The sequence below is a fragment of the Nostoc sp. T09 genome (assembly GCF_002154695.1).
Lineage (GTDB): Bacteria > Cyanobacteriota > Cyanobacteriia > Cyanobacteriales > Nostocaceae > Aulosira.
The window spans coordinates 1-49,916 of the sequence record NZ_MTAV01000108.1; the positions used below are offsets into that span (position 1 = coordinate 1).

At 42.7% G+C, this 49,916-nt stretch carries 47 protein-coding genes; 19 read left to right on the forward strand and 28 right to left on the reverse strand.

Going from position 1 to position 49,916, the window contains the following annotated elements:
• Positions 1-230: 230 nt before the first annotated feature.
• From BV372_RS20955 to BV372_RS20995, 9 genes are all read right to left on the reverse strand, one after another.
• On the reverse strand, positions 231-1,913 hold the full coding sequence (locus BV372_RS20955) for a DUF1565 domain-containing protein (RefSeq protein WP_086688426.1): 1,683 nt from the start codon (positions 1,911-1,913) through the stop codon (positions 231-233).
• 396 nt (positions 1,914-2,309) lie between these two features.
• Positions 2,310-2,507 (reverse strand): hypothetical protein, encoded by a 198-nt coding sequence (locus BV372_RS20960; RefSeq protein ID WP_086688427.1) that lies wholly within the window; start codon positions 2,505-2,507, stop codon positions 2,310-2,312.
• Between the two features lie 91 nt (positions 2,508-2,598).
• Complete coding sequence (locus BV372_RS20965) at positions 2,599-3,252, reverse strand: low-complexity tail membrane protein (RefSeq protein WP_086688428.1); 654 nt, start codon at positions 3,250-3,252, stop codon at positions 2,599-2,601.
• 137 nt (positions 3,253-3,389) lie between these two features.
• Positions 3,390-6,518 carry a translation initiation factor IF-2 gene (gene infB / locus BV372_RS20970; protein WP_086688429.1) on the reverse strand — a complete coding sequence of 1,043 codons (3,129 nt, stop codon included), beginning with the start codon at positions 6,516-6,518 and terminating at the stop codon, positions 3,390-3,392.
• 135 nt (positions 6,519-6,653) lie between these two features.
• Positions 6,654-6,830: a hypothetical protein gene (locus tag BV372_RS36535; RefSeq protein WP_179198177.1), complete on the reverse strand. Its 177-nt coding sequence runs from the start codon at positions 6,828-6,830 to the stop codon at positions 6,654-6,656.
• Positions 6,831-6,942: 112 nt separating this feature from the next.
• The gene (locus BV372_RS20980; RefSeq protein WP_086688430.1) at positions 6,943-7,218 is read right to left on the reverse strand and encodes a YlxR family protein; all 276 of its coding nucleotides are present in this window, start codon (positions 7,216-7,218) and stop codon (positions 6,943-6,945) included.
• A 147-nt stretch (positions 7,219-7,365) separates the two neighbouring features.
• Positions 7,366-8,658 (reverse strand): transcription termination factor NusA, encoded by a 1,293-nt coding sequence (nusA, locus tag BV372_RS20985; protein WP_086688431.1) that lies wholly within the window; start codon positions 8,656-8,658, stop codon positions 7,366-7,368.
• 267 nt (positions 8,659-8,925) lie between these two features.
• A complete protein-coding gene (gene rimP, locus BV372_RS20990) occupies positions 8,926-9,387 on the reverse strand; it encodes a ribosome maturation factor RimP (protein WP_086688432.1) in 462 nt (153 codons plus the stop codon).
• Between the two features lie 231 nt (positions 9,388-9,618).
• Positions 9,619-11,061 carry a hypothetical protein gene (locus tag BV372_RS20995; protein ID WP_086688433.1) on the reverse strand — a complete coding sequence of 481 codons (1,443 nt, stop codon included), beginning with the start codon at positions 11,059-11,061 and terminating at the stop codon, positions 9,619-9,621.
• Positions 11,062-11,322: 261 nt separating this feature from the next.
• On the opposite strand from BV372_RS20995, the gene BV372_RS21000 reads away from it, so the two are divergent.
• Positions 11,323-12,057, forward strand: coding sequence for a peptidoglycan-binding protein (locus BV372_RS21000; RefSeq protein ID WP_086688434.1), 735 nt, complete (start codon positions 11,323-11,325; stop codon positions 12,055-12,057).
• 31 nt (positions 12,058-12,088) lie between these two features.
• Here the strand turns inward: BV372_RS21000 and BV372_RS21005 are convergent, their stop codons facing one another.
• Positions 12,089-12,982 carry a hypothetical protein gene (locus BV372_RS21005; RefSeq protein WP_086688435.1) on the reverse strand — a complete coding sequence of 298 codons (894 nt, stop codon included), beginning with the start codon at positions 12,980-12,982 and terminating at the stop codon, positions 12,089-12,091.
• 284 nt (positions 12,983-13,266) lie between these two features.
• On the reverse strand, positions 13,267-14,808 hold the full coding sequence (gene radA, locus BV372_RS21010; protein ID WP_086688436.1) for a DNA repair protein RadA: 1,542 nt from the start codon (positions 14,806-14,808) through the stop codon (positions 13,267-13,269).
• 170 nt (positions 14,809-14,978) lie between these two features.
• Here radA and rpaB point away from each other — a divergent pair, with 170 nt between their 5' ends.
• The 4 genes from rpaB to BV372_RS21030 all read left to right on the forward strand — a co-directional run bounded on the left by rpaB (position 14,979) and on the right by BV372_RS21030 (position 18,566).
• The gene (gene rpaB, locus BV372_RS21015; RefSeq protein WP_045868271.1) at positions 14,979-15,707 is read left to right on the forward strand and encodes a response regulator transcription factor RpaB; all 729 of its coding nucleotides are present in this window, start codon (positions 14,979-14,981) and stop codon (positions 15,705-15,707) included.
• Between the two features lie 53 nt (positions 15,708-15,760).
• A complete protein-coding gene (locus tag BV372_RS21020; protein ID WP_086688437.1) occupies positions 15,761-16,423 on the forward strand; it encodes a cofactor assembly of complex C subunit B in 663 nt (220 codons plus the stop codon).
• A gap of 6 nt (positions 16,424-16,429) precedes the next feature.
• Entirely contained in the window at positions 16,430-16,948 is a 519-nt protein-coding gene (locus BV372_RS21025; RefSeq protein WP_086688438.1) for a DUF456 domain-containing protein, read from the forward strand.
• A gap of 934 nt (positions 16,949-17,882) precedes the next feature.
• Positions 17,883-18,566, forward strand: coding sequence for a PEP-CTERM sorting domain-containing protein (locus BV372_RS21030; protein WP_086688439.1), 684 nt, complete (start codon positions 17,883-17,885; stop codon positions 18,564-18,566).
• Between the two features lie 261 nt (positions 18,567-18,827).
• On the opposite strand, the gene nblB is transcribed toward BV372_RS21030, so the two are convergent.
• From nblB to BV372_RS21065, 7 genes are all read right to left on the reverse strand, one after another.
• Positions 18,828-19,490: a phycobilisome degradation protein NblB gene (gene nblB / locus BV372_RS21035; protein ID WP_086688440.1), complete on the reverse strand. Its 663-nt coding sequence runs from the start codon at positions 19,488-19,490 to the stop codon at positions 18,828-18,830.
• 183 nt (positions 19,491-19,673) lie between these two features.
• On the reverse strand, positions 19,674-20,138 hold the full coding sequence (locus tag BV372_RS21040; protein WP_179198179.1) for a CBS domain-containing protein: 465 nt from the start codon (positions 20,136-20,138) through the stop codon (positions 19,674-19,676).
• A 93-nt stretch (positions 20,139-20,231) separates the two neighbouring features.
• Positions 20,232-20,672 carry an 8-oxo-dGTP diphosphatase MutT gene (mutT, locus tag BV372_RS21045; RefSeq protein ID WP_086688442.1) on the reverse strand — a complete coding sequence of 147 codons (441 nt, stop codon included), beginning with the start codon at positions 20,670-20,672 and terminating at the stop codon, positions 20,232-20,234.
• 313 nt (positions 20,673-20,985) lie between these two features.
• Positions 20,986-21,330, reverse strand: coding sequence for a DUF760 domain-containing protein (locus BV372_RS21050; RefSeq protein ID WP_086688443.1), 345 nt, complete (start codon positions 21,328-21,330; stop codon positions 20,986-20,988).
• Positions 21,331-21,624: 294 nt separating this feature from the next.
• The gene (locus BV372_RS21055) at positions 21,625-22,581 is read right to left on the reverse strand and encodes an RNA polymerase sigma factor, RpoD/SigA family (protein ID WP_086688525.1); all 957 of its coding nucleotides are present in this window, start codon (positions 22,579-22,581) and stop codon (positions 21,625-21,627) included.
• A 671-nt stretch (positions 22,582-23,252) separates the two neighbouring features.
• Complete coding sequence (gene carB / locus BV372_RS21060) at positions 23,253-26,513, reverse strand: carbamoyl-phosphate synthase large subunit (protein ID WP_086688444.1); 3,261 nt, start codon at positions 26,511-26,513, stop codon at positions 23,253-23,255.
• 601 nt (positions 26,514-27,114) lie between these two features.
• Positions 27,115-27,669 (reverse strand): Dps family protein, encoded by a 555-nt coding sequence (locus tag BV372_RS21065; RefSeq protein ID WP_086688445.1) that lies wholly within the window; start codon positions 27,667-27,669, stop codon positions 27,115-27,117.
• 557 nt (positions 27,670-28,226) lie between these two features.
• Here BV372_RS21065 and BV372_RS21070 point away from each other — a divergent pair.
• Both BV372_RS21070 and BV372_RS21075 read left to right on the forward strand, forming a co-directional pair.
• Entirely contained in the window at positions 28,227-28,478 is a 252-nt protein-coding gene (locus BV372_RS21070; protein ID WP_086688446.1) for an Asr1405/Asl0597 family protein, read from the forward strand.
• A 49-nt stretch (positions 28,479-28,527) separates the two neighbouring features.
• Positions 28,528-29,208, forward strand: coding sequence for a (2Fe-2S) ferredoxin domain-containing protein (locus BV372_RS21075; protein ID WP_086688447.1), 681 nt, complete (start codon positions 28,528-28,530; stop codon positions 29,206-29,208).
• 776 nt (positions 29,209-29,984) lie between these two features.
• Here BV372_RS21075 and phnE read toward each other — a convergent pair.
• The 3 genes from phnE to BV372_RS21095 form a co-directional block, all read right to left on the reverse strand.
• The gene (phnE, locus tag BV372_RS21085) at positions 29,985-30,779 is read right to left on the reverse strand and encodes a phosphonate ABC transporter, permease protein PhnE (protein WP_086688449.1); all 795 of its coding nucleotides are present in this window, start codon (positions 30,777-30,779) and stop codon (positions 29,985-29,987) included.
• Positions 30,780-30,802: 23 nt separating this feature from the next.
• A complete protein-coding gene (locus BV372_RS21090; protein ID WP_086688450.1) occupies positions 30,803-31,531 on the reverse strand; it encodes a phosphonate ABC transporter ATP-binding protein in 729 nt (242 codons plus the stop codon).
• Positions 31,532-31,605: 74 nt separating this feature from the next.
• Positions 31,606-32,580 (reverse strand): phosphate/phosphite/phosphonate ABC transporter substrate-binding protein, encoded by a 975-nt coding sequence (locus tag BV372_RS21095; RefSeq protein WP_086688451.1) that lies wholly within the window; start codon positions 32,578-32,580, stop codon positions 31,606-31,608.
• A gap of 219 nt (positions 32,581-32,799) precedes the next feature.
• On the opposite strand from BV372_RS21095, the gene BV372_RS21100 reads away from it, so the two are divergent.
• Positions 32,800-33,237 (forward strand): endonuclease domain-containing protein, encoded by a 438-nt coding sequence (locus BV372_RS21100; RefSeq protein WP_086688452.1) that lies wholly within the window; start codon positions 32,800-32,802, stop codon positions 33,235-33,237.
• A 95-nt stretch (positions 33,238-33,332) separates the two neighbouring features.
• The gene (locus BV372_RS21105) at positions 33,333-33,758 is read left to right on the forward strand and encodes a hypothetical protein (protein WP_086688453.1); all 426 of its coding nucleotides are present in this window, start codon (positions 33,333-33,335) and stop codon (positions 33,756-33,758) included.
• Between the two features lie 89 nt (positions 33,759-33,847).
• Here BV372_RS21105 and BV372_RS21110 read toward each other — a convergent pair whose 3' ends face one another.
• The 5 genes from BV372_RS21110 to BV372_RS21130 form a co-directional block, all read right to left on the reverse strand.
• Positions 33,848-34,330 (reverse strand): cupin domain-containing protein, encoded by a 483-nt coding sequence (locus BV372_RS21110; protein ID WP_086688454.1) that lies wholly within the window; start codon positions 34,328-34,330, stop codon positions 33,848-33,850.
• 178 nt (positions 34,331-34,508) lie between these two features.
• Positions 34,509-34,817 carry a hypothetical protein gene (locus tag BV372_RS21115; RefSeq protein ID WP_086688455.1) on the reverse strand — a complete coding sequence of 103 codons (309 nt, stop codon included), beginning with the start codon at positions 34,815-34,817 and terminating at the stop codon, positions 34,509-34,511.
• A gap of 216 nt (positions 34,818-35,033) precedes the next feature.
• The gene (locus tag BV372_RS36545; protein WP_179198180.1) at positions 35,034-35,303 is read right to left on the reverse strand and encodes a hypothetical protein; all 270 of its coding nucleotides are present in this window, start codon (positions 35,301-35,303) and stop codon (positions 35,034-35,036) included.
• 369 nt (positions 35,304-35,672) lie between these two features.
• Entirely contained in the window at positions 35,673-35,897 is a 225-nt protein-coding gene (locus BV372_RS21125) for a type II toxin-antitoxin system HicA family toxin (RefSeq protein WP_086688456.1), read from the reverse strand.
• Positions 35,894-36,109, reverse strand: a complete 216-nt coding sequence (locus tag BV372_RS21130; RefSeq protein WP_086688457.1) for a type II toxin-antitoxin system HicB family antitoxin — start codon at positions 36,107-36,109, stop codon at positions 35,894-35,896. Before BV372_RS21130 ends, BV372_RS21125 begins: the two co-directional genes overlap by 4 nt.
• Before the next feature lie 136 nt (positions 36,110-36,245).
• Here BV372_RS21130 and BV372_RS21135 point away from each other — a divergent pair, with 136 nt between their 5' ends.
• The 3 genes from BV372_RS21135 to BV372_RS21145 all read left to right on the forward strand — a co-directional run bounded on the left by BV372_RS21135 (position 36,246) and on the right by BV372_RS21145 (position 39,812).
• Positions 36,246-36,542: a glutaredoxin family protein gene (locus tag BV372_RS21135; RefSeq protein WP_086688458.1), complete on the forward strand. Its 297-nt coding sequence runs from the start codon at positions 36,246-36,248 to the stop codon at positions 36,540-36,542.
• Between the two features lie 42 nt (positions 36,543-36,584).
• On the forward strand, positions 36,585-38,087 hold the full coding sequence (locus BV372_RS21140; protein ID WP_086688459.1) for a UDP-N-acetylmuramoyl-L-alanyl-D-glutamate--2,6-diaminopimelate ligase: 1,503 nt from the start codon (positions 36,585-36,587) through the stop codon (positions 38,085-38,087).
• A gap of 318 nt (positions 38,088-38,405) precedes the next feature.
• Positions 38,406-39,812, forward strand: a complete 1,407-nt coding sequence (locus BV372_RS21145) for a DICT sensory domain-containing protein (protein ID WP_086688460.1) — start codon at positions 38,406-38,408, stop codon at positions 39,810-39,812.
• Between the two features lie 427 nt (positions 39,813-40,239).
• On the opposite strand, the gene BV372_RS21150 is transcribed toward BV372_RS21145, so the two are convergent.
• Positions 40,240-41,664 (reverse strand): sensor histidine kinase KdpD, encoded by a 1,425-nt coding sequence (locus BV372_RS21150; protein ID WP_086688461.1) that lies wholly within the window; start codon positions 41,662-41,664, stop codon positions 40,240-40,242.
• A 640-nt stretch (positions 41,665-42,304) separates the two neighbouring features.
• On the opposite strand from BV372_RS21150, the gene BV372_RS21155 reads away from it, so the two are divergent.
• Positions 42,305-42,781, forward strand: a complete 477-nt coding sequence (locus BV372_RS21155; RefSeq protein ID WP_086688462.1) for a BON domain-containing protein — start codon at positions 42,305-42,307, stop codon at positions 42,779-42,781.
• Positions 42,782-43,117: 336 nt separating this feature from the next.
• Positions 43,118-43,855, forward strand: a complete 738-nt coding sequence (locus BV372_RS21160; RefSeq protein WP_086688463.1) for a hypothetical protein — start codon at positions 43,118-43,120, stop codon at positions 43,853-43,855.
• An 81-nt stretch (positions 43,856-43,936) separates the two neighbouring features.
• Here the strand turns inward: BV372_RS21160 and murG are convergent, their stop codons facing one another.
• The gene (gene murG, locus BV372_RS21165; protein ID WP_086688464.1) at positions 43,937-45,013 is read right to left on the reverse strand and encodes an undecaprenyldiphospho-muramoylpentapeptide beta-N-acetylglucosaminyltransferase; all 1,077 of its coding nucleotides are present in this window, start codon (positions 45,011-45,013) and stop codon (positions 43,937-43,939) included.
• Between the two features lie 83 nt (positions 45,014-45,096).
• Here murG and BV372_RS21170 point away from each other — a divergent pair, with 83 nt between their 5' ends.
• The 5 genes from BV372_RS21170 to BV372_RS21190 all read left to right on the forward strand — a co-directional run bounded on the left by BV372_RS21170 (position 45,097) and on the right by BV372_RS21190 (position 49,835).
• The gene (locus BV372_RS21170) at positions 45,097-45,969 is read left to right on the forward strand and encodes a hypothetical protein (RefSeq protein ID WP_086688465.1); all 873 of its coding nucleotides are present in this window, start codon (positions 45,097-45,099) and stop codon (positions 45,967-45,969) included.
• Positions 45,970-46,168: 199 nt separating this feature from the next.
• Positions 46,169-46,942 (forward strand): SDR family oxidoreductase, encoded by a 774-nt coding sequence (locus BV372_RS21175; protein ID WP_086688466.1) that lies wholly within the window; start codon positions 46,169-46,171, stop codon positions 46,940-46,942.
• A 38-nt stretch (positions 46,943-46,980) separates the two neighbouring features.
• On the forward strand, positions 46,981-48,396 hold the full coding sequence (locus BV372_RS21180) for a cytochrome P450 (RefSeq protein WP_086688467.1): 1,416 nt from the start codon (positions 46,981-46,983) through the stop codon (positions 48,394-48,396).
• Between the two features lie 129 nt (positions 48,397-48,525).
• Entirely contained in the window at positions 48,526-49,299 is a 774-nt protein-coding gene (locus BV372_RS21185; protein WP_086688468.1) for a ZIP family metal transporter, read from the forward strand.
• Between the two features lie 140 nt (positions 49,300-49,439).
• Positions 49,440-49,835 (forward strand): VOC family protein, encoded by a 396-nt coding sequence (locus BV372_RS21190; protein ID WP_086688469.1) that lies wholly within the window; start codon positions 49,440-49,442, stop codon positions 49,833-49,835.
• Positions 49,836-49,916: the final 81 nt, after the last annotated feature.

The following is a 49,916-nucleotide window of genomic DNA, read 5'->3' on the forward strand; positions in this document are numbered from 1 at the left end:
GAAACAATGAAAATAACGATCTTGCGTTGTTTCAGCCTCTATTTTTAAGGCAGGTCTATTGTCTTAATCAAGTTTCTCCTGTGTTCAGTTCTTAATATTAGGTTTGTTTTTATACTGTCAAACCCATAACCCATTGCGATCGCAATTCCTCAATATGAAACTTCAGTGGGCGGAAAGTAATTGAGATTAGGGGCGTTTAGTCCGTTTATTTCCGCCACACTGTACTGCGGTTACGGAACTGTGACTACATAGGTTGATGGAATTGCTGGGGCACGTCCCGCATTTACCAGTGCTTGGTAAACAAAAGCAGCAACTTCTGCCCTAGTGGCATCACGATTAGGATTGAGTTGCTTAACCGTGGGATAGTTGATCACTAATTGCCGTGCAGTAGCAGCAGCAACTTGATTAAGTGCATATTTAGGAATTTGAGCAGCATCAGTGTAAAAACTCAGGATATTTTGATTATCCGCAGTTAAACCTAAACCACTAGCTAAAGAAACTAGAGCTTGCACTCTCGGAATTTGCTGCTGTGGTTTAAAAGTCCCATCAGGATAGCCAGAAACAAATTGACTCTGGTAAGCAGATTTAATTGCTGCGTAAGCCCAAAAATTACTTTTGACATCCTTAAATTCAATCGCTGCGCGTTTAGCTGGCGGTGTCAAAGCCTTGGTAATAATAGTGGCGAATTGAGCGCGTGTCACAGGATCGTTCGGTTTAAAGCTGCCATCCGGAAAGCCAGCAATAATTTGTTGAGAGGCTAAGGCTTCGATATAGCCCTTTGCCCAGTAACCTGTTGGGACATCGTTAAAGGCAGTAGCACCGCCAACGTTTGCCGCAACAAAATCTACTGAACCAAAGATGCGCTTTTGATCGATATCATTGCCAATAGCGACAATCTTATTAGTTTTAGTAGCATTGTTCAGATCATAACGAGTGTTATTGCGGATGAGATTACCACCAGGATTTTCAGTAGTACCCAAGTCTGGTAGGGCATCAATAGTTACTACAACGCCATCTCGTTTATTATTCTGAATTACATTCTGACGTAGGATTGGCTTAGCAGTTTCCGAGATAAAAAGACCGTCTTGGTTTTGGATGATTTGGTTTTCCGCGACTAAAGGTGTAGAAGAACCACCGATTGCAATACCAAAACCAGTATCCTGAAACAAGTTATTCCGAATTTCTCCTTGGGCAGATTTAGCCACTGAAACCCCATTGCCTTTGTTTTGCACAAAGATATTGTTTTCGATTTTGGGATTTCCTGTACCTGTGACAAAAACCCCCTCTCTGACACTGTTAGCAAAAGTGTTATTTGTAATCAGTGGATTAGTAGATTCTACCCATACACCTGTACCTCTTTGATTCGGGTTAGTGACACTAATACCTGCGATTGTCGTCCCGTTATCAGCAAGAATTGTAATATCTTGTCTAGCAAAGGTGCGACTAGTATAAAAGCCTCCACCTGTAATTACTACTGCTTGGCCTTTGCTTGCTTCATCACCTCGCAGTGTGACTCCTGGTTTCAGCAAGAGTGGAAAGGTTTCTCCACTTTGCTGGTTATAAGTTCCCGGAGCCAGCTGAATAACTGTTCCTGCTTGGGCTTTACTCAAGGCAAAAGTAATAGTTTTGTTAGGCGCAGCTTCCGTTGCACCAGCACTAGCAGTATCTGCGCCAGTAGCTGGGTTAACGTAAATCACAGTTGCAGTTGCAGGAACTTGGGCTGTCAGAGTTGGCGCGATACCCTCTGGGTGCATGGGATCAGCATTTACTACACCAGGTAATAGTATTAAACCGCTGGAAAAAACCAACACAGTAGTGAGTCCAGCTCGTAATGGTAGATGAGATCTCAGACTACTGCCAAAAACAAAGCGAAGATGTTTCGCTAGAGAAATGTGAAAACCCCGATATATCATTTCTTCCGTCTGTGAATTGCTGAATTACGTTACCTTAAACAAGGTTTTAGGTAGCAGCTATCTAGCTATCAAACCCATGCCAAACTATACCGGATCATCAGCGTTTGATCAGCTAAATTTTGAAATACCTAAATAAAAAACAGTTTTTATTTTATTAAGCCTTACAGCCTCAAAATTAACGCATTAAATTAGCTGTGCAAACCAACTAGGGTGCGCCACACTTCGTTAACGCACCCTATATATTGAATATTTTTTTAATTGGAAGTTCCTATTGAAAACAGATTAAGCCAATGTAACTAATTTTAAATATTTATAATATTTAAAGTGGAAGTTGAAGCAAAGTGGCTACTGTCAACTTCATCATTTGCTAGCAAACTGAAAATAGGTACTTAATTTTTAGTAAGCTAGTGTTTCTAAAGTTTCTCGCAAATACCGTTGTACTTGCTGTTCTAAACGCAGTCCCTGTGATTGTATCTCATGTTCTAGTTGCCAGCGTTGGAAACCGGAACTAGCGGCGATCGCGTATTTGAGGCTGTGCCAAATTTCACTATCATGAGTGAATTGGCGATCGCTGGAAGCTGGAATTTGAGTCATAGTGTTTCATTCCTCAGTTTTAAATTCACAACTTGTAGCAGTTCTTAGTTTAAGCAAATACAATCTTGCCCACATAAGATAGTATATCTACTTAAAGTTCATCGGAGTTTTGCTCTAGGGGCGGTTGTGAACTTGTGTTCCTCCCGATGAGGGATTGAAATAACTGGGGTAATATGTTGTTTACCCGTACCCCTACGATAGTAAAATCCTGCTGAATCTTCTCTAAAGGTAATGGTTTTATGGCAGCAAATTCTGTGTCATTGGTCACCAAAACTCTGGCTACGCTCACGGGAATTTGCAAAAATAGATTGCTTGCTAGAAAAGCTAAAGCCGCGAGCAGCAAGCTTAAGCTACGCCATTGGGGTAGAAAACCGACAATATTTGCTACTCGTGGAGCAACTTGGTATATCTGCCACAACACCCCTACTAACAATATTGCTGCTAAAAGAGCCAACGCGCGATTTAAATTTGTATTAATTAAACAAAGAATTTTTCGTTGCTGCTCAGTCAAATTTTCTGGCTTGAGCGCGACTCCCAAAATAGCAAATATGTAAAAAGGGCGACGGAATTGCATCCACAGGAGAGGGAATACTCCTATGGCTGCAACCAAAAATATCTCCATCCATACCGGTAAGAGTGGCTCACCTATGGACAGAAACAATAAACACAAAAACAAAAAAATCGGCAGCGTCGCCAAACCAGCGACGTGAATCCACAATATAGGTTCAGAGCGAAATGATGACATAGCTACATTTATCTATTCTGAGCTATGAGTGCTGAGTTGTAAGTTTCAAGTTGCGAGTTTTGAGGATGAAAAATAAAAACTTCTTCAACTCAAGACTCAGATCTTTTACTCTGAACTCAGCACTAGTAGACTCAGCACTACTTCGTCATTGTCAGGGTGCGACGCTTAGTTACCATTTGATAGGCTTCGATGATGTCACCTTCAGCCCAATCATGGAATTTATCAACGCCAATGCCGCATTCATAACCAGCGTTGACTTCACGGGCATCCTCTTTCATCCGTTTTAGGGAGTCAAGAACACCTTCGTAGATCACCTTACCGCCACGACGTACCCGCACTTTGCAGTTGCGGACTAGCTTGCCAGATAGAACATAGCAACCGGCAACCGCACCACGACCGACTGGGAAGACGGCACGAACTTCGGTTTGTCCCAAGGGTTCTTCTACCAATTCTGGTTCTAGTAGTCCTTCCAAGGCTCCTTGAATATCTTCTAGGAGTTTGTAGATGATGTTGTATTCGCGCACATCTACACCAGCCTCATCGGCGGCTTGTCTGGCTCCACTAGCATAAGTGGTATTGAAACCAATGATCACTGCGTTACTAGCAGCGGCTAAGTCGATATCTGTCTCGGTGATTTCCCCAGCGGTAGCTAACAGCATCCGGATTTGGACTTCGTTTTGCGGGATTTGTCTGAGAGATCCCACAATTGCTTCCACTGAACCTTGCACATCTGCTTTCAGAATCAAGTTGAGTTCTTTCAACTCGCCTTCTTGTGCCTGAGCCGATAGGGTTGTGAGAGTAACACGTCCTTGTAAGAGGCGGGATTGACGTTGTTTGTCCGCGCGATCGCTGGCCAATGCACGTGCTTCTTTTTCGTTCGCGAAGACCTCGAAGTCATCGCCTGCTGCTGGTACATCGCTTAACCCCAACACTTCGACAGCAAAGGAGGGACTAGCAACTTCTACTCTTCTGCCTCTGTCATCGACCATAGCCCGGACTTTACCGAATGCCGAGCCAGCTACCAACATATCTCCGACATGCAAGGTGCCATTTTGAATTAACAAGGTAGCAACTGCTCCCTTAGCTTTATCCAAATGTGCTTCAATGACAGTTCCTTTGGCAACACGGTCTGGGTTGGCAGATAGTTCGCCCACTTCTGCGACCAAGAGAATCATTTCTAGGAGTGTATCCAGGTTTTCACCCTTAATCGCACTCACCGGAACCATAATCGTCTCACCACCCCAGTCTTCTGCGGTCAAACCATAATTGGTAAGTTCTTGTTTGACGCGCTCTGGTTGTGCCCCTTCTTTGTCAATTTTGTTGATGGCGACGACAATTGGCACTTCAGCGGCCTGAGCATGGCTAATGGCTTCGATCGTTTGAGGACGAACGCCATCATCAGCAGCTACTACCAAAACAGCAATGTCTGTCACCCGCGCTCCCCGTGCCCGCATCGCTGTAAAAGCTTCGTGACCGGGGGTATCAAGGAATACTATTTGATGTGGTTGACCCTCATGTTCTATATCAACATGGTATGCACCAATGTGCTGAGTAATACCACCAGCTTCGCCAGCAGCCACTTTGGTTTTGCGAATCGAATCCAGTAGCGTAGTTTTGCCGTGGTCTACGTGTCCCATAATTGTCACCACTGGCGGACGGCGATGGAGATTTTCCATGTCTGCCACATCCAGCATTTCTGTGACTTTACGGGCTTCTGCTTCTGGTTCGGCAGTTTCCACTTCTACTTCTAGCTCTTTTGCTACCAAAGTAATTGTTGGAATATCCAGATTTTGGGTGATACTCACCGCCATGCCTTTCATGAACAGGATTTTCACAATCTCTGTATCAGCAACAGCCAAGACATCAGCCAGCTCTTGTACTGTCAGCGGGCCTGTGACCACTACTTTTTCTGGACGCTCACGCTTAACCTCTACTTCTTGGCGACGGTTCTGGTCGCGGCTGGAACTAGATTTTTTATTACCTCTAGCAGTTGGCGTGGCAATAGCTAGTGCTGGTTGCTGTGCAGGTCGAGCCGCCTTTGGTTTAGGAGGACGGGCAATGGAAAGGCTGACCTGGACTGTAGCTGGAATTTCTAGACCTTCTTCATCTAGTAAATCTTCTTCCTCAAAATCATCATCTAAGACTGGCTTAACCCGCTTGCCTTTGACGCCAGCTTTGCCAGACTTTTCTTTGATTTCATCAATAATTTCTTCTTCTTGCCACTTCTTACCACCTTTAGTCGGACGTGGTGGTGTGGGGCGTTTTAAGTCGAGAATGTCGCTAGGAATAGCCTCATCGACTGTTGCCGCTTTCGCCTGTCCGCCTTGCATCGGCCTTGGTGGTGTAGCAATAGGCATTGCTGCTACGGCTTCACTCGGACGTACTGGTCTGCTTGGCCGTTGCGTGTCCCCAAATGTTGCTGGTGCAGAAGGAGGTCGATTTGTTCTGTGTTCCGGTTTGACTGGTCCTGGAGTAGGACGAGCCTGTTTTTGTGGTACAGACTGTGAAGTTTGGTCTGTGGTCGGCTTGGCAGCCCTAGGCTTAACTTGCTCTCGTTCGTCTTCTACCGGACGTGGGCGTTCGCGCTTAAGGATCGGCTTATCCGCCTGACTAAGCTGCTCTGACGCTGGCGGGGCTTCTGCTGCTGGTCTTGCAGGTGGGGCAACTAGTTGGGGTTTTGGCGCTTTTTCTGGTTTAGCTCTGGATGGAACTACTTTTTCCTGTTTTTCCGCAACTATTTTTTCTTTTGGCTGTGTATTAAGCGTTTGATCCGCGTCTGTCACAGCTGGTTGCTGTGTGGTCTCAGACAGATTCCGGGGTACGGGTCGAGTTGGTGCCGTCGGCTGCATGGGTGAGACTGGTGTAGCGAAAGGCCGTGGAGGTGAAAGAGGATTAACTTCAGACGAAGCAGTTTGGGTATTGCTAGCAACTGACGCCTCTGAGGCGTTTGGAGTAGTATTTCTCAATATTTTGGGTTTACGAATTTCCAAAATTTGTTGTTTGTGAGGTAGGACAGGTCGGTTTCTTGAGCCAGCTTGTGGCGCGTTTGTTTGATGAGTGGTTATACCTGTTTCTTTTCTATGTGTTCCATTCGTAGCTGCGAGTTTTTCCGCAGCCGAACGGATGTGTTCTGCCTCCGAATCTGAAATTGTACTGCTATGGCTTTTGACCGCGATGTTGAGCTGGTCGCATATTGCTAGTAGCTCTTTATTATCCAAATTCAATTCCTTTGATAATTCATAGATTCTAACTTTGCCGTTGTTCATCCACTCTTCCCCTTTAATTTACAGTTTTAGCGGATGGTTGCCTGGTTTGTGACATCTCCATCCTTTGACTACTGTTTTTTGGTTGCCGTTTAGATTTTGTCGGTGCCTCCAATCAGGAAAGAGAGATGTCTCGGGTTAATGCTGGCATCCCCACCAGTAATGATGATGGACGTCAAACCGCGCCTGAGCGCTACCAGGTTGCCATTCTGTAGTTTTTTGTTTTGCTGATTCTGAGTCTTCCACAACACAATCTAGTAAAACTTGTGGGGGTATTGCTCCGCCTCTTTTGATTTTATGAGAGCCGTTTGTCAACTACACCCCTTTACTATTTTGGCACTAACCCCAGCAATCAAGAAAGGATATGTTGCTAGCACCTGTTCGGCTCTTGGCACAATTCCTCATAGGGATTACCGCCACAAATTTTTTAAACTAAAATTTGATTTTGGGTATTGCTTTTGGCTAGACGCTGCCACAATGTCTGATACAGTGTTTCTGGCACTGTTGCATGTAGCGATCGCCCTAGTCGATTTTTTTTTTGAGCCGCTTGTAGGCAGTTCGTTTGTGGGCAAATATAGGCAGAACGCCCCATGCCCTCATCTAATTGTACCGTTCCCGACGGAAAGACGCGGACAATCCGCCAAAACTCTTCTCTTAGTGCTACTTGGCGGCAACTAATACATCGCCGATAATTCGGTTTCATTGCTTTTTTGCTACCTCACCTCAGCAGTTTGGCTAATAAAATAGTGGATAACCATCTATCTTTACTTGTACCAAATCGCTAAATCAAAGGTAATTATTAATAAGTTTCCTGTAAAAAATAGTACCAAAACTGCATGAGGTCAATAAACTACTCGTCATCATTATTGTCAAAAGAGTCATCCTCTAATTCTAATTCTTCCTGATTTTCATCATCTTCTAGCTCCAATAGATCTAACTCATCTTCATCTTCATCTTGCTCTGCTTGATATTTTGCACGAGAAGCTACAAATCTAGCATCTTCTGCTGCATAGTCGTATTTAGCTTTATCTTTGATGTCAATCTTCCAACCAGTTAGACGGGCTGCCAAACGAACATTTTGTCCTTCTTTACCAATTGCCAAACTTAGTTGATCTTCAGCCACCAGTACGTGTGTTTGTCGAGTTTCTGGGTCCATGAGGCGGACTTCGTCCACTCGGGCTGGACTCAGGGCATTAGCAATGTAGGTTGCTGGGTCTGGAGACCAGCGGATGACATCGATTTTTTCACCGCGCAATTCGTTTACTACCACCTGAATCCGCGATCCCCGCGCGCCGATACAGGCACCTACTGGGTCTACATCGCGATCAAGAGTATCAACAGCAATTTTAGTCCTAGGGCCTACGTAACGGGAAGGAGGATTGGCTTCCCTTGCCACGGCTACAATCCGCACCACTTCATCCTCAATTTCTGGTACTTCGTTGGCAAATAAATAAACTACCAAGCCAGCATCAGCGCGAGACACTAATAACTGTGGTCCCCTTTGCTGTCCTTGAGAAACTTTTTTGAGATATACCTTAAAAGTGGCATTTGCTCGATAATTATCATTGGGCAGTTGTTCGCGTTTTGGTAATTCGGCTTCTACTTCTGGCTGACCAAAACCACTGCTCACAGCCAAAATTACCGATTGGCGCTCAAACCGCAAAACTCGTGCCTGCAATACAGTGCTTTCCAGATCTTGGAACTCTTCTTGCACCATCTGACGTTGCTGATCCCGCAGTTTTTGTGCCAATACCTGCTTGGTTTGCATTGCCGCCATCCGACCAAATTCACCTTGGTCTGGGGTCACATCTAGGACCACAGAGTCTCCTAACTGAGCTTCGGGAGCTACTTGTTGCACTTCGTCTAAAGATATTTGATGGTCAGAGTTGCTGACTTCTTCAACAATGCTTTTAGTGGAAAGAACGCGGAAACCTTCTCCTTCGATATCGAGCTCTACCTCAAAATTATCAAAGTAATCTTCATCAAACTGTTTGCGCTCTAAATTTTGGGCGCGACGATAGCGTTCATAACCTTTGAGCAAGGCTTCTCTAATCGCTGATTGAACTGCAAGACGAGGTAAATTGCGCTCACGACTTATACTTTCAATTAATTCTTTTAATCCAGGTAAACTAACCATTGACATAAGCAATCTCCTTAAATTTTACGTAAGCACGCGGCACAACTTTGGATTTTATATTTTGGAATTTAGATTAAATACTTAGGATTGGCGATAGTAATTAGCTGGTAATAGTACTTCAGCCCTACTACCAACTTCTTCCCCAATTACCGACCCAAAATCTGTCTTTAAAAGTTTGTTAGGTCGGGCTAACCTTCCTGACAACGCCAGTTGCTTCAAGCCGGGAAACCCGTCCAACGCACTGGCTCAACTTTTTGCAAAATCTAAAATCGATTAACGGTGCTCATCCAATTGCACCCTAGTAATTTGGCTGCGAGGAATTTCGACTACACGACCTTTTTGGTTTAAGTAAACTGTTTCCTCATCCCGGCGAATCAACTGACCAGTCCACTCTTGCTGTCCGTCGTAGGGTGGGGAAGTGGAAATGATTACAGGAAATCCTTTGAAGGAAATAAACTCCCTGTCTGTCACCAGTTGCCGCGAAATACCAGGACTTGACACCTCCAAGACATAGGTATCTGGAATGATCTCCACCGCATCTAAGGAGGCTTCTAAAGCACGGCTCATGCGTTCACAATCATCTAATCCAGTGTCTTGCTGGGGATTGCGAATATCTACCCGCAAAACTGGCGGATTTTGGTTAGTATGAAAAACCACACTAACAACTTCCAACCCCAGTTCTTCTGCCACTGGTGTTGCCAATTCAATAATTTGTGGGACTAAGGGATGAGCCATGCAAAAATCCAATAAAAAAAGTGGGCATCGACCCACTTCCTGCGATAGGGATATCTTCCAAGAAGTCTTGTGACGAACCTAATAAGGTCCGACTCTAATCTGAGTTTAGCGCATTTCTTTTGGAGGGACTAGAAAGAAATTATTATATAGTCATTTGTCAATAGTCAATAGTCCTTTGTCATTGGTTATGGACCATTGATTATTAATTATTCTCCCTGTCCCCCTGCTCTCTTACTTTTCCCTCGTTGTGAGCGCACCACCGCTCACTACTGGCTGAAATGGTACTTTTGTGCGTAATTGCCTAGTTTGTTCCACAATTTGATCTATATCTTCTTGAGATAAACGCTGAACGTAGTTAAGCTTGACTTCCTCTAAAAAGTCGAAAAGCAAACTCTGAATTTCGGAAAGTACGTGTTTTTTCTGCACTTCTGCACCTAAGGCTTGGGTGAAGCGTTCCACCAGTTTGCTAGTGAGTTTTGCCGCTACGGGATCTTGGACTGCACTGACCAGAGCATTGTAAAGGTTATTGATAATTTGGGTTGCCAGTTGCTCGCTAATCTGGGTTTGGGTCTGTCCTACGCCTGGGAGCATTTGCAAGTTACGATACATGGGCACTTGCTGAAAAACAGTGTCGATATTGTGGCGCAAAATGGCAGTGAGTTCTGGTTGGATTTGCGGCAGTACTTGGTAGACGATGGTTTGCACTAAAAGACCTGCGATCGCTTCTATTTCATTGACATTATTAATATCTATATATTGGCGTACATTCTCTTGTTGCATGAGCCAGCGCGTGAACTCACCTTGCTTAATTGATCCCTGAATCTGGTTAATTACCCTGACTACGACGATTTCGGTGATTTCTTCCGCAAAGTTGGCGACAATTCCCTGATTAATTTGCCGCCATACCGGACGTAAATTGAATAACCGCGCTTGATCGAGGCGGATGACGACGGGGATAACTCGCAACCATCGCCAAAACGGCAACAATAATAATAGATCGTACCAACGCCACAACACAGCATCTAGCCAGCTAAAACCTGGATGGCTGCGTCTGATATAAAAGCTGCGTACTAGCAACTCTAGAGCGAATAAACCGATAAAAGGTAAGTCAATTAGCCAAAAATTATCCAGAAGTTCGCCATCTTCTCCAATACGGCGGTAATAATTTGTGGAAATTAAGGGTCGGATTTTTTGGTTAAAAAAGTTAATTTCTTGATTCCAGCCTTTTTGAGATAAATATGCTTGACTCCAAAAAGTTCTAAAAGCTTGCTTTGCAGATTCTTGACGGACGCGATCGCGCATCCTGTTTTTGATTTTTTCTAAAGTTCCACTCTTACCCACGGCTGCAAAGGGATTGCTGTCAATTATCTCAGTGCTGAGTTGGCTAATGTCCTCTAGCTTTGTTTGGACTTGAGGCGACTGTAACCCTGTCTGGCTTACCTGTTCTTCTAGTGCGTCTACTGTTTTGAGATAATTATTGGTTTCTCTATGGGCTTCAATCCCTTTAATTGGGTCATAAATTTGAGTAATTTGCGGAAATCGCCGCCAGTAAAAATCCCGCCAAGGTACGTAACTTAAATCAAACAAAACTAAGCACAAATTCACTGTGGCAGTAATTGCCATCAACCTTTCAAAGTAAAGTTGTGGCCGCTTTAAAGATTTAAGATTAGCCATTTTTTTAGTGTTGAATTATACATTTATTGTATATAAGTCTTTAAATTATATAGTTTTAGAGCCTTCCAGATTCCACCACCACTAATTAAAAATCATTCTTAAGATGGATGAAAAAATAACAATTAACTATTAATTAAATTAACCAATTAAACTATTTTTAATCAAAAAACATTAATAATTGCGAAAACAGATGTTAAAGAAACTTAAAATGCTCCTGTAAGCTTTTATATTCTGCTGATTTAACCCAAAGGAGTTTAATTTATGTGGTGTGGCTTTGGAAAATCCAGCGTTACCATTGCGACTGCTTGCCTGATAACAGCAAGTCTCGTAGCTTCCAATACTTCTTTCGCTGCTCGCCAGCGTAACTACACGCCACAGCAGTTCCGTGCTGTGTTACATGGCTTAGGCTATAAAGTGACGGTAAACAATTCACCCTTGACGGATAACGAAACAAAACAAGCAATCACTGCATTTCAAAAGGGATACAAGTTACCTGTAGATGGGATAGCAGGGCCAAAAACTCAAGATTGGGCTGCTCAGATAGTTCAAATTTTGCAGGCAAACTTGAATGTGGTGCTTAAGCCCACAACCCCCCTGCCCCGCGATCAATTTTATGGTCCTCAGACACAGGCAGCGGTAAAGGAGGCTCAGAAAAAATTTCAGTTACAAGAAACCGGCATTGCTGATTTAGCATTCCGCCAAAGGCTGAATCAAGAGGCTAAGTCAGCCATAGGCCAGCCGACAACCCAGCCAACACCTACGCCGACGGCTACGCCAACATCTACGCCAACATCTACACCGACGGCTACACCAACACCTACGCCGACGGCTACACCAACAACCAGACCAACAACTAGACCAACAACCAGACCAACAACCAGACCAACAACCAGACCAACAACTAGACCAACGGCTACGCCGACAGCTACACCAACACCTACGCCGACGGCTACACCAACATCTACACCATCTCCGACACCAACATCTACACCCTAGCCGTTACCACTAAAGTAATGACCTCGAAGTGTCAACGTGTCTGATTTGGTTCTTCTAAAGGTCTACCTTTAGGTGTAGGTAAAATAGGACGACGGTCGTCGTAAGGCATCGGAATATACTGAACCGTGGGTCTTCCTCCTTGTGGTTGGGGATATAGATCCATGAGATCGTAAATCGAACGGGGCAGTCCGACTGTTATGGGCAGCCCCATTTCTGTTGCTTCCTCCACAGTGATGGGATAGTCGTGGGTGACGCGTCCAGTTGTCAAGGCTTCAATAATTGGTTCAATATTTTCTGGGTTAACTTTTTGTTTGGGGATACTGTCTTTCAGCAAAGTTCGCACAAAGCGCTGTACTTGTTGAATTGCTTTGCCTGCAAGGTCTGCCATGATTAAGGTTTGGTCATCAACTTCGCTGATGGGTTTATCTTTAACCACTTTGAGGATACTAGCTGCTGGGAAGTTACCTAATTGGGGATCAACTGGCCCTAAAACAGCGTTAGCATCCATCACAATTTCATCAGCAGCAAGCGCCAGCATCGTACCGCCACTCATTGCGTAGTGAGGTACAAAAACGGTAACTTTTGCTGGATGGCGAATTAATGCTCTAGCGATTTGTTCGGTAGCTAATACCAAACCACCAGGAGTATGCAAAATTAAGTCAATTGGAATTTCCGGTGGAGTGAGGCGAATTGCCCGTAGTATTTGTTCTGAGTCTTCGATCGTAATGTAGCGCGATAAAGGTATCCCTAGTAAACTAATAGACTCTTGGCGGTGAATTAATAAAATCACCCGGCTGTTACGTCCCCGCTCAAATTCTTGTAAAGCACCTACACGTCGATATTCTATTTGACGCTTTTGCCAGATTGGTTGCAGAGAAGAGAGAAGAAGAAAAATCCAGAATAAATCGCCAATACCAAATGCCATAGAATTGATTGTCCAAAAATAACGGTTCTCGTCATTAATTGTGACAATTTTCAGGCGATCGCAGTTCTATCTGGAGGTCTATCTGAGGGTTGACTAAGCTATGTGATTTGGTAATTTTGGGTGAGAGCTATGATGGTGGGTTTTGCTGTGGTGTGGCGTAATCAAAATCTTTTAGGAAGAAATGAAACCACCGATAAACACAGATGCACACCGATATTTATCTGTCTTTATCGGTGTGCACTGTGATTAAAAATTGTGAAGCATGGGTTTTAACTCATGTCAAACTACTCATCTTCATCGGGTAATAAATCGTCTTCTGTCAGTTCTTGATGGGGGATGGCGGCAATAATCGCATCTATTACTTTGGAAACTGGTAAAATCTCGATATCAAGATCGGGGAATTTTTGTCCTTTAGGGACGATCGCTCTTTTAAATCCGAGTTTAGCCGCTTCTTTTAACCGTAGTTCCATCTGGGAAACCGATCGCACTTGTCCCCCTAACCCGACTTCGCCTATCAAAACTGTACCTGGATCGACGATGCGATCGCGGAAACTGGCAACAATGGCGATCGCTATTCCCAAGTCTACGGCTGGTTCTTCGACATTCAACCCCCCTGCCGAGGCTACGTAGGAATCTAGCTTCGACATCGGAATTCCTACCCGTTTTTCTAAGACTGCCAGAATTTGCACGAGGCGGTTATAGTCTATGCCTGTGGCTGCACGCCGGGGTGAGGGGTAGCTGGTGGGACTTACTAAAGCTTGCAATTCCACAACAATCGGGCGAGTACCTTCACACGCGACCACAATTGCTGTACCAGGAGCCGGATCGTCACGATTACCTAAAAATAGCTCTGAAGGGTTGGGAACTTCACGCAATCCGTGAGATACCATTTCAAAGATACCGATTTCGTGAGTTGCCCCAAAACGATTTTTTACTGTCCGTAATAACCGATGGGAAGCAAAGCGATCGCCTTCAAAATACAATACTGTATCAACTAAGTGTTCTAAAACTTTCGGTCCGGCGATCGCACCTTCTTTAGTCACGTGTCCCACAATTAACATCGTCACGTCTTCGTGCTTTGCCACTTTCATCAGTGCGGCTGTACATTCCCTAACTTGAGCTACTGAACCTGGTGCAGATGTTAGTGCTGGAAAGAACACTGTTTGGATACTATCAATTACTGCGACATTGGGTTTCAAGGAGTCTATTTCCCGCAGAATTTCTTCTAAATCGGTTTCTGGCAATACATATAAATCTGCACCTATACTGTCAGGATCTATACTTTTAGGATCTATGGAAATAGGTATCGCTGCTGCTATGACTGGATTCTCATCGCCAACTACATTGACACTTTTTGATACTCCTAAGCGCGAAGCTCTTAATTTTACCTGTTGTCCTGATTCTTCCCCTGTCACATAAAGGATGCGGTATCTCTGCGCTAATTGATTCGATACTTGAAGCAGTAAAGTTGATTTGCCAATTCCTGGATCGCCGCCAATCAAGACCATTGAACCGGGAACAACCCCACCACCCAGCACTCGATCTAATTCTCCATAACCGGATTCCCATCGGGCGATTTGGCGATCGCTAATTTGGTCAAATGTGAGAGAAGATCTCGGTTTAGCTGGTTTAGCATGAGACTTGCCGTTGCTTTGACCTGATTGCCAACCACTCACTCCCCCCCGGCTGGGTATATCCACTGATGATTGGATGGAAAACTGCTCCTCTAAAGAGTTGTAAGTGCCACAAGCTGGACACTTGCCAAACCACTGGGAAGATTCTGCTCCACAATCGCTACAAACGTAAAAGGTTTTGGACTTCGCCATTCTTAAATCTTATTAAATAATCTTAATTTTTCCTTAATTCTTGGAGAAAAGAAAAGTTCAATAATAGTAGTAGTTACGGCTTTTTTTCATTCAATTCATGGAATGATATCTTAATATTATGGTATTAAAAATTAATCATGAAAAATTTTAGTTAAGGAGCATTGAGAAACTTGGAAAGTCATAAAGAAAAAATCTTGGTGGTAGACGACGAAGCCAGCATTCGCCGGATTTTGGAAACGCGCCTTTCCATGATTGGCTACGATGTAGTAACGGCTGGCGATGGAGAAGAAGCTTTGGAAACTTTTCGCAAAGCTGACCCTGACCTAGTGGTTTTGGATGTAATGATGCCAAAACTGGATGGCTATGGTGTGTGCCAAGAATTACGTAAGGAGTCAGACGTCCCCATTATTATGCTAACAGCTTTGGGGGATGTAGCCGATCGCATCACTGGTTTAGAATTAGGTGCTGATGACTATGTAGTTAAACCTTTTTCCCCAAAAGAGCTAGAAGCCCGCATTCGCTCTGTCCTACGACGGGTTGATAAAACCAGTGCCTCTGGTATTCCCAGTTCTGGGGTAATCCACGTTGCCAATATCAAGATTGATACCAATAAGCGGCAAGTTTACAAAGGCGATGAGCGCATTCGCTTAACGGGGATGGAGTTTAGCTTGCTAGAGTTATTAGTCAGCCGTTCTGGAGAAGCTTTTTCCCGTTCGGAAATTTTGCAAGAGGTATGGGGTTACACACCAGAACGCCATGTAGATACCCGCGTGGTAGATGTGCATATCTCCCGTCTGCGAGCCAAATTGGAAGACGATCCTAGCAATCCCGAATTAATTCTTACAGCACGAGGTACTGGTTATTTATTCCAACGAATCATTGAACCTGGGGAGGAATGAGGAGCAGGGGAGCAGAGAAGCAGAGGAGACAAATGACTATTGACAAATGACAAATGAATAAACCCGATCCCAATCTAGTTTTACGGCGTCTACCGATAGTAGTTGGTTGTTTAGGCGCTGTACTTTTGCTGATTAATCGTTTATTAACACCAGAACTTACCGAATCCCAAGCACGCGGGGATGTATTGGGTGTAATTTTGAGTGCGGTGTTAATTTTGACTGGTTTAATTTGGCAGCAAGTACAACCGCGATCGCCTGATACTGTACAACTGATTGGGGAGGAAGGTTTTGTGTTGGCGGCAGATTTACCAGAAGCCGTAAAAACAGAACTAGCTTGGGCATCGCATTTATTATTAACTAACACAGTCACGCGATCGCTAGTAGTTTTTTATCAAGGTAAGGTTTTGTTACGTCGCGGTATTTTAGCTCCTAAAGCTGAGGTTGTACCAGGGCCAATTTTAAAAAGGGTTTTGGAAACACAAAAAGCAGTTTATTTAGTAGCTTTAAAAGTCTATCCAGGACGGATTGAATTTGATTATTTGCCAGAAAATACTCAAGGTGTAATTTGTCAACCTCTTGGTAATCAAGGTGTATTGATTTTAGGAGCAAATGCACCTCGCAGTTACACCAAGCAAGATGAAAATTGGATTAGCGGAATTGCTGATAAATTAGCTGTTACTCTCAGTTCTTATTTGCAAGTTGGATCAGACAATTAAAACTTTATGCAAATTATCTATTGGTTACTGGTTGCGGTAATGGTTGTGGGTATCATCGGCGCTGTAGTTCCTGCCATTCCTGGAACCAGTTTAATATTAATTGCAATTATTATCTGGGGAGTAATTAGCAGTTCCTTTGCAGCAATTAAGATACCACTGATTGTCACAGTTATTGTGTTGCTTCTGAGTATTGGGGTAGATTTCTTAGCTGGCTATATAGGAGCAAAACAAGCAGGTGCTAGTAAATGGGGACAAATTGGCGCATTTGTCGGCTTGCTTCTGGGTTTTTTCGGATTATTACCAGCTTTACCTTTTGGCGGGCCGCTGTTAGGCATTTTAATCGGGCCATTGTTGGGAGCAATTATCGGTGAATACCTGTACCAACGGCAATTAGGATTGGCAATTAAAGCTGGGATCGGAATTGTTGTCGGAACAGTGGTTGGAAATTTAATTCAAGGGGTATTAGCGATCGCCGCAGTTGTAGTTTTCGTGGTGACAACTTGGCCCCAGGTTTTTGGTAGCTAGAGTTTGATGTAGAGTTATCATAACCCTAACAAGATCGTTGGACTCAGCACTTGTGCGGACTCCAAGAATTTGAACCCCGCGTAAGCATAGAGAAGCCGAAGCGGAGGTTTCCTAACTTGTAGCAACTGGCACGCAAATTTCATTTGCCAAGGCTGGACTATTTTTAAACGTATCGAATATAGGTAATTGTAGGGAGGCAATATATTGTCTCCCTACTGTTGCTTTTGTTATGAAAATTAGGCAGTTAAATTATTAATAAACAACAATTCCTTAATTTATAAAAGACAGTAATACTAAATTGCTATCTGTGTTTCTTCCCTCCCCGGAAGGTGTTGTGGGTGGCAATCTAGGTCGCAATGGCAGATACTACTTTTGCTTACGGCTTAGTCTAATAAACTAAAATACAATTTCTTAAATTTTAATTTATAGTCTCTTCGCGTTGAGTTTATACAAAAATCAAATACAGTTTATATAAAAATCAACATCTTTATTTTCTAGAAATCAGCGCGTATCAGCTACTCAATTGTGTAGTAATCTTTAAAAATAAAACTTTTAAGCCCGCCAATTATACTGAAGCGAAACTACTGTAGTTTGAGGAAAATACCGTCAATTAAAATACTGTCAGATTAGGGCCATAAGAAAGAACACTATGCAAGTAATGAAGATTCTATCAAGTTACATAGGTAGACCTTGCGTATTAATAAAAGGGTATGTAATTCTGTAGAAGTAACAAACACATCATCAACTGATTACCAACAGGGCAATTATTCTACCTAAGTTTTAATACAGCAATCTGATATAGATTATGAATACGAAATGCATTTATACTCTATTTTCTAACTATCTCTTGCATTCATAACTAGTTTTAAGATTGCTGCCTAATAATTAATGCATTCGGTCTCGTTGATTCTTTTATAGGAGCCTTAAATTTACAATGTTTGGTTTTAAATCTAAACTTATAAACGCAACTTTAGCAGCTAGTTTTGCAATCCCCTTGGCTACTGCTGGGATGTTTACCTCTGCTGGTTCTGCTCAAGCAGCTGCCCTAACAGGTAGTTTTCACTACAATCCTTACGATAACCCATCTACTGATAATCTGACCACAGTCAACTTTTCTAAATCTGCCCTAACGTTTCTTCCCGATCCAGGAGCAGTTGCACTTTCATTACAACAGGGAGATTTTACAGCCTTTAAAAAAGCATATATCTATGGTTTTAATACTAACCCTTTCTCTGGTCCGGTAAAATTCCTTGATCTTGGTACTACCTTAAACTTGCCTGAACCAAATGGAAAGGATGTTTTGAAACTAACTTCTTTTGGTAATGCCTCATTTTCAGATCAGGCTAACGGTAAAGCAACAGATGTTAATATTACTTTTCAAGGCTTCTTTGAAGCAGCAGATGGGAGCTTAAGCTCAGCAGATGGATATATTACTTTAGCCATTCTGGGGGGTAAAAACATCGTTGAAAAAAATTACAATGATGGTTTATTGCAAGCTGCGAGTTTTACTGGTCTTGCAGCAACATCTGTTCCCGAACCAACAACAATACTAGGCTTGGGTGCTGTAGGTGCAGTGATGGCTATGTCTCGCCGCCGCAAAACTCAAGTTACTTCTTGAGTATTATCTCAAAAATAAATGGTGAGAAATCTAGGAGGTAAAACTATTATCAAGAAAACAAATTTGTAAAAAATTATTCAAATATATTCGGTTTGCATTAAGTGTTATAGCTGTAAGTTCGTAGTAATTATTTAAGCAATTACTGCGAATTTTCTTTTGTAGCGCTTTTCAGTTGGATGCACCTATATAAAAAGGGCACAAATTTTTGTACCCTAAAAGATTTCTATTTCAAATTTTCCACAAGTTTATTGAAATAAGAAGTTATACCGACTGCAAAGATTTTTTAGCTTCATTGGCGATCGCTTCTACTTCATCATCTACCAGAGTTTCTAATACAGCTTTCGCATCTGCTCCACCCAAACGGCTCAAAGCTTGCAAAACTCTATAGCGAACTTGCCAATCTGGATTGTTCGCATAGGGAGCTAACAGTGGAACTGCATCTATATTTCCCAACTCGCCAAAAGAACTAATAGCAGCAGTTTTAATTAAGTCATTTTCAGAAGCGAGTGCTTCTTTAAGTAGTTCAAAGCCTCGCGGATCGCCTAACTCTCCCAATGTGGCGATGATGCTAAATTTTACCAGCCATTCCGGAGTTGCATTGTAAAGTTGCTGCAAGTCTTCAAAAGCTGCTTCTAGTTTCAGCGCACCCAAACAGTCTGCGGCTGCTGCTTGGACATCTGGTTCGGGGTCACTCAGCAGTTCGCGCAGTAAATTTAAAGATAACTCTAAATCTTGTCCCCCTAATGTATCCATCTGACTCACTGCTGAGTAACGGACACGAGCACTGCTATCACCAACTGCACTTTGAATAAGTTCAAAGCCAATCGCTGGTTCTAGTTCACGAATTTGATTCACAGCTCGCAAGCGATCGCCCAAATCTTCAGAACTGAGCAATTGCTGAACCGACTCAGGAGTAATACTCATTTACTTATCCTAAATTTTCCAAAAGTTTAAAAAACAGTAATCAAGAATCAATATCTGTTTGACTCTTGGCTTGGCCACAAAGGACGCGGAGAAAGGGACACGCGGGGACGTAAAGAGAAACCAGTATCTTCGCTTCACAAGCTGAGAAACCCGACAACGCAGCGCTGTCTCACCGCGTCTTCTTCAATCTTGACTTGCTGCCATTGCGCGAACAATGTCACCACGAGTGAGGATACCAATTACTTGACCCGCGCTGTCAAGTACCGGCAGACGGTGAACGCTGCGATCGTGCATGATTCTGGCTGCTTCCTTTAAAGTTTTGTCAGGGGAGATAGTAACCGGGTTCTTGCTCATCACTTCCCCAACAGTTTGTCCTAGTGCTTTGTGCAAATCGCGGTCATAATCAACAGGATTTTGTAAATAGATGACACTATCGAGAAACATGATGTAAGCCGGAGGAGTTACACCTGTTTCTTGCCACATTAAGTCGGTTTCTGAGATAATGCCTGCCAATTTACCAACATCATCCACTACAGGTAGACCGCTAATACGTCGTTCTGCCAAAATTTGAATGGCTTCTTTCAGGGGTGTTTCAGATCGAACCACAACTGGGTCACGGCTCATCACGTCGGCAACGGTTTTAGGCATTTGTTTGCTGACACCTTTTATCAACGTCTTTGGGATTATTTTAAAAAATTGCTGGTCGCAACCTGATGGAGTTAATACATCGTTACTTCCAGACTACGCCAGAAAATTACTCGCCTTTGCATTTTGACTTTGCCTTAACGCTGCGATAATTTGCACATTTGCCTTGGGAAAAGCAAACTGTTCTAAATCTGCTAAATTCACCCAACGAATTTCATCGCATTCCAGCGCCTGCGGTACACCTGTCAGATGACAACAGTGATGTACGGTCAAGGTAACGCGTAACTCTGTATAAGTATGATCGATGGTAATTAGATGTTCTCCTACGGCAATTTCTATTCCCAGTTCTTCATAAATTTCCCGTTGGATACATTCTTCAACAGTTTCACCAGGCTCGATTTTGCCGCCAGGAAATTCCCACAAACCACCCATTGCTCCCCCCGCACGACGGCGATCGATTAAAATTTGCTGCTGCTCGTTCCAAATTACGGCAACACCAATAATTTTGTGGGGTAACAGAGAACTGGTTTCACTCATGATTTATGGGAAAAAGAAGTTAGTATCGGCTATCTAATAATAGAACTCGGCAGATAAGTTAACTTGCCGAGTTTATATTTTATTGCCCTCTAAAAATGAATTTATTTAGCCGAACTATTATTTTTTTATGAATGGTTCATTGTCGGTATTTTACCGTAAATTGCGAGTTTTTGCTTAGATACTGCTCGCAATCCTAGTTTTTACTTAATGGGTTATATTTGGCATAAGCGATCGCGGGCTGTCAGAACTTCACACAAGAATACGATCGCTTCTCTCAGCGTGGCTGCTTCAAGACATAAAGCCAACAACATCGCTACTCATTTTCGCTATCGTTGGTTTCAGTGCCTTGTAAGGCGAGTTCAAAGTTCATTCTCTGTTCAGCGTTACGCAGGAAGTAACCACTGATCATTGCAGAGGCCAGAAGCCGACCTAGACTTTCTCGGCTTGTAGTGATGCTAACGTCAAAGTGTTCTGAAGGTAAGTTCCCCAAAAGTCCCACAATATTGCGTTCCATCACCTGGAGAACTTCTGAAGAAGTAGGTTTAGATAGCTGGGTGACTGTTTCTGGACTCAAGGATTTAACATATTGCCAGAGTAAATCGCTAGTTTCAGACTCGCTGTTAAAAAATTCTGAGACTCGATTGGATGGGTTACTCACGTTTTATCTCCTTGACTAAGTACTACTAGCTAAGGTATTTACGACTTTTAAGAATCAATGCCTTTGCTTGTATTGACCTTAGCTAGTCCTTGGCTGTTCCTGTCAACTAATGTAACAAGTTAGATATGACTAAGCAGTCGGTGTAACCGTACCAAAAGCAGGGTGTTTTCTCACCTCCTTGGTTAATAGTTCTGCGTCATTCCTCCTTTGCCAATAAATAATCACAAAGTGCAAAGTTCTGAGCGGAAGAAACCTCCGCTCAGAACTTTGTAACAGACGACAAAAAACAAATAACTAACTTGCCAAATATTCATCCATCTTGGCTTTAGACTTACGCAGTTTAGTTAATGCTTCCCGTTCAATTTGTCGTACTCGTTCACGGCTGATGTTCAGAATCTCCCCGATTCTTGCCAATGTAAGAGCCTGTCCATCCATTAACCCAAAGCGGAGTGTGATCACTTCCTTCTGTTGGGGAGTGAGATCCCCTATTAAGCGCGCCAAGTCATTAGATAAGGAAGATTGCATGACAAACTCTTCTGGAGAAGCACCCGGATCTTCCAACATTTCGCCGAGTTCGGTATCGTAGTTGTCTCCCAACCGCAAATCCAGAGATAGGGGTAGACGTGCTTTTTCGAGATACTCTCGCACCTGTTTGGGCGTCAATTCCAATTCTTGCGCTAGTTCGGATGCTGAAGGAGCACGTCCCAGTTTTTGCGATAATTGTCGTTGGGCTTTTTTAATCTTATTTAGTTTTTCAGTGATGTGGATCGGTAAGCGAATAGTACGAGCTTTTTCTGCGATCGCTCTAGTGATTGCTTGCCGAATCCACCAATAGGCATAAGTTGAAAATCTATAGCCTTTCGTGGGGTCAAACTTTTCGACACCCCGCTGCATACCGATACTGCCTTCTTGAATTAAGTCTAGTAAATCGACATTGCGTTTAATATACTTTTTGGCAACAGACACTACCAGTCGCAAATTGGCCTCTACCATCTTGCGCTTGGCATATTCACCTTCAGCGATCACTTCGTTCAACTGAGCCAAGTCTAGCTGGGTTGCTTTGGCCCACTCCTCTAAGCTTGGTTGATGGCCTAACTGGGTGGCAAGCTCCTCCCTCAATTCATGCAAAGCAGTTGAACGCTGCACCTGTTTGCCATAAAATATCTCTTCCTCGTGGGTTAAGAGTGGCACACGGCCAATCTCACGCAGGTAAGTCCGCACGAGGTCCGTGGCTGTCTGAGCGGTCTTCATGGCGCTACTCATTGGTAAAGTTGGACTTGACAGTAGGGTCATTAAGTGATAGATGCTTTGCCAGGGTGTTACCCAGTCTAAAGGGGAACCCATGCTATGGTTGGCGATTTATGTGCCCGAGAAACTCGGCTGCTCATATTAATCTAGTTAGGTTCTTAACTGCTCTAGACGTTACAGTTATTTACCCGGTTTCACAAGTATCTAGAGTTAGATAAAAGGTAATAAGTTGAACATTTTCTGGATTATTTTGTCATTAATAATTGTAACATTTATGAGAATAATCTGAACATTTAGCAGGTGGAAATTTCAAAGCTGTTCGAGTTTGTGTAACGCAATCACATTGCTAAATAACCTTTAGCAACTAAATCATAAATCTCTCTGTAGCCAGCAATAACTTACTCATATTTCTTAAAATAACTCAATGATAAGTATAAGTAATCGTCTATAACAATTGCTTAATTTTTGCTGTACCCAAAAATGAGATTTTATGTCCTGAGGCATAGAGGCTAGGGGTGGGAAGGGGGACAAGGAAGAATACATCCTTGTCTGTTCCCTAAGTTTTACCCTTTCCGTTGCTCTGATAAAAGTACCTTTTGCAAGAGATCTCAGGCTAAGGTCACAACAAAGGATCAGAAATTATTCCTTCTGCCATCTGCACTCAGCCCTCAGCCCTAATTCAACATGCAGTAGTCTTGGATAATTTTTACGTCCAAAGTCGTAGTTTGCAGAGAACGAATCGCAGCAACAGTGGCTTTTGCTCCCGCGATCGTGGTGATAATGGGAATTTTATAAGCCAATGCTGTGCGCCGAATTAACCTAGCATCAGTCTGGGCTTCCTCTCCCGAAGGGGTGTTGATAATGAGTTGGATTTTCTGGTTTTTGATGGCATCTAAGACATGGGGACGACCTTCGTGGAGTTTTAGCACCAACTCAATATCTAAGCCGTGTTCTTGAAGAACTTTACGCGTGCCAAGTGTAGCCATCACCGTAAAGCCTAGATCCATAAATTCCTTAACGACGTTAACCGCAGGTGCTTTGTCGCGATCGCTCATGGACACAAAAACGGTTCCCGACAGAGGTAAGCGTTCGCCAGCACCGATTTCTGCTTTGGCATAGGCGCGGCCAAAATCGCTGTCAATTCCCATGACTTCACCAGTAGAGCGCATTTCTGGACCCAATATCGTATCAGTACCGGGGAATTTATTAAATGGCAATACAGCTTCTTTGACCGCAATGTGGGTAGGGATGACTTCCTGTGTGAAGTCTAGCTCCTCTAAGGTTTTGCCTGACATAATCAAGGATGCGAGTTTTGCCAACTGCACACCAGTTGCTTTAGACACAAAGGGCACAGTCCGAGAGGCGCGGGGGTTGGCTTCCAAAATGTAAATTTGCGGAGAATAGCTACTAGCACCCACAACAGCAAACTGAATATTCATCAGCCCGACAACTGAAAGCGCCTGTGCTAGCTGCACTGTCCATGTGCGAATTTGATTGAGTACGGCTGGCGGGAGAGAAATAGAGGGTAAAGTACAAGCTGAGTCCCCAGAGTGAATCCCGGCTTGTTCAATGTGTTCCATAATACCGCCAATTACTACCCGCCTGGTGTGGTCAGCGATCGCATCTACATCGACTTCGATGGCATTTTCCAAAAACTTATCAATCAAAATTGGATGATCCGGTTCTACTTGTACCGCAAAGGTCATGTAGCGTTCCAATTCCGCATCGGAATAGACGATTTCCATCGCCCTTCCTCCCAATACATAGCTAGGACGTACTACCACTGGATAACCGATGCGTTTGGCAACAATCAGCGCGTCTTCGTAACTGCGGGCAATCCCATTAGGTGGTTGAGCAATATTCAACTGGTTGAGGATCTTTTCAAACCGCTCCCGGTTTTCTGCCATATCTATAGAATCTGGGGATGTACCCCAAATTTTAGTGCTGAGTTCTGAGTCCTGAGTGCTGAGTACCTGTTGCAAAGGTACTGCTAACTTCAATGGTGTTTGTCCACCGAATTGCACAATGATGCCTACTGGGTTCTCAGCTTCGATGATATTGAGTACATCTTCTTTAGTTAATGGCTCAAAGTAGAGGCGATCGCTGGTGTCATAATCTGTGGAAACTGTCTCTGGGTTAGAGTTGACCATAATCGTCTCATAGCCTGCACTTTTCAGCGCATAGGCGGCGTGACAACAGCAATAATCAAACTCAATTCCCTGTCCGATGCGGTTGGGACCACCACCCAAAATCATCACTTTTGGTTTAGTTGTGGGTAAAACCTCTGTTTCATCTTCGTAGGTGGAATAGTAGTAAGGAGTAAACGCCTCAAACTCAGCAGCGCAGGTATCCACAGTTTTGTAAACCGGGATGACTCCTAGTTGTTTACGATATGCCCGAACTTCATCTTCGTTGGTTTTGGTGGCATAGGCAATTTGGCGATCGCTAAATCCCTCACGCTTTACATCATACATTTGCTCTTTTGTCAATTGCTGCAAAGGAGTCCGTTTAAGGAATTTCTCGACTTCTAGCAGTTGTTGCAATTTATCGAGAAACCAGGGATCAATACCTGTCAGTTCGTAGATTTCTTCATTAGTCAGCCCCAATTGCATAGCATGACGCACCGCGAAAATGCGATCGGGATTGGGCGTCCGCAAGTGAGCGCGGATTTGTTCGCCACTGGGTAATTTCTCGGCTTTGTCGCAACCCCAGCCTGCACGCCCAGTTTCAAGAGAACGCAGTGCTTTCTGGAAGGATTCGTTAAATGTCCTACCAATTGACATTGCTTCCCCGACGGATTTCATCTGCGTTGTCAACACAGGTTCAGAACCAGGAAACTTTTCAAAGGCAAAGCGGGGAACTTTGGTAACTACGTAGTCAATGGTTGGTTCAAAGGATGCCGGAGTTTTCTTGGTAATGTCGTTTTTAATTTCATCCAAGGTATAGCCAACAGCTAGCTTGGCCGCCATCTTGGCGATGGGGAAACCAGTGGCTTTGGAAGCCAAGGCAGAACTACGAGATACACGGGGGTTCATTTCAATGACAACCACATCCCCAGTAACCGGATTAACGGCAAACTGAATATTGGAACCGCCAGTTTCCACACCAATCTCGCGGATGATTTTAATTGCCATATCCCGCAGCCGTTGATATTCTTTATCGGTGAGGGTTTGGGCAGGAGCAACGGTAATTGAGTCTCCGGTATGGATGCCCATTGGGTCGAAGTTTTCGATGGAGCAAATAATGACCACGTTATCTGCGAGGTCGCGCATTACTTCTAATTCGTACTCTTTCCAGCCGAGTAGGGACTGGTCGATGAGAATTTGGGAAACGGGGCTAGCATCGATACCCACCTGTGCCATTTCTTCAAATTCTTCTTGGTTGTACGCAATACCGCCGCCCGTGCCACCCATAGTGAAAGCAGGACGAATAATTAGAGGATAAGTACCAATTTGGCGGGCGATCGCTCTAGATTCTTCTAAAGATGAGGCTGTACCACTAGGGCACACACTCACCCCAATCTTGGCCATTGCGTCGTTGAAGAGTTTTCTGTCTTCAGCTTTTTCAATAGCTGGGAGTTTAGCGCCAATCAATTCAACACCATACTGCTCTAAAACACCATTTTTCGCTAGAGCGACAGCAAGGTTGAGGGCGGTTTGTCCCCCCATTGTTGGCAGTAGGGCATCGGGACGCTCTTTGGCGATGACTTTTGCGACCAATTCCGGTGTCAGCGGCTCAATATAAGTGCGATCGGCTGTCTCTGGGTCAGTCATGATCGTCGCTGGGTTAGAGTTGACCAGCACCACTTCATAGCCTTCTTCTCGTAAAGCTTTACAGGCTTGAGTGCCAGAGTAGTCAAACTCACAGGCTTGTCCAATTACAATTGGACCAGAGCCTAACAGCAGTATCTTCCGGAGGTCTTGACGGCGGGGCATAGTCTTTGGGATGGAGTAAGAGAATACAAATCCTGATTATTTTAAGATTCTTTCTCCCTGGTCACGCTGTTTATTACCAAGTTTTCTAGGTTTGATGACAGGGAGGAAAGATAATACCATTTTGGATTTTAGATTTTAGATTTTGGATTGTGAAACATCTATTGGATCAGCGTTTCAGATTTCCATCTGTCGCAATCATTTTTCAAATTGGTATAAGAAACTGGAGCGACTAAGAGAATTGCTATTTATTCCACTTTCCTACTCTCGAATTTTTTGTGTGTGAAATTTTTATGTAATCCTCGTCAAGAAAGCACATATTACTTGCAAATATTTTTTATTTGTGATGATAATTTTTTGCAGAAAATTGGAAAATTTTTACATAATACATACCTGAATAATTGTAACATTATATAAAAATAATTTTTAACTAGCTTGTTACTAGTAATTGCTAATAATAAATATTCTGGTGTTAAATTGTATACATAATAAAAATTGCAGAGATGTAGCGATCCTACTCTCTGCTAAGTTTTATATTTTTTTAAGACTGATTTCTGCCTAGTTTTTATTCAGTCAAGAGCAATTTATCTAGATGATAACGATTTTAGTTTTGAGCAGGTTGGACAAAACCCAAGGTTAAGCTGTCTTTAGCCAGGAAGTGAGACAAATGATAAGCGCGCTCTTCAGTTTTAAGGAGGATTTTTTCGTAGAGATAGCGTGTACCACGGTCTCCCAAACTCTCTGCCTGAGCAGCTTGGCGACGAATCACGCCAATGATAGCTTGCTCTGCTGCTAAGTCATTTTCAACCATCTGACGGGAAGAATATACACCATCTGGCTCTTGCTGAAAACAAGTTAATTCAGCCAACTTGCTGAAAGTAGCTACTGGCACGCCACCCAGTCCATCCAAGCGCTCTCCAATTTCATGGATATGCTCTTGTATTTCTTTGTAGCTTTCATTAAAAAACTCATGCAATGAGTAAAATTCTGCACCTTCAACTACAAAATGATGTTTTTGGTACTGCAAGGAAAGTGCTTGAAAACTAGCTAATACAACGTTAAATCCTTCGGTAACTGGTGCGGTTACACTGTGATCTAACAACACAGGATTGTCATAAACATGACCAAAATTCCGTAACACAGTTGTGGTTTCTGACATTGTTCTCCTCGCTTCTCCTCAGTTATGGTTTTTAACTTCTGAGTCTCTACATATTAACATTCTAAAAATTAAAAGCAATTCCAATTAATTTCATATATTTTTAATTTTTCTGCTCTTAAAATTTTGCAATTTACTTTTAATAGTGAAGGGTCGTGTGCTTGTAATCCATTGCTTACTTACCAATCTTCTGGCAGCTGCTATTTCAGAAAACCAGACGCGGGAGCAAACAGATAGATCGGCTGGAGGGGTCTAGAACTCAGGCCTGTTAGCGATCGCATTTTTCTAGTTCTGGCATCCATGAGGACTTAACCAAAATAATGTGGCGTGACGCAGAAAATTGTTGAGTTGCCACTCTCCACATCCTTTCTCTTGTCTCCTAATCCTTATTGTTAATGGAAGTTCATTGTAGATATTTGAGATTTTTATGCAAGATAATTGAGAATTGTTTGCACTTAGGTTATGCTGGTTTAAAAGGCTGAACTCCCAAAAAGGGGAAACAGCAGGTACTAAAAGCGCGGTAGTTACTGCTATTTTGTTGCACTTTGAGGGTACATCTCTTGAAACCGTTTAGTTCAGAAGTAGAAAGCAAGCACATATTAGAGGTGAATTGGGCAGACCGCTGGCAAGTCTATCAACGCTTGCAGCAGCTAGAGATTCCCTGTAGGTGCGAGTCTAACCAACCATTGACAGTTGAAATTGGCAATCCCATAGCAGCTATTCAACTTTGGAGTTTGATGAGGCAATTCACACTTCCCCGTCAAGACCTAATTTGGAGTCTTGAAAAATGCTGGCAAAGTCGCTACCGCTAAGGCTGTCTCGCTTAATACTGTGTCCCAATAAACATATAGGTGAAAAAAAATGAGTGATTCCCACACTAAAGAAGTATTAGATTTTTGCCTTGAAGGCAGGTTTATAGACTTTGTGCTCAAAGATGGGCATAAGCTCAAAGGCTTGCAGATATGGACTGCTGACGGTGAATGCTATGTGAAACTTGCTAAACATTTAAGGTTTGCTTTTGACTTGCGTCTACCACCAGGTACTTGGCTACAAGTTGTGGGTAAAAAGAAGCATGAATTGGCAACAGGCAAAGTTACACTAAAAGCTGAACGGGTGATGGCAGCGCGGGCAGATGTAGACAATGACAGAATTACACAGATGGGAATCCCTTCACCTATCTCTCAACTACAGGAACCCTCATCCATCAGCAAAGGCAACACAAAATCAACTAAGGCTAAAAGCACAATTTTGGTATGTCAAAAATCTGATTGCATGAAACGCGGCGGTAAAGGAGTTTGTCAGGCTTTGGAAGCAGCTTTGAGCGATCGCGGTTTAGAAGACCAAGTTACCATCAAAGGTACAGGTTGTATGAAAAACTGCAAAGCTGGGCCTAACCTAGTAATGCCAGATAAAACTCGCTACAGCCGCATTCAAGCTGGACAAGTTCCCGCACTTATGGATAAACATTTTGCCAATAACAGCGAAGAACACCAGTCAGCTCATCAAAAAGAAATAGTTATACCTGTAGTCATCAATAGCTAATACCACTGCCTTGAAAGCCAAAAGTCAAAAGGCTTATATTCTCAGCTTTTGCGCCATTTGGAATGGTAGGTTTATTTCCGCCGTGCTGTACTAGTTAAATAGTGACAATTTAATGAGAAAGTGTAATAAAAAATTTTTTGTGTTTCCTTTTCACGATCGACTGTGAATTTTTGCAAGATGTTTGCAAAAGTAGTATTCATCAATCAAATGTTACTGTCTATGTAGTAAGTGCTTTCGTCCATTTTTAAGCAGTTCACTGATTACTACGTAATTTTCAAAGTTGCTTTGGTAAAATTTTTAAACTACAAATAACCACAGATGCACATAGGTAATTCATTGTGTGCATTTTTAGTTGCAAATCATGCTTGATATATATGTGGCAAGCTGCATACGTAGTAGCGCTTCATCTTTTCTGAGGGGTGAATAAGTTCATAGCCAGGACTTAAGTTCTGAATTTTTAAGCAGTTAAGGGTTTACTACGAATTTAGAAACTTAGATAATTTATTTTTTTAACTTCCATAGAGATTGATTGTGCTTGAAAACTAAAGCTATATTCCAGTTGTGTTCTTTTTTTTAGGGTATCTTGTAAGATAGTGAGTACCTTGAAAATATTAAAGAATAAATCATCATTTTTACTTTGAATTGTTTTAGATGAGTCAGGCATGGAACCAGAATATCAATCATCAATAATGAGTTTCAGCTTATCAGTTTTTGTGAAACGCATATTTATTGAGATTGTCTACTTTACTCAAAATTAAAACTGCTTATTTGCTTGGCTACATCGAATCGAGACGACGACGTAGTTGGCTACTAAATGCATCTATGACTGTGACAACTACTAACAACACCAGCATCATGGTTGTAGCCTTGTTGTACTCAAAACCGTCAATGTAACTCTTCAATTGAAAGCCAATTCCACCTGCGCCCACTACACCTAAGACAGAAGCAGCACGGATATTGTACTCAAACATCCATAAGGTATAACCTAAGCCCAATGGCAGTACTTGGGGTAAGATTCCGTATTGAGCAATTTGGAACCTGGATGCTCCCATCACTTCTAAAGATTCTATTGAACGAGCGTTAACTCCTTCGATCGCTTGTTGATAGAATTTTGCCAGGTAGCCGATAGTATAAATACCCAAGGCTAAAGTCCCTGCGGGTGCGCCTAGTCCAGTTGCGGCGACAAAAATTAAACCAAGAATAATCGAAGGAACAGAACGCACAGCGTTTTGCAATAAATTTGCCAACCATTGCAACCATTGTGGCGCAACATTGTTGGCGCTAGCAACTGCAATTGGTAAGGAAAGAATTGCCCCGATAGTGGTTCCCCAAAGGGACATCTGTACAGTTTCAATCAGTGCTTTAATCGCTATATCTAAAACTGTCGGATCTGGAGGGAATAACCTGGAGATAAAGTCAGTTATGTAGGGCCAACTGTTACTAACTAATGCAAAATCGACTTTCAGTCCTTGTAAAGCCCAACTATAAACTACAATCGCAATCAACAGAATGATTAGGGGACTCACCCAAGGGTAGCGCCGGAAGAGATTTGAATTTAAGAAGTAATTCATAATTAGTACTTGCGCTGAAAACTCTACACTTGGGAAAATTTGGCTTGCAGATTATCGCAAGGGCCGTCATAAACAATCCGTCCCGCATCGACAACGATCGCTGTTTGGGCATATTCTGCTGCTATCCCCAAATCATGCAAAACTGCCACAATTGTCATGCCTTGCTGGGAGTGTAATTCTGATAAAGTCTGCATCACCTGTTGGCAAGCTATCACATCCAACCCGGTGATCGGTTCGTCGGCTAAGAGAATTTGTGGTGATTGAATTAAAGCACGGGCGATCGCAACTCGTTGTTGTTGTCCACCGCTGAGTTGGCTGGTTTTTTGATCGGCTAACTCTTTTAAACCCAACTGTTCTAACAATTCTAATGCCAATAGGCGATCGCGTTTAGGAAATCCAAATAAAGTTTGCCAACTTGTTCTAGTACCGAGGCGTCCACACAGAACATTTTCAATTGCTGATAATTGCCGAATTAACCCGCCACCTTGAAACAACATCCCGACATCACGCCTTATTGCTGGTAGTGTGCGGGGAGTCAGTGTTACACCATTAATCTGAATTTCTCCCTGCACCAGTGGTACTAATCCCACAAGCGATCGCAGTAGGGTAGATTTACCAGCACCATTGAGTCCCAGCAACACCACAAATTCACCCCGCTTAATCTGACAATTTATGCCATTAAGAATGGGGCGATTTAGAGCAGCAGCATAAGCTGTCTCTAAGTTGTGACACTCAATTACGTAATCTCTCATCCCTAGCTCAATCTCACTAACAGTTATTAACACTTAACAGTTGTCAGTAATCTGGCTGACAACTGTTAACTTAATTAAGGGGCAATACCAACACGTGTGAGTGCATCCCGGATGGGGGCTAAGTGACGATTGTGATCTACTCTCACCAACTCTGTAGAGTTATACAAGTTGCGTAGCAGCGGATTATTTTGTGACTGATTTAACTTGAGTAGAGCGTTAATAATTCTTTCGCGATCGGGGGCTGGAACGTCATCATCAATGGCGATACCGTGAGCAGGTACACCAGGAATTCTATGCAGCACCCGCAACTTACTTTTTTCTTCTGGTGAAATATACGGAGTATTCAGCGCATATTCTGATACTACAGCCACATCTGCTTGGCCCCGAACAACAGCTTGCAGTGCTTTACTGTAATTGCCACCGTAGCTAATTTGGCCGAAGAAACCACCCAGGCGATCGCTGTTTGGCACAAATCCCTGTTTTACCAATTCACCTACAGGGAAAATAAACCCTGAACCAGAAGTAGGTGAAGTAAACGCCATTTTTTTACCCCGCAGTTGTTCTAGGGTTGCTTTGGCGTTATTTCTTGTTTTCAAAGCGCTATTGCTGGGAACAACAAATACTGAACTATAAGTATATCTTCCTGAATAATTTTCACGCACTTCAGCTAGATACAAGCGAGCATTTGCCAATTGTTCAGCCTTCAACGCCGGACGGCTACTCAAGAAAGCCACATCAGCCCGATTTGCTCTTAATGCTTCTACCGCAGCAGTATCATCGCCTACCTGCGCTTTGACTGGAATTCCTAGTTCCTTAGACAAAAATGCACCTATAGAATTCGCCTTATTTTGCAAATCTGTGGAATCAGATCTACTAGGAAAAACTACTGTCAAAGTTTTCATTTTTTGGGCAAGCAAAGTTGGTGCTTGTTGATTAAGAGTGGAATTAGCAGTAGTCGCTTGTACTCCTTCAAATGTGCTGATTTCTAAACCTGCAAGCGCTACAAATACAGCCCCAGCACCCAACAAGCCCTTTATCCTCACACTCATTGCTCACTCTCCATTAAGAACTATTCTCAATATTTTTGCAAATTAGTCGCAACTAGCTCAATAAAGCAATCTAGAACTTTTAAGAATAAAAGTCAATATGAGATGTGTAGCCATTCGCCAATGAAGCTCATAGACTGAAGCCGCAGATTCATCAATGAAGCAGAGTTACTTTGGCTGGGAAAGATAAGTAAACGTTAGTGAAAAATCACACATAGATAAATGTCCCAGCACGAACGCCCAAATTCCGACTCTGATCCCCCCTCCTCGCTTGCGGGGAGGGGGTTAGGGGGTGGGGTTCCTTGGCAAACTTCGCCAAAACTCTGGGAGAAACTTAAGCCATTAGCACGACAGATGCGGTGTGAACCGACACTTGCAGAAGAGAAGCTATGGCAGAAGTTGAAATCTAAGCAACTTCTAGGTTTTAAGTTTCGCCGCCAGCATGTAATTGATCGCTTTATTGTAGATTTTTACTGTGCGGAAGCGTATTTAGTTGTTGAAGTGGATGGTGGAATTCACGACTATACCCAACAAGAAGATGCAATTCGTCAAGAATTTTTGGAAAGTCTTGGATTGTGGGTGGTGCGCTTGAAAAATGAGGATGTTTTAACTTCAATTGATGGGGCGTTAGAAAAGATTGCGCATAGGTTGCAAAGTTGATAGCACCCCACCCCCAACCCCCTCCCCGCAAGCGAGGAGGGGGCTAATGACGTAGTTGAGTTATGTATAATTACTGCTTCTACTAATACTAATAAATGTCAAATTATACTCATTGGATATATATCGTTTTTTTATTTACACTTAACTTTTTAGGCATAATTCTTCTGTTCCGTCATGATTGGAGTCTGCTTGCTCAAAGCTACCGCACTCAGGAACCGCCACCATCAAATATCTCGGGGATGGAAAGCGGTTCTGTGGGTTTTATATACTACAAAGGAACTTTGAATGTAGGTATAACTCGTCAAGGGCTTTACCTGAGTATCTTTCCTTTGTTTAGCTTTAGGCTTCCGCCGTTGCTAATTCCTTGGAGTGCGATTAGGAAAATTGAGCCAGCTAACCGTATGTTTATGGAACGGTTTCGCTTGTATCTCAGTTCGCCAGAGATCAAGTTAATTTTGAGGAAAGATGTTTTAGAACCAGCTAAGGAATATCTAGCTGCGCAAGGATTTGAGTGGATTTAGAAGAACGAAGATAGGAGGGCGATCGCATTTAATATAGTTCGCATAGCGATCGCTCCCCTTTTTGTGGCACTTAAACTAATTCTGCGTTACTAGAAGGCAAACTTTACGCCATACTTTGTGATGGCAATTTCAATGGCTTTTTCGATATCAGCGGGATTGGGAGGAGACAAAAGACTGCGTTCTTCTTCACTCAAAGGCAGGTTGATTGGCTGTCCTACTTCTGCAAAAAATAGCTCAGGGCCTGATGGTGTGATCCAACTAAGGATTTTCGCTGGCGTTGAACCGATGTTCTTAAAAGCGTGGTTCTGATTTTTGTGAAAGTGGAGATACATTCCGGGAGTAGCGATGATAGTTTGGTCGTCAAGCTGATACTCAACCTCACCCTCAACAATATAGTGTGCTTCATCCGCTTCAGCATGATTGTGGGGTGGTGTAAAGCTTTGCGGTTGCAATACCATTTCCACTAGTCCATATTTTCCATCTGTATCTTCCCCGGTATCGAGAAAGGTGTAGAAGTCACCCAGCACCAAATATGTGGAACCTTTACCTGGCTGAACTATTGTGGTTGTCATTATGATTCTCCTGTTTTTTGCTAAACAGTACTCATCCTTGATAGGCTTACTTTTATTCAACTGATGTATTCTTCAGGTAGTTTTGAGACAATTATGCTTAAAGCAAGTTCAATCATGTTGATGGAGAGATTGGCTAATGCACAATCAAATTACAAAGTATAAGACTGTTGAGCCTGAGTTAGTCATGTATAAATTTGATTATTCTTATTAAAACTTGTAAGCGAGTTTCCCGCGAATTAAACTTATCTACTTTTCTATGGACTTCGCGCACAAATTGTTGGGCAACTTCTGCGGGTGTTTCTGCTAAACCTATTGCTGTAGAAGCATCTACAATATCTGTGGCGACGCTATCCCATTTACCTAAAGCAGTATTTATTGCCGCTTTGCCTAGTGATTTGAAGAGTTCTTTAAAATCGGCTTTAATCGATTTATATTTATTCCAAACGGCAACAGGCTTACTGACTGACAGTCCAGATTCGTTGCTCATAAGTTTTTTAATGGTGATGCGCCTAGCAATAATTAGCTAATCTATTTAAGCAAAAGTTCATACTCAGATTCCTGAAATCTGGTATAAATCCAACCTTAAATCGTAGGGTGCGTTATAGCGAAGCTTAACGCACCGATATTGATGATGGGTTACGGCTATTTTTCACTTTCTCAAACGCTCAATTCATTACATAGCCGTAACACACGCTACTCCATATCAATATTTTAGGCTCAAACGTGCAACTTTGAGGATAAAAGGCGCAACTTTGAGGATAAAAGGCGCAACTTCGAGGCTCAAAGGCGCAACTTTGAGGATAAAAGGCGCAACTTTGAGGATAAAAGGCGCAACTTCGAGGCTCAAAGGCTCAACTGTCAGCCTCAAAGGTTCAACTGTCAGCCTCAAAGGCTCAAGTATCAGCATCAAAGGTTCAACTGTCAGCCTCAAAGGCTCAAGCGCCAGCCTCAAAGGCTCAAGTATCAGCCTCAAAGGCTCAAAAATGCCTTAGTGAAGGGAATTTGCGGCTACACAAACAAAACCCGCCTTGACTAGGTTTCAAAAATCTGTGTGTCAAACACGGAGGAGGTCACAGCAATGCTGTGCCCCTACGAAAAATCTATAATTTAGGGAACTCCAAGAAATAAATTATGCGACAAGTGGGGGCACGGCACCGATAAAATATTGGCATTACCGAAAGTTTGTGGATGCCGTGCCCCTACAATTGGGTTATTTTTTTATTTGTTAGTCCCTTACACAGAAGATATCTTTAAATAGTTAAATGTAATTAATTATACTCGTAATTCTCCTGTTTCCTGTCTTTACGAATGAATTTAATTTTGTCCAACTACTTATTAGTGTTCACAACAGCATTCTGAATTCATCACGGTTTATTTGGCAATCGCGTAGTATTTGCGCCAGCAAACCACGACCAATAGTTTCGCCTGAATGTACAGGAACTACCGTCCGGCGTCCATCAGTATGTATCAAAATATGGTGGTTTCCACGTATCCTAGCAACCTCAAAACCTACTTTGCCAAGAGCGTCAATTACTTGGCGTCCTGTCACACTTGGCAATTGACTCATACTTCGATCGCAACTCGCTGGATACCCACAAAGTCTAATGAATCCTGCTGTTCTTCCTCAAATTCTAAACAAAGTAAGATTGCTTCTTGAATGCGCTCAGTTAACTCATCCAAAGATTTAGCTTGCGTGTGACAACCAGGAAGACTTGGGACGGAAGCGACAAAGTAGCCATCCTCATCTTTCTCGATAATCACGTTAAATTCTCGCTTCATGATGAACTACTTGCGGATGTTTGTTCCATTTTCTCACAAATGATTGAGGAAGACCCTCACACACAGAAGACACCCCCATCCTGTTTACGCCTATGATCGCTTGTAGAAATGGGAGTTGCCGCAGGGATGGAAGTAAATGCGATTAATTTTATATAGCAAACCTGGATGCCATTTATGTGAGGGTTTACAGGAAAAGCTAGAAAAAATCCAAAATCTGGCGTTTGAGTTGGAAATTCGAGATATTACAACTCGTGATGATTGGTTTTTAGCGTATCAGTATGAGGTGCCAGTTTTATATTTATCGAACCACGCAGGCACTAAAGATCCAAAAGAAGATTTAATTGAAAAACCTTTGCCACGCCCTTCTCCTCGTGCTAGTGTGCAGCAGTTGGAGCAAATGCTGCGTAAGTATTTATCCAATGAGAAAAAATAATGCAGAATAAGCGCAAGAGAAGCGTGTGACGAGGTTCACAAAATGAAACTGCGGGAATTACTAGCAGCGATCGACAGTGTAGAGCAATTACCTAACCATCCTGCTTTTGAGGATGCAGAAGTGCAGGGCTTGAAGACAAATTCCCATGCTTGCAGTTTGGGAGATTTGTTTATTGGAATGCCAGGAACAAGAGTAGATGGGGGAGAATTTTGGCAAAGTGCGATCGCATCTGGTGCGGTAGCAGCGGTTGTCTCTCCCCAAGCTGTCCAGAAAAATCCTCCCACAACCGAGGCTTTTGTAATTAGTGCCAGTGACATGACTAAAGCCTGTGCCCAAATTGCAGGTGCTTTTTACGGTTACCCAGGGCAAAAACTCAAATTAGTTGGTGTCACCGGTACTAATGGCAAAACCACAACTACTCACTTGATTGAATTTCTGTTGGGGAGAGCAAATCTCCCAACAGCTTTGATGGGGACTCTCTACACTCGCTGGCCTGGTTTTGCAGAAACTGCTGTTCACACTACACCGTTTGCGGTGGAACTGCAACAACAACTAGCGCAAGCTGTGGATGCTGGTTGTGAGTATGGAGTGATGGAAGTTAGTTCCCATGCTTTAGCCCAAGGTCGAGTGTTGGGTTGTGAATTTGAGGTGGGGGTGTTTAGCAATCTCACCCAAGACCACCTGGACTATCACCGCGATATGGAAGATTATTTTGCGGCGAAAGCATTGTTGTTTAGTCCAGATTATCTTAAAGGGCGGGCAATCATTAATGCTGATGACCCTTACGGGCAAAGATTAATTGCCTCGTTGAGTCCAGAAAAAGTTTGGAGTTACAGTGTTAACGATGCCAATGCTGATTTTTGGATGAGCGATCTTAATTACGAGCCTAATGGTGTTAGTGGGACATTGCATACACCTAAGGGTAATGTGGCTTTTCGTTCACCTTTAGTTGGTCAGTATAATTTAGAAAATCTTTTGGCAGCAGTCGGTGCAGTTTTACACTTGGGTCTAGATTTGCAATTAGTAGCAACTGCTATAGCTGAGTTTCCTGGTGTTCCCGGACGGATGGAACGGGTGCAGGTGATTCCAAACCAAGACATCAGCGTGATTGTGGATTATGCCCACACACCAGATAGTTTAGAGAATCTGCTCAAAGCGGCACGTCCGTTTATTCCTGGTAAGATGATTTGTGTGTTTGGTTGTGGTGGCGATCGCGATCGCACTAAGCGACCGAAAATGGGGAAAATTGCCGCCCAATTAGCTGATCTGGCGGTAGTCACCTCAGATAATCCCCGCACTGAAGATCCAGAAAGGATTTTGCAAGATATTTTGGCAGGAATCCCGGAAACGACAAATGCCACAGTAATTGGCGATCGCTCTGCCGCTATTCGTACTGCTATTTTACAAGCGCAACCAGGAGATGGAGTTTTACTGGCTGGAAAAGGCCACGAAGATTACCAAATTCTCGGTACAGAAAAAATCCACTTTGATGACCGAGAACATGCACGAGCAGCTTTACAAGAAAGGCTGAAAATTCAAAATTAATTAAGAATTCTATTTCTTGTTAGGGACGCTATTACTAGCGTCCCTATTACTGAAGCAATAAGATACAGGAGGGTTTTGGGATATAAATAAACGCCAATAAGAAATTCTCAATTCGCAACTTATTTCAATTCAGATCTGCTTGCGACATTAAATTGTAAATGATACACTCCATTAGTTTTATAATTCCTCATCCAGAATTCATAATTAATATTAATTTTCGTAGCTTTCTGGTAATCAAGGTAAACATCAGGGTGAAACGTAAAGACATAATTATCTTTTCCTATATCCTTCTCTATCCCACCTTCTTGTGCTTGACTAATGAATGATTCTCTAGCTCAGGATCTGTCAATTTATCAGTTGGCTTTGGCAATGGAAGCCCCTCCTCAACCATTACCCCTCAGTCCTGCTACGCTGCTATCACTACTCAGGTCACAAATTGACTTGCTGATTGAGCAGAAAATAGCAGCGACTTTATGGGTAAAGCTACCGCCAGGAAAAATTTGGCAATCAGAATTAATGCGCTATCAGTCCGCAGTGGATGTTTCTATCTATAACTGTCAGATTGATGAGCGGCGAAAAGGAGAAGCTAGAGAAGATAGATATTTTAGCCCATCACTCGATGACTTAGTGATTAAGTTATTACCAAATAAACTCCTGCAAAGAGAATATTTTGTGATAGTTTTGTCACCACAGTTTTGCAGTCTAATTTTGGCTCATCGACCGCCTAAAAGACGTAAAAATCAAATGTTAAGAAAGGGGAATTCTAGAAAAACTATGCCTTTACTGGCAATTACTACTGTGGAAGGCAGAGTAATTCAACCAGTGCTAGACAACATCAAACAAGCGAGAACACCAGAATCGGCTTTGATGCTCCCGCTTGATTTTCTTTGCCCGACTGTGCCCGAATCTAGACTGATGAATCAGCTTTTAGTCAAACAAGTCCAGCGACAGGATGAAATAAATCATCAACTGATGACAAAGCGCATCGCCAAGTTGCAGCAGCAAAATCAAAAACTCTCCAAAAAAGCACAAACCAAGGATGAATACTTGAGTAATGTGTGTCAGGAGTTGCGTACACCTCTGACTCACATGAAAACAGCGCTGTCGTTGTTAAATTCTCCAACACTGAAACCTCCCCAACGGCAACGTTATTTACAAATGTTAAATACCCAATGCGATCGCCAGAATTCGTTGATTACTGGTCTATTAGATCTGGTACATCTCGATCGCAATTTACAAGATTCGCCCTTAGAGTCGGTATGCTTGGCTGATGTTGTCCCAGGAATAGTTAGTACCTACCAGCCCGTAGCCCAGGAAAAAGGGATTATGTTAGCCTACACAGTCCCCACAGAACTACCATCTGTGTGGTGTGTGAGTGGTGGTTTGAGGCTGATTGTGATTAATCTGCTGCATAACAGTATTAAATTTACTCCTAGTGGCGGGCAAGTGTGGGTGCGATCGCGCGTGCATAATGATTATGTGCAATTAGAAGTCCGCGACACAGGTATTGGTATAGCTGAAACAGAGATTCCCAAAATCTTTGACAGCTTTTATCGTGTGCGTTCTGGCGCAACGGATGAATCTAGCGGGCCAGGGTTAGGGTTAACAGTAGTGCAGGAGTTACTTTGGCGTTGCGGTGGTTTTATATCTGTCAGAAGTAAGCCTTATGAAGGTTCGACTTTTACAGTCAATTTAGCCCGTGTGCGCGATCGCTCTTCAGTTTAGATGTAACGTTTCGCCACTTGGCAGATTTTCTTGTTTCTCTTGAGCCTCAATCCAATTCAACACGTCCTGAGCAGAACGCAGAGCATCTTCAATAAATCCTTGGTAATCAGACTAACTTTCTTTGCAGATATGAATGTTTTTATGGTTATATTTTAGTTGTTTATGAGGTTAAAGGCTCTCACACTTACAATTACTGCTCTTGACTTTATAATAGGTCGCCATGCATGACATGCATAGCTGCTGTCAACCACCATGACAAAGTTCAAAGCTTAATTTCACTGGGATTTGAAAACAGTCGATGGATTTGTTTTACCAGTCCCATCTGAATCAGATAGATCTAATTGTGAAGTTGTTATAGTTCAAAAATATAATATGCGATCGCCAAAGCACGCTGTACTCCGCGTAATCGCACCTGTAGAATTTGGGATCACCACTGCTTAGCACTAACTTCCAATGGTAAGAAAATAGTTAACACTTCCCCATATTGTGGACGCTGGCGCACAATTAGTTTGCCACCAATTGCTTGAAACAGATGTTTGGTTGCCGCAATATTGAGACTAATCGTACCTGTTTCTGGTTGGAACATCAGCAATTGACCTAAGGCTTTGCGAATGGGCGGCGTTGTTGGTGGGGTAGCTTTACTAGTATCTTTGCTATCTTTGCATTGAGCTTGGGGCGATAACTGTAACTTCAATTGATCTCCAGCCGGGATCACCTGAACTTGAATATGGCTACCAGCAGGTAAGCTACGGGTAAAATTCTCAATTAAACCAGTCAGTACCCGATCTAACATCGTAGGGTTACTCACTACTGTTGGCAGTTGTTGGGGTAAAACCACATCCAACGTTAAGTTACGCCGATTTGCCGCTTGTTGCCAACGAGGAATACTCTGCTCCAAGACTTGATCAAGAGACATCGGTGTTAGTTGAGTGTGTGCAGACTTTACCGGGTTAGATGTTTCTAGTTCTGCTGCTTTAAATAGCAACTCCATCCGGTCAATTTGTTCGGTACACTCGTGATCGATAACTTCTAAGCGATTAATTACATTAGCAGGTAAGTCTCGCCGCTTCAGCAGTAAGCGAGTCATGGTGCGAATAGTAGTCAACGGAGTCCGGACTTCATGGGCAAAGGCCTGGAGTAATTCCACATCCGAACGAGAAGGAGGAGATAAAGGTACAGAGACAGGAGGTGAAGCGGGGACATTCTCCTTCTCTTGTTCTGGTGCTAATTCTTGCAGCAACAACTGACTAAACTGCATGACAGTGCGATAATCTGGAGGCACTGGCGCAAATTTCTGAACTGATGCATCCAAATCAGCAAAAAAATCTGGGTTAGTCAGCATTACCCGTGCGCCTAAAGCACGCCAAGCTTGCTGGACTACCTCTGGGTCAAAGGAAAATAAAAAAGTTTTTTGGCCGCTCTTGTGTTTTGCTAAAACCAGTACTAATCTAAATTTATCTGTAAAAACTAAGCAAAATTGTTCTGTCCCCAGAGGATCGGCAGGTAATAACGGTAGCACTGATTCATGAGGAGCAATGTCTTCTACCATTTCTAGAGGTAGCGGCATTTCATACGGCATCAATGCCAAAGGATTAAATGGCTTTGCTGTGAATGTTACAGTTTGTAAGCTTTGAGTCAGTTTTGGTTGGCTAAACAAGGGTGCTGGTGCAGCTAAAACTAATCCTGGGGTGGCATCAGATGCAGCATTTGCCAAAGTATTGATTAGCAATTGTTCTGTTGCTGCTAGACTCATGCGCCACTGCCACTCTGCTTTTGCTGGTGAACATTCAGCCAGGGTTGACTGACTTTCAGCTAAAATTTCTCTCAGACTTGGCAATATCCATTCGTACACAGGTTTTCACCCCTTCGTTGAAGAGCGACTTACAGCAACTAAGTGAGGCATTTCACTACTTATCTACGAGGTTATAGTCATTTGTGCGCTGGCGACAGTCGTATAACCGAACAACATAGGCGCAATTTCCCCTGCATCTTGAAAATAGAGACTGGAAGGGAGCAGGTGAGCCAGCGCGGTCTTGGAGAACCTCCGCAATGGACTAGCTCCCCTGCCTACCCGTCACTGCTTCACCTATTGCTTTTTGACAAATAACAAATCAGCAATCGTAGATCATTAAAATTTTGGAGGATGATGTGCCAAACTTCCTCAAATCTGGTAATATCAAATGTCTATTGAGGGACTAACATAACCTACCTTGAGAAAAGCCGTTTGGTATCTATCTAAGTTCAGCCGATAGAAAGCCATCAAGTGTATGTGAAGTCTTACTCATCAATAGCCGCAACTGAATTTAAATTGGTACTTCGGTTGGAAGCTAAAATATTTCAGCCTCCACAAGTGTCAAAGTCTCAGCTTGCAATTATCTTAGTGTTGAATTTAGCACTTGGGTAATTTCAACTTTAATTAGTTTTTAACATTCGCTCCCCAACATCACACACAACTCAATTAATCGCTTCAACTACTCAATTCGGAGATTGATATGAAAAAGCTAATTCCATTATTAGTTAGCGGCATTCTGGTGGTTGGTACTTTTGGTTGCCAAGATGCAACAAAAACTAGTTCAAATACTTCCACTACTAATGAGTCTAGCCAACCAGCAAAAGAAGCATCTCAGAAAACGGCAACTGGAGCTAAAACTGCTACTGAAACTGGCAAAACCGCAGTCAAAGAAACAGGCGACAAAACCAAAACTGCAGTCAAAGAAGCCGCTGCAAACACCAAAACTGCTGCTAAAGACGCTGCTGAAAGTACTTCTAAAAGCTTGATTCTCAGCAAATTATCAGAAAAGATTCCTGGCAGCAAGTTAGTAGTTGAAGATAAAGATGGTGCTGTCACAGTTAAAGGAACAGTTCCCACTGAGGCTGACTTGAAGAAGATTGAACCCTTAGTTAAGGAACAAAAAGGTGTTAAGAGCGTTAAGGTAGAAGCAAAAGCTGCATCCGCAAAAGCACAGTAGAAAATTGAACAAGAATTCAGAATACAGAATCAATTAGTGGCAGATTTTTTGTCCTACTAATTGTAGTCTACTAAATTTAAGATTTAGCGGGGGTCTTTAACTCACTTACCCCCCAGTCATACAGAATTTATACTAAATTCTGGCTTTTGACTTCTGAATTCTTTTGAGATAAAAATATCCAATTAAGAGTTTTATAACTCTCAACAGGACTTACATTTGTGTTAAGTCCTATTTTTTTAGCAGCCATCTACAACGAAACAGAGATGCTCAAAATTGACTGCGATCGCTAGAATCAAAGTGGCTCAATTTTGGGTGTGTTGCGTTAAAAGCAAGTCAATGATCAATTGGATTCAAGCCGACGAATGGTGGTCGTACTTTGATAATTACTATGCTGTTGATTATCGTTCAATCCAAACTTACTTTTTTGAACGAGAATTTACTGTCGATATTACTCTAGCTGAACTACAAAAGATTATTCCGGTTCCTCCTGTTTCTAATCCTCTTGACATGAGTGAACCGGGTCCATGTGAAAGATGGTATGGTCGGCTTAATGATCTAATATTTTGGGTTACCTACTATCATACTGAAAGTAATAACTACACTTTGATTAATTGTATAGCTCCGTTTTCTTCAGAAAATTACCATTGGAAGTTTCTCGAGCAGCTAGTCGATTTGCCAAGCTCAATATTAAGTCGTATATCTTGGATCAATGGCGATAATGGTGCAGAAAAAGCTATTTATGTCACTGATAAAAACGGTTTAAGCTATGAGTTTTATCGAGCTAAAACTCACCAAGAGGCAAGAGAACTGATTGTTTTTTTACAGCCCTTTAAGTCTGAATTTAATTTCTACATTGATGAACCAGAGGATAGAAATTCAACTTGGGTAGCTGTCAAAATTCAACCAGGCGAACTAGATCAAATTGTAGCTAGATATAACAGCCGTTCTAGTACAGAAAGTTTAGCGAGAGCAATGTCTATGGATGATGATGCTTTGTATCAGGTCAAAGAAGAGAGAGGTGACGGTAAAATCGGTCTAGCTTTTGTTAAAGGTAAGGTTATCAACCAGCCTTGATGAATCGAAAGCAAGCTCTAGCTTTTGTTACTGCATTCCCTCTTTTCACTGAAAACATACCTGATTTCAGCAACGTCCTTTTTATCTCTCGATCGCTTCACGCAGTAATTGTGCTAACTTCTCTGCACTATCGGGAATAGCGATCGCTTTTGCTTTCTCTCCCATTTTGGCTAATTCTGTGGGTGAGTTCAACAAGTTCAAAACCTGAGTTTGCAAAACCTCAGCAGTTAACTCTGATTGTTGAAAGGCTAACGCCGCACCTGCTTTTGTAAATACGTTGGCATTGTAAGTTTGATGATCTTCAGCCGCAAAGGGGTAAGGAATCAAAATCGCTGGTGTGCCACACACAGCCAATTCTGTTAAGCTACCTGCACCAGAACGACTAATCGCTAAATTTGCTCGACGTAACAATGCCGCCATATTGTTATAAAACGGCAAAGCTATATACTGAGGGTGCTTGAGACTATCTGCCTCTGGATCTTTATCTCCAGTTAAATGCACTATATACGCTCCAGCATCAAACCAAGCAAGAGCAGAGGAGCGAACTAATTTATTAATTCCAACTGCGCCTTGACTACCACCAAAGACAATAATTAAGGGAACCCCATTAGGAATGGGTAAATCCAGCGATGCATTACTACCTTCATCTAAAAATTGCGATCGCACAGGAGTACCAACGTAGACATTTTTAGCACGAGGCAAATACTGGGCAGCAACTTCAAATCCTACGGCGACAGCACTACACCAAGGGCCAAAAAAGCGCGTGACTTTACCAGGTAAAGCATTGGATTCGTGAAAAACTACGGGTATTCCTAAAGAACGTGCCGCAATCACGGCTGGGCCAGCAATATAACCACCCGTAGTAAATACGCCTTGGAATTTTCCCTGTTTGAGAATTCGTCTCACCTCTATAATCGAACCGATCAGCTTACCCAAGATGCGGAGAGACGAAATACCAAAACCTTGCTGAAACCCCTCGACTGCAATAGTATGCAATGGATACTGCTTGGGAACAAGTTGAGTTTCTAATCGATTGGGAACACCCAACCATTCAATTTCATATTCTGGAAGTTTTTGTGCCAGTGCGATCGCTGGAAACAAGTGTCCACCAGTTCCACTGGCAGCTATTAATAACCTAATCGGTGCTTCTTCTACCATTAAACCCCTACCGTTTAGCGCTTAGCTTAACTAAGATAAAACAATTTCCCACCTTCTCTAGTGAAATCAGTAAACTCTTGCCAATGACTAACATTATTAATTTATTACTGAGACGCCATCGCAAATTTCCCACTAGCATCTGGCTAATTTTATCCATACTGACATTTGGTATAGCAACTACTTGGCAATGCACTCAAGCAAGTACAACACAGCAATCACTACACACCAGCAAACCATCATCTGAGCGTCTAGCAGCCGAGAAAATCGCTCAAAACGCTCCCCCCGAATTGGCAAATTTGTTGACACAAATTGATACAGCCGCAAGCCAAGGTGATGTAAAAAAGGTAATCGAATTCTACAGCCCTAATTTTGTTCATGGCGATGGATTAAACCGCCAAACTCTGGAAAAAGCCTTAATTGACCTCTGGAAGCGCTATCCCAAATTAAGATACACCACTCAGTTGCAATCTTGGCAATCTGAAGGTAACGCCATTGTCGCTGAAACAGTCACTAATATAACTGGCTTACCTTCTGCTAACAGTAATAATTTAGCTCTGAATGCCACAATTAAGTCACGTCAACGCATTTCAGGTGCAAAAATCCTCCGTCAAGATATTTTGTCGGAACGTACCTCTCTTACTTCAGGTAGCAAGCCACCTCAAGTTGATGTTAAGTTACCACAACAAGTGAAAGTTGGACAGCAATATAATTTTGATGCGATCGTCCAAGAGCCATTAGGGGATGACTTTATCCTTGGAACAGCGATAGAAGAACCTATTCAAGCAGACAAATATCTTAACCCCACACCCGTAGATTTAGAATTACTTACCTCTGGCGGACTGTTTAAAGTCGGACGCGCACCATCTACTCCTGGTAGCCAATGGATTTCTGCCGTAATCCTACGAGGAAATGGGATGACGATGGTAACACAACGTCTCCAAGTAGTGAAAAAATAGTTTAGGCATTGGGCATTGGGGAGCCAGTGCCGTGGGCGGGTTTCCCGACTTGAGGCAACTGGCGTCATTGGGCATTGGTAATATTGCTATTTTCCCCTTTTCTCACGTGTCCCCCGTGTCTCTCTTCCAGTCTCTAATCTTGGTCATTAGTTCCGAATTGTTGGAAAATTGACACTGGACTGTTGACTCTTGACTAACAATGATTTCTCTGGAAAATCAAATCGTTCTGATCACTGGTGCAAGTAGTGGTATTGGTACTGCTTGCGCCAGAGTTCTTGCTGGTGCGGGTGCAAAACTGATTTTAGCGGCGCGACGACTGGAACGTTTACAGCAACTAGCAGAAGTACTTAATAAAGACTTTAATACCGAAATTTATTTATTACAGCTAGATGTGCGCGATCGCGCTGCTGTGGAATCTGCTATTTCTAGCCTACCTTCTTCCTGGTCTGAGATTGACATTCTGATCAATAATGCTGGTCTGAGTCGTGGTTTAGACAAGTTGCACGAAGGCAGCTTTGAGGATTGGGAAGAAATGATTGATACTAATATTAAGGGATTGCTTTACCTTACCCGCTATGTTGTTCCTGGGATGGTAAAACGCGATCGCGGTCATGTGGTAAATATTGGTTCTATCGCCGGACATCAAACTTACCCTAATGGCAATGTCTATTGTGGTACGAAAGCCGCTGTCAGAGCAATTTCTGAGGGCTTAAAACAAGATTTGCTAGGCACTCCTATCAGAGTAACTTCTGTCGATCCCGGGATGGTAGAAACAGAATTTAGCGAAGTCCGCTTTCATGGCGATAACGAACGTGCCAAAAAAGTTTACCAGGGAGTCACTCCCCTAACTCCAGATGATGTGGCTGATGTGATATTTTTCTGCGTCACGCGATCGCCCCATGTGAATATCAATGAAGTAGTCCTCATGCCTGTTGATCAAGCTAGCGCCACCCTAGTCAATAGACGCAGTTAAAATAAAAACATTTGAATAAATTTGAGCTTCGCAAAGCTATGCAGAATACTGCCAACGCTGAAGAAGTACTTGTACTTGAGGATGGACAAGCGCCACCTACCGGGACTACCACTCCACCAAGAAAGCCAAAGTGGTATGACACATTTGAGTACATCTCAAATCCCGATCAGTTCTGCCGCAAAAATCTCCAAGAGTATGGCCCTATTTTTAATACAGGAGTCTTTGGTCGCACTACCATCTTTGTAGGCTCCGCTAAAGCTATTCAAATGGCATTTAATGGGGATTTAAAATATACCGAGATTGCACTACCAGCAACCACAATGGATATGTTCGGTGAGTACAGTCTATTTCAAAGACCTGATTTGCATCGTCAGCGTAAAAATGCCCTAGCGCCTGGATTGACTGGCCGTGTACTTGATGGTTACACGCCCGAGATTAATAACGTGATTGTGCGTGGTATTCAGGATTGGGCGATCTCCAGCCAAATAGCAGTTTACCCAGCAGTAGAGAAGATTTGTTTTGATGTCCTCACGCCTCTACTATTAGGAATCAGTTTAGATGACTCTCATCCTGAAACTTTCAAGGGACTACCAATTAGCTCTAAGGCAGAGCTAAAAGCTTTGTACAAAACTTACTTTGATGGCTTCTATGGTTTGTCTCGATGGAAGTCGCCCTTAACAAAATACGGGCGTGGGTTTTTGGCACGTACCAAACTCCTGGAGTTTATGCGTGCTGTGGTGCATCGGCGGCGAGATGAAGGCAAAGCAATGAACCCCACGGGTGATTTCCTCTCAATGATGCTAAGCAGCCAGCAAGAAAATCCTGATGGGGTATTTAGTGATGAGCTAATTGAGAATCAGTGTCTATTAGAGTTATGGGCTTCGTTGTACCAAATTTCCGCTTTGGTATCTTCGCTCATGTACCAAATTGCCCGCCATCCGCAAGTGCTGCCAAGATTGCGCGAGGAACAAGCCAGTCTGATGGGTAGAAACAGTCAGGTCAATATGTTCTCACCTGAACAGCTGAAGCAGATGGTATTTTTAGAAGCGACAATCAAGGAATCACTACGGACTCTACCTCCTAGTTCTACAGCCAGCCGTCTACTCACCAAGTCTGTAGTACTCGATGGTATGTTGTATAACAAAGGGTGTGTAATTATAGCAGAACCACGGATTGCACACATCATGGCAGAACACTATCACAATCCAGAAGTATTTGCTCCGGAGCGTTTTCTCCCGGAACGAGGCGAGGGCAAGATGTATGAATTTATTCCCTTTGGTGGCGGCATCCACGCTTGCTTGGGAGCACAAATGACGCTGGCAATTACAAAAGTGTTTGCGTCTCATTTGCTACAAAGATTTAACTGGGAGGCAACAGGTGAACCCAAGTTTGTGCAGTTTCCTCTGAAACATCTCAGGGCTGATTACCAAATCAAGATTACGCACAAAGTTTGACATCCTCTCAACATATGACTTTTTTATCGCAGTCAAAAAACATCTGCGATTTTTTTATGATAATTATTTGCAACTCATAATCATTTCGACTATGATTTAATTAAATCAACGAAATCAAAAACCCCAGCTATGGAAAGCCTTGTTATTGGTGCAATAGCCAGCTTAGGCGCAGGACTTGCCACAGTCGTCGGTGCCTTACCAGTATTACTGCCAATAAATCTCACGCAGCGAGTGCAAGGAATTATGTTGGGGTTTGGAGGGGGAGTAATGTTAGCGGCGACATCCTTCTCGTTAATTGTGCCTGCAATAGAGGCAGCAATAGCTCAAGGGCAATCCCAAATTAGTGCAGCTTTAATTATTGTTGTGGGAATACTGCTAGGTGGAGTATTTCTACAACTAGCACATCAGTTTCTACCCCACGAACACTTTTTTAAAGGGCAAGAAAATGTTCGATACAATAACCTTAAGCGAATTTGGCTATTTATTGCCGCAATTACTATTCATAACTTTCCCGAAGGATTAGCTGTAGGAGTTAACTTTGGCAATAATAATATTAGCGATGGAATTCCTGTAGCTTTAGGAATTGGCTTGCAAAATATTCCAGAAGGATTAGTAGTTGCTTTATCTTTAGTAGCTGAGAAATATTCAGCAGGTTATGCTGTATGGATTTCGCTGCTTACAGGTTTAGTCGAACCGATAGGCGGTTTGATTGGTTTAGGAGTAGTAAATATTGCCAATTTTATTCTGCCTTGGGCAATGGCATTTGCAGCAGGAGCAATGTTGTTTGTAATAAGTGATGAAATTATTCCCGAATCTCATCGCCAAGGCTTAGAAAAAGAAGGAACTATCGGTGTGATGGTGGGATTTGTCATCATGATGTTTTTGGATACTGCGTTAGGATAATCCCTTATTTATAGAAATGTAGGGTAGGCATTGCCCACATAAATCCGGATATGGTAGGCATTGCCCACCCTACGATTAAGGTTTGGAATTTGTAACTAATCAACAAAAAATATTACTTTTCTAGTTAACAGGAGTAAAGTATGAACATGATACGGTTTGAACACATTAACCTTTCTTGTAAAGACATTGACACGACTAAAAACTTTTACCAAACTCTATTCCCAGATTGGTATGTGCGAGCCGAAGGCGTATTCAATGGCGATCGCTGGATGCATTTTGGCAACAACCAATTTTATCTGGCTTTAAATGACGATTCTGAACAAGAAAGAGTGCATCAGCCTTACGAAAGCATTGGCATTAATCATGTTGGCTTCGTGATTAACGATGGCGAAGCTATGCAAGAGTTGCTTGATGCTAAAGGCATAGACTATTACACAATGACAGCCACTGAAACCAAGCATAGAATTTATGTCAATGACCCAGATGGCAACGAAATTGAGTTAGTTGAATATAACTCTGATTATGCTCTCGCATAGTCAGCACAAAGACTGCTGTTCAGATCCCCGACTTCTTGAAGGATACAGCTGGCGAATAGGGGGTAATACCCTACAAAAGTC

Excerpts from the sequence above, each read along its gene's own strand:
- BV372_RS21170 (WP_086688465.1), top strand. The coding sequence starts at position 45,097 with ATGACTAACATTATTAATTTATTACTGAGACGCCATCGCAAATTTCCC.
- BV372_RS21190 (WP_086688469.1), top strand. The coding sequence starts at position 49,440 with ATGAACATGATACGGTTTGAACACATTAACCTTTCTTGTAAAGACATT.
- BV372_RS21135 (WP_086688458.1), top strand. The coding sequence starts at position 36,246 with ATGCGATTAATTTTATATAGCAAACCTGGATGCCATTTATGTGAGGGT.
- BV372_RS21075 (WP_086688447.1), top strand. The coding sequence starts at position 28,528 with ATGAGTGATTCCCACACTAAAGAAGTATTAGATTTTTGCCTTGAAGGC.
- rimP (WP_086688432.1), bottom strand. The coding sequence starts at position 9,387 with ATGGCTCATCCCTTAGTCCCACAAATTATTGAATTGGCAACACCAGTG.
- BV372_RS21130 (WP_086688457.1), bottom strand. The coding sequence starts at position 36,109 with ATGAAGCGAGAATTTAACGTGATTATCGAGAAAGATGAGGATGGCTAC.
- nblB (WP_086688440.1), bottom strand. The coding sequence starts at position 19,490 with ATGAGTATTACTCCTGAGTCGGTTCAGCAATTGCTCAGTTCTGAAGAT.
- BV372_RS21100 (WP_086688452.1), top strand. The coding sequence starts at position 32,800 with ATGTCCCAGCACGAACGCCCAAATTCCGACTCTGATCCCCCCTCCTCG.
- BV372_RS21140 (WP_086688459.1), top strand. The coding sequence starts at position 36,585 with ATGAAACTGCGGGAATTACTAGCAGCGATCGACAGTGTAGAGCAATTA.
- BV372_RS21125 (WP_086688456.1), bottom strand. The coding sequence starts at position 35,897 with ATGAGTCAATTGCCAAGTGTGACAGGACGCCAAGTAATTGACGCTCTT.
- phnE (WP_086688449.1), bottom strand. The coding sequence starts at position 30,779 with ATGAATTACTTCTTAAATTCAAATCTCTTCCGGCGCTACCCTTGGGTG.
- BV372_RS20955 (WP_086688426.1), bottom strand. The coding sequence starts at position 1,913 with ATGATATATCGGGGTTTTCACATTTCTCTAGCGAAACATCTTCGCTTT.
- BV372_RS21105 (WP_086688453.1), top strand. The coding sequence starts at position 33,333 with ATGTCAAATTATACTCATTGGATATATATCGTTTTTTTATTTACACTT.
- BV372_RS21040 (WP_179198179.1), bottom strand. The coding sequence starts at position 20,138 with ATGCCTAAAACCGTTGCCGACGTGATGAGCCGTGACCCAGTTGTGGTT.
- BV372_RS20980 (WP_086688430.1), bottom strand. The coding sequence starts at position 7,218 with ATGAAACCGAATTATCGGCGATGTATTAGTTGCCGCCAAGTAGCACTA.
- murG (WP_086688464.1), bottom strand. The coding sequence starts at position 45,013 with ATGGTAGAAGAAGCACCGATTAGGTTATTAATAGCTGCCAGTGGAACT.
- BV372_RS21090 (WP_086688450.1), bottom strand. The coding sequence starts at position 31,531 with ATGAGAGATTACGTAATTGAGTGTCACAACTTAGAGACAGCTTATGCT.
- BV372_RS21155 (WP_086688462.1), top strand. The coding sequence starts at position 42,305 with ATGAAAAAGCTAATTCCATTATTAGTTAGCGGCATTCTGGTGGTTGGT.
- infB (WP_086688429.1), bottom strand. The coding sequence starts at position 6,518 with ATGAACAACGGCAAAGTTAGAATCTATGAATTATCAAAGGAATTGAAT.
- BV372_RS21175 (WP_086688466.1), top strand. The coding sequence starts at position 46,169 with ATGATTTCTCTGGAAAATCAAATCGTTCTGATCACTGGTGCAAGTAGT.
- BV372_RS21065 (WP_086688445.1), bottom strand. The coding sequence starts at position 27,669 with ATGTCAGAAACCACAACTGTGTTACGGAATTTTGGTCATGTTTATGAC.
- BV372_RS20965 (WP_086688428.1), bottom strand. The coding sequence starts at position 3,252 with ATGTCATCATTTCGCTCTGAACCTATATTGTGGATTCACGTCGCTGGT.
- mutT (WP_086688442.1), bottom strand. The coding sequence starts at position 20,672 with ATGAGTGAAACCAGTTCTCTGTTACCCCACAAAATTATTGGTGTTGCC.
- BV372_RS21160 (WP_086688463.1), top strand. The coding sequence starts at position 43,118 with ATGATCAATTGGATTCAAGCCGACGAATGGTGGTCGTACTTTGATAAT.
- BV372_RS21115 (WP_086688455.1), bottom strand. The coding sequence starts at position 34,817 with ATGAGCAACGAATCTGGACTGTCAGTCAGTAAGCCTGTTGCCGTTTGG.
- BV372_RS21180 (WP_086688467.1), top strand. The coding sequence starts at position 46,981 with ATGCAGAATACTGCCAACGCTGAAGAAGTACTTGTACTTGAGGATGGA.
- radA (WP_086688436.1), bottom strand. The coding sequence starts at position 14,808 with ATGGCGAAGTCCAAAACCTTTTACGTTTGTAGCGATTGTGGAGCAGAA.
- BV372_RS21025 (WP_086688438.1), top strand. The coding sequence starts at position 16,430 with ATGCAAATTATCTATTGGTTACTGGTTGCGGTAATGGTTGTGGGTATC.
- BV372_RS21000 (WP_086688434.1), top strand. The coding sequence starts at position 11,323 with ATGTGGTGTGGCTTTGGAAAATCCAGCGTTACCATTGCGACTGCTTGC.
- BV372_RS21020 (WP_086688437.1), top strand. The coding sequence starts at position 15,761 with ATGAATAAACCCGATCCCAATCTAGTTTTACGGCGTCTACCGATAGTA.
- BV372_RS21145 (WP_086688460.1), top strand. The coding sequence starts at position 38,406 with ATGAATGATTCTCTAGCTCAGGATCTGTCAATTTATCAGTTGGCTTTG.
- BV372_RS20995 (WP_086688433.1), bottom strand. The coding sequence starts at position 11,061 with ATGGCTAATCTTAAATCTTTAAAGCGGCCACAACTTTACTTTGAAAGG.
- nusA (WP_086688431.1), bottom strand. The coding sequence starts at position 8,658 with ATGTCAATGGTTAGTTTACCTGGATTAAAAGAATTAATTGAAAGTATA.
- BV372_RS21030 (WP_086688439.1), top strand. The coding sequence starts at position 17,883 with ATGTTTGGTTTTAAATCTAAACTTATAAACGCAACTTTAGCAGCTAGT.
- BV372_RS21110 (WP_086688454.1), bottom strand. The coding sequence starts at position 34,330 with ATGACAACCACAATAGTTCAGCCAGGTAAAGGTTCCACATATTTGGTG.
- BV372_RS20960 (WP_086688427.1), bottom strand. The coding sequence starts at position 2,507 with ATGACTCAAATTCCAGCTTCCAGCGATCGCCAATTCACTCATGATAGT.
- BV372_RS21095 (WP_086688451.1), bottom strand. The coding sequence starts at position 32,580 with ATGAGTGTGAGGATAAAGGGCTTGTTGGGTGCTGGGGCTGTATTTGTA.
- BV372_RS21005 (WP_086688435.1), bottom strand. The coding sequence starts at position 12,982 with ATGGCATTTGGTATTGGCGATTTATTCTGGATTTTTCTTCTTCTCTCT.
- BV372_RS21185 (WP_086688468.1), top strand. The coding sequence starts at position 48,526 with ATGGAAAGCCTTGTTATTGGTGCAATAGCCAGCTTAGGCGCAGGACTT.
- BV372_RS21055 (WP_086688525.1), bottom strand. The coding sequence starts at position 22,581 with ATGAAGACCGCTCAGACAGCCACGGACCTCGTGCGGACTTACCTGCGT.
- carB (WP_086688444.1), bottom strand. The coding sequence starts at position 26,513 with ATGCCCCGCCGTCAAGACCTCCGGAAGATACTGCTGTTAGGCTCTGGT.